Here is a 56,025-nt window from a genome sequence, read left to right on the forward strand (position 1 = left end):
AAGAACAATCAGTCCGCGTTGCACCAAACCGCGGCTCTCTTTTTCTGACTGGATTCTTTTACTGCTCCCGTTCACAGTGTTTTATGTTAAATGAATCTCTTGAGTTTTTATTTTCTGAATATAGTAACATAATATACAGTCTTCTAATTTCAAAGTCAATACTAATTTTTACCGTCCTATTGTCCTTCCCGATCATTCGAAAATCTCAGCTGAAAACCGGAAACAAGGCTTTGCTTTCCAGGTGCCGCGCTTTCCGCTTTCACCTTAGTGTTTGCGTATAAAAACAGCGCAAGCGCAATGCCGAATGATATGACGAGAATCCATGCTTTTTTCATCCAGATGCCTCCTCACTTTCTATCATCGGCGGCCTTTCTCTTTTTTTATACACCAAATCGAAAAAACAATTTTAAAATTCTGTTTTCCTTATATTGAAACTTGCTTTATCATAAAAGTATGCGTTTACATTCGAATAGGGAGGTTATAGCATGACCCCTGTCAATTCAAGCAGTATCGGGAAGATTCAGGCAGCCAGCAAAGGCTTGTCGCCAAAATTGAGAGCGATTGCAGACCATATCGTGAAGGAACCGAAAGACGTGGTTCATCTCTCTATCATTCAGCTGGCGGAAAAAACGAAAAGCTCTGAAGCGACGATTTTCAGGCTGTGCAAGCGGCTCGGTTTTTCCGGCTATCAGGATTTAAAAATCGCGCTTGCTCAGGAAATCGTTCAGGAGCCTGTGCAGCACATTCATGAAGAAATGAGCCCTGATGACGATACCGAAGTCATCATCCAAAAAGTTTTCCGCGCAAATATTTCCGGCCTGACCGATACGTTTCAGTTGTTAGATCCGGCCGATGTTGAAAAAGCGGTAGAGATGATTCACGGCGCAGACAGAATCGAATTTTACGGAAACGGCGGCTCCGGGCTGATCGCCACAGATGCGTATCATAAGTTTATGCGCACGGGCATAAACTGCATCGCTCACACGGACTCTCACTTTCAGGCGATGTCAGCGGGTCTTCTCGGTCCCGGAAGCGCAGTCATCGGGATTTCTCACTCGGGGAGCAACAAGGATGTGCTCGATGCGGTGAAAACGGCCAAATCGCTCGGCGCGGGCACGATCGGCATTACAAGCTACCAAAAGTCGCCGCTCACCCAGATTTCTGACGTTGTGCTGTATACATCAACAAGGGAGACGGCCTTTCGAACGGAAGCGATGTCCGCAAGACTCGCCCAGCTGACGGTCATTGATACGCTTTATTTCGCAACGGCACGTCTGCGGCAGGAGAAAACGCTCGCCAACTTGCAGCAAATCAGAAAAATGATCGCGCACAAACGTTTGTAACCGTTTTCTGAATATTTATTTTTCAAAGAGAAAAGCCGATACAGCGGGAATTGAGGCAATTTTGTGAAAAAAATTTTCTTCTCTATCGTTGATTTATAAAAAAATTATTCCTATAATTGACTTTGTAAGGGCATACATTATCAATCTATCTTATTATTCAATTAGAGTAGGCGGGATATATATGAAGGAAACCCAAGCTGTTATCGGTCTGGATATCGGCACGACCAGCACGAAAGCCGTTCTGTTCGGACCAAGAGGCAAAGTGCTAGCCAAACATTCGGTTCACTATGATTTAATACAGCCAAAGCCGGCATGGGCCGAGCAGGATCCCGAGCACATTTTGGAAGCTGTTATCGCGAGCATCAGAGGCGCCGTCACAAAGGCCGGACTGAGCCCGGACAACCTGCTGGCAATCGGTATCAGCACCGCCATGCACTCATTGATTGCTGTCGATCAAAACGGCGGCCTGCTGACCAAAAGCATCATTTGGGCGGACAACCGCAGCGCCGAGCAATCAAAACGGATTTTAAAAGAAATGAACGGTTTCGATATTTATAAAAGAACGGGCACACCGATTCACCCGATGTCTCCCCTTTCCAAAATTGTGTGGATGAGAGAACAGGATAAGGAGACATTCGCGAAAGCCGCCAAATTCATCAGTATTAAGGAATATATTTTGCACGAGTTTTTCGGAACTTATGTCGTTGATTATTCGATTGCTTCGGCAACGGGGCTGTTCCGTTTAGAGACGCTTTCATGGGATGAAGAAGCGCTCCGGATTGCCGGAATCCGGGAAGATCAGCTGTCGGACATCGTGCCGACCACTCACCAGCTATGCGGCCTTGCGCCGGAAATCGCGGCACGGATGGGCATTCATGCGGATACTCCGTTTATTATCGGCGCAAATGACGGCGTGCTCGCCAATCTGGGAGTAGGCGCGATCGGCAAAGGCGAGGTAGCCGTTACGATCGGAACAAGCGGAGCCGTACGTTCGGTGACGGATAAGCCGGTGACGGATGAAAAAGCGCGGACGTTCTGTTATGCGCTGACTGACAAGCATTGGGTCATCGGAGGACCGACGAATAACGGAGGCATTATGCTGCGCTGGCTTCGTGATGAGTTCGCTTCTCCTGAGGTCGAAACGGCGAAGCGGCTTGGCATTGATCCGTACGATTTAATGATTGATATCGCGGATAAAGTGCCCGCAGGCTCTGATGGTCTGCTGTTTCTGCCGTTTTTATCAGGAGAGCGCGCGCCGTTTTGGAATCCGAATGCCCGCGGAACGTTTTTCGGCATCAGCCTCCGCCATAAACGGGAGCATTTTATCAGAGCGGTGCTGGAAGGCGTCATCATGAGCGTCTTTTCGATCGGTGTCGCACTGAGAGATTTGGCGGGCCCCGCAAAAGATGTGCGGGCATCCGGAGGGTTTGCGAGATCGCCGCTGTGGAGGCAGATTTTGTCCGATACGATGGGACGGGAAGTCCTCGTTCCGGAAAGTTATGAGGCATCGGCGCTCGGAGCTGCCGTCCTCGCTTTACACAGCATTGGCGAAATGGAACAGATTGAGGATGTTCAGGACTGGATCAGAATTTCTCACCGTCATGAACCGAATGTTAAAAACAGCGAAACATATATTGAGCTGTTTTACTTATACGAGCGGCTGTATGACAAGCTCAAAGATGAATTTGACGTCATCAGTGAATTTCAGCTCAAACAAAGCCGTTAATTCTTCTTTGAAAGGGTGAAAAGGTCATGTTACTGTTTATAGTCATTGCCGCTATTATCGTTTTACTCTTATTGATTACGGTCGCTAAGTTAAATCCTTTTATCAGTCTTTTGATTACATCCATTCTTGTCGGTTTTGCAGCGGGCATGAAGCTGCCGGACATTATCACTTCGATGAAAACCGGGCTCGGCAATACGCTGTCTCTGCTTGCGATCGTGCTGGCCCTCGGCACGATGCTCGGAAAAATGATGGCTGAATCAGGCGGTGCGGAGCGGATCGCCCACACCCTGATCGGCCGTTTCGGCAAAAAGAAAGTGCATTGGGCGATGGTGGCCGTCGCTTTTATCGTCGGCATCCCGGTCTTTTTCCAGGTCGGCTTCGTCCTGCTCGTGCCGCTTCTGTTTACGATTGCGATTGAAACCGGTGTTTCATTAGTGACGATCGGAATTCCGCTCCTTGCGGGACTTTCCGTCGTGCACGGATTGGTTCCGCCCCACCCTGCGGCGATGGCGGCTGTCGGCATTTATCACGCCAATGTCGGAAAAACGATTGTGTATTCTTTAATTGTCGGCATTCCGACTGCTATCATCGCAGGGCCGCTTTACGGAAAATGGATCGGTAAGCGCATTCACAAACCCGTCCCCGAACTGTTGAAAAAACAATTTATTGAACGGAATGAAAAACGCAAGCTTCCGGGATTCGCAAATACATTGTTTACGATATTAGTACCGGTGATTCTGATGCTTATGGCAACGCTTGCCGAAATTGCGCTTCCGGAAAAAAGCGCGCTCTATGACACTTTTAAATTTATCGGCGACCCTGTCACGGCGCTTTTGATCGCCACGGTTTACTCCTTTTTCAGCCTTGGATTTTATCAAGGCTTTAACAGAGAAAGCATTTTAAAATTCAGCAATGACTGTCTGGGACCGATCGCTTCCATTCTGCTCGTGATCGGAGCCGGCGGCGCTTTTAACAACGTTCTGATTGATTCAGGCGTCGGCACGTACATCGCAGACATGGCGAAGCATTCGAGCTTCTCTCCCGTTCTTTTAAGCTGGACGATCGCGGCAGTCATCCGTGTCGCGACAGGTTCAGCGACTGTCGCCATGATGACGGCGGCCGGTATTGTTGCACCGATTGCATCTGTCATGCCGGGGGTCAGCAGCGAGCTTCTTGTTTTGGCAACGGGAGCAGGCTCTTTGATTCTGTCTCACGTCAACGACTCCGGTTTCTGGCTCATTAAAGAGTATTTCGGAATGACCGTGAAAGAAACGTTCCTGACATGGACGGCGATGGAAACGATTATTTCTGTCAGTGCGATTTGTTTTATTATGATTATTAACGCGTTTATATAAAAGCCGAATAGTGACCCCTGTCAAGTAGACAGTGTTAAAAAGACACTAAGCAGCCTGAGTCCTGTATTGATATGGGCTCAGGTTGTTTAACTTCTTTTGGAACCGTTGATGGTTATAAAAATGAATATATTTACATACTGCTTCTTGAACTGCTTATGCTGTTTTGAATGAATATAAATACATACATTCCGTTTTAAAATGGCTAAAGAAACTTTCCATACAGGCATTGTCCCAACAGTTTCCTCTTCTCGACATACTGGCTTTCATCTGATATTTTTTGAGTAGATTGTGGTAGAGGAGGGATGTACATTGGAAACCTTGGTCGCTATGCAGGAGTACGCCTTTTACATCATTCCGTTTTTTCTTTGCTTTTTTAGCGTATCCACTACAAGTTTCAGGTCATTCTTTCGACTGATCTGATAAGCGGCGATTTCATTATTATACAAGTCTTTCATCACAGAAATGTACAGTTTTTGGCCGCTGAACATTAAATAGGTAATATCCGTTACCCATTTTTCATTAGGTGTTTCGAAGCTGTAAAATCTCTGTTTAGATGATTGCGGGAAGTGATGTGCGTTTCTTTCTTGCCGTAAAAGGGGCGAATTCTCGGCCTGCCCATACCAGTGCCTTTTGCCTTGCGCGTTTCTCCTTAAGCCCTTTCATCCCTCTGTCTGAAAGTGGTTAACCCATCTCCTTACTTGGTATTTATCAATGTTCATTTCTCTGGCGATTGTCTGATAACCCATCCCATCATTTAGGTGAAGATCAACAACTTTTTTCTAAAGTGAATATCATAAGTTTTACGTGTTTTCCCAATAAAAATCCCCTCCATTGCAGACAGATCAGTATGCTTTCTTTTTTCTGTCTACTATGAGGGGATCATATCAATATGAGCTGGGCTCCTTTTTCTTTAACGAAACAAAAGAACAGCTAATATCCCTAGATTAATTATTCCTAAAAGGAAGGAAACGACCGCTATCCCTTTGTTTTTCTGCATAAAATAAAGACCATTTATAACCAAGATACAGCTGATCAAAGCATCAAATAATCGGAGAGCCATAACGTTAAAATCAACTTCCGACTCAAAAAAGCTAAATATCGATACTGCTATTAAAAAGATTACTGATACTGTGATATAAATCAACCAGTCCCTAGATGCACTGCTCTTTTCAGTTTCTTTTTGAATACTGTTCATGAGTTGTTCAAAACCACCTTATAACAATATTTCCTAAATTTTATAATATGCACCTAATCATTTTCAATGCATCGTTATAATGATAAAAAGAGGGGTATTTCTTCCCCCCTCTCCTTAATTATCCGCAAATTAATTTTATTGCTTTGCTTTTTGAGTTGTGCTTGATAATAACACAAACTGTTCCGCAACCAATACCAATTGCTAGGTTGATGGCCGCAATTCTTAAGCAAGAAAGAGCACAAGAGCCTCCATTTGCTATATCATATAACCAAGATACAGCAGCTCTGCAGCTCATCATAGTTGATGCTTTTGTTTCTTCCGCAGAGTCTTTTGAATCCTTTAAGTAATCTTCTACAGAAACTTCTGTTCCATTATCCAGTTTGACTTTTCCGCCTTCTGTTAAGTTTACATCTTCAACAACTTTACCAGCTTGTTTTATTTGTAAATTAAGAAGTTTTTCTGATTCATCAAATGTAATGTAAGTTTCAATGGTATCGAATATTTGTTCAGTTTTCAGATCAACAAAATATTGTGCTGATGTTAATCCAGACTCCATATCATCAACAGGAATTGTTACCACAGCCATGCCTTCTTTTACATTTACAATCTCTTCATCTTGTTCATTTGAAAGTCCAAAGAAGCTGTTTTTTGGTTTTTTCACCAACTTGTTTTGTTTAAATTCCTTTGAGGCATAGACAATTTCTTTTGCTTTTTGTTGATCTTCTAATGGTCCCGATGACTCAGGAACCCCTGATTGGCATGAGGTACAATTTGTTTTTGCTTTCCCTAAAACATTTGAATTAGCTTTAACACTAGTATTAAAAGAGAAAATCGTTACTAATGTAAGTGTGATAGCCATTAACAGTGAAAAAAAGCCTTTCTTATCCATCAAATACCTCCTTTTTCCACATTTTAGGTATACCCATGAAGATTGTAACTTATTTCCAATTCAGAATCAACAACAAAACAGATAATTCTATTAAAATCCAAAAAATTTCTAAAATAGCGGACTTTATTTTCACTGTCAAAAAACTGTCTAATTGCACTTTCTTTTCGTTCGTAAATACAATCATAGAAAACCCATACATCAGGTGAAATTGCTGAGACATCGGCGCCGGTTTCAAAACAAAAGATCTCAAAAGGTAAAATAACACGGATCAAATTGATCATTTCTTACTTTTGTATCACATTTTGTCTGTTTCTTCATTGTCCCAAGGTAAGATCTTGTTGATCTATTAAAATGAAAGGATATGAATATGAAAGTATTTGAAGCCAAACACACTGCTTTCAGAAGCAGATAAACGTGCAAAAGAATACAAAGAATTAAGAAGCCAGAGGGTCAATCTAAAAAAAGCCTTCAAAGACGAACTTGCAGATGCAGAGGACAAACGTAAAAAAACAGTCGATAATTAGGAAGCGTGGACGAAGCACTTGTTACTTCAATGTTCATTTCTCTGGGGATTGTCTGATAACCCATCCCATCATTTAGCTGAAGATCAACAACTTTTTTCTTAAAGTGAATATTATAAGTTTTACGTGTTTTCCTATAAAAAATCCCCTCCATTGTAGACAGATATGCTTTCTTTTTTCTGTCTACTATGAGGGGATCATATCAGAAAACCGGGGGTTGTTTTTTATCGGTCATTAACAAGGATATAAGCGGCTTTCACGGGTCCGTGGACGCCGACAACCAAATCCATTTCGATATCGGCTGAGTTGCTCGGTCCTGTAATATAGTTGATGCAGGAAGGAACGGTGACGCCGTCTCTGATCTGCTGTTTCAGGATATCGCTGGCCTGCGTCATTCTCGGCACAATGGAAGATTTCGGGATGATTGCGATATAGGTAGTCGGAAGCAGGCTGACTGATCGGCCGGCATGCTCTGACGCATACAAAACGACGGTGGCTGATTCAGCAAGCGTAATCTCGCTGAATGTAATGCCTACATTCGCTTGTTCCGCTTTTTCAATATTTTTCGCTCCTTGTTCCGCATCCCATTCCCAAACCGGAATGCCTTCATCCGGCCACTCTTCCGACATAAGAGTCTGCAGGCCGTACGTTTCAAACCGGCTGTCTTTCGGAATGATGACAGGCCCTCCTTCAAAACGGTCCACCTGCGTGCGCAAAGCGGCGTACAGCCCGGCGGCATCCGTTTCGATCAGCTCGGTATGAATGTTGACGCAGTGGTCTTTCAGCATCGTGACAAGATCATCTTCCGTACAGCCCGCATGCGTTTCATATTGAGGCTGGTACTTCCATTCAGGCAGGGACACGCCTGCTTTTCTGCGCTCTCTGCCCAGACGTTCGGCGATCCGGTTTAAAAAGGATTCCTGATGTTTAACCGTCCCTTTCATCATCATTCTTCCCCCTTTTGTTTTTCCCGGTCAAAAAACCAATCTCTGAATCTCGATTTATGCGGCGCCGGGAAGTCCCGGACTGCGGTCCATCCCTTTAACGGCCCCGGCCCTTTTGATATTTTGTCATCTTCCGTAAACGGCGTCATGGCTGCAGGCGCCCATTTTGATCCCATTTTATAAAGGGACGGGGATGACGAGCCGATCCCGAAGGCTTTCATGGCCAGTTTTTCGCTGAACGGCGCTTTGCCCTCTTTTTCCACGATGTTCTGCCGATGCTTGAGCAGCAGCTCGTGCAGCGGAATTTTAACAGGACACGCTTCTGTGCAGGCCGCGCATAAGGAAGATGCGTACGGGAGCTCCTTATACTCATCATATCCGCCGAGAAGGGGCGATAGGACGGCGCCGATCGGACCCGAATAGATGGACCCGTACGAGTGTCCGCCGACATGCCGGTATACGGGACAGACATTGATGCAGGCGGCGCAGCGGATACATTGCAGCACCGATTGAAATTCCGTGCCGAGTATGCGGGAACGCCCGTTATCCACGACCACGAGGTGGAATTCCTCCGGCCCGTCTGCTTCTCCTTCCTGCCGGGGGCCCGTCAGCGCCGTAATGTAACTTGTAAGCCGCTGGCCGACCGCGCTTCTCGTCAGCATGCTGACAAGCACTTCAAACTCAGAAAATGAAGGAACGATCCGCTCCATTCCCATCACGGTGATCTGCGTCTTCGGCAGCGCGGACACAAGGCGGCCGTTTCCTTCGTTTGTCACGAGACTGACCGATCCCGTATCCGCGATTGCAAAGTTGCAGCCCGTGATGCCGACATCCGCTTCGAGAAATTTTTTCCGGAGGACGCTGCGCGCGTGCATGACGAGCTCTTCCGGTTTTTCCGTCTGTTTGTATTCGAGTCTCTCTTTAAACACGTCACGAATCTGCTCTTTGTTTTTGTGAAGAGCCGGAGCAACAATATGTGACGGCGGATCGTGATCGTCAATCTGGAGAATATATTCGCCGAGATCCGTTTCTGTGACTTCACAGCCCTCTTCTTCAAGCACTTCGTTCATATTGATTTCTTCTGTCACCATGGATTTGGATTTTACGATTTTTTTGGCGTTTTTCTGCCGGATGACATCGCGGATATAGGAGGACGCTTCTTCCGCCGTTTCGGCGAAAAATACGTGCCCCCCTCTTTTGGCGACGTTTTCGGCGAGCTGTTCTAAATAGAAATCAAGATTGTCCAGCACATGCTGTCTGATTTCCTCCGCATGGGAACGCCAATCCTCCCAGTTTCCCAATTCCTCTGCCGCCTGAAGCCTTCTCGTCCTGAGCCGTTCCTGCGCTCCGGAGACGGCTCCTCTCATAAATTCATTATCTATTCCTTCTGATACCCGCTCTTTAAAAGCGGCGGTACCGATTTTCATCGCCATGATTTTACCCCCCTGTGGTTTCTCCTGTTATCTGCTGTTCAGCACTTCGGCGATGTGCATGACTCTGACGTTTTTATCCTTACGGTCAAGACGCCCTCCGATATTCATCAGACAGCCGCAATCCGCCCCGATCAGCACCTCGGCCTCCGTTTCTTCCACGCAGGCGACCTTTTCATCCACCATTTGCTCAGAGATTTGCGCCATTTTTACTGAAAACGTTCCTCCGAATCCGCAGCATTGATGTTTTCCTGGAAGCGAAGTAAATTCAAGCCCCTTTACATGGCGCAAAAGCTTCATCGGCTCCTCCGACACGCCGAGCAGCCTTGTCATGTGGCACGACGTATGTAATGTCGCTTTTTTATGCAGCACCGCCCCGACATCCTCCACCCCGAGCACATTGACGATAAAATCTGTTAACTCATACGTTTTGTCCGCAAGCTGCTGCGCTTTTTCCGCCCACTTCGGATCGTCCTGAAACAGATGCGGATATTCACGGAACATCGTCGTACAGGAACCTGACGGACTGACGACGTACTCCGCTTTTTCAAACGCGGCAATCATCTGCTTCATCGCTTTTTTCGCGTCCGTCACATACCCGCTGTTGTATGCGGGCTGCCCGCAGCAAATCTGACCCTCGGGAAAATCCACCTCACACCCGAGCCGTTCCAGCACCTCAACCGTCGCCTTTCCGACATTGGTCTGGAACATATCCACAAGGCACGTGACAAATAATGAGACTTTCATGATGAACCCCTCTTTCATCCTCAATATGTGATCCGGTCATCTGATGACCTGTTTTTGGAAAGCTCTATAAATATCCTACACTATTCTGAATATGGATTGGAAGGTTTTTCTGAAAAATCCTTTTGTCCGATGCGCTAAGATCACAAAAAAAAGAGAAGCCCGAATGCTTCTTTACGCCTCATTTTTCAGCAGGCGTCCCAGCCGTTGGACCCCCTCTTTTAGCGCGGCTTTTCCTGCGTAACTGAACGACAGACGGAGATATTCTGCGCCGTCTTCCTGATGCAGAAAAAAATATTTACCGGGTACATAGGAAACACCGTGAGAAAGAGCCCGCTCCAGAAGTGCAGACGTATCCGCCCCCGGCACTTTCACCCAGACAAAATAACCGCCGTCCGGCACGTGCCAGGATGCGGACTCGGGCAGATATTGCTTTAATGCGGCGATCAATACGTCACGTTTGCTCCGGTATGCTTTACGCAAGGCGGCGAGCCGTTCTTCAACATTCGTTTGGTCCAGATAGACGGCGGTCACCGCTTGAGAAAATGGATGATCCAAGTCTTTTTTAAACCAAGACAATGCCTTGATGAATGCAGCGTCCCCTGCAATCCAGCCGATTCTCAGACCCGGGGCGATGACTTTTGAAAATGAACCGGCGTACAGCACCCGGCCGTTCTGATCCATCGCTTTCAATGACGGCGGGATATCCGTGAATCCGAGCTCGCCGTATGCGTCATCCTCCAAGATGAGAAAATCATATGTGTCGGCAAGCTGAAGCAAGCGGGTTCTCCGCTTCGCTGACATCACGGTTCCCGCAGGATTCTGAAAAGCGGGTATCGTGTAAAGAAGACGCGGAAGCACAAGCCCTTTTCGTTTTCTTTCCTCAAGCATGAACGCTAATGTTTCTGTTTGCAGGCCGTCTTGATCTGCCGGAATGCTCATCATATGCGGTGTGTAATTTTTAAAAATCTCGAGCGCTTCCATGTAAGCCGGAGCTTCTGCGGCAGCCGCGGTTTGTTCATCGAGGAACACCCGGGCTGCCAGATCTATCGCCTGACAGGCGCCCGAGGTCACGAGCAGCTCATCGTCACGGCAGCGAATGCCGCGGATAGCCAACCGTTCTTGAATCTGCTTTTTTAAAACGGCCGTCCTCGGACTTCCCATATAATGCAGCGGCAGATCGCGCTCCTCATCCAGAAGGCGGGACGCGGCTTCTTTCAGCTCCTTAGCAGGAACGAGCGCGGGGTCGGGATAGCCGGAATGCAGAGGGATGCACGCTTTTGGAACAGCCGGCATCCACTCCCCGGGAGGATCGTTTGTCAGAGCTTTCTTTACATGGTCAGGAAAAAAAGATTCGGTCTGCATGTGATCTTATCCCCTTTCACAAGTCAGCTTCTATACATTTTCTTCAAAATAAGCACCCAGCACTTCTTCCACATTCGTCAGGTGCGCGGTCATTGCGGCTTCCGCTTCATCCGCGTCTCCGGCCGCGACGGCGCTGTATATGCGTTCATGCTCTTCATACAATCGCTGCACGCTCGTTCGTTTAGAAAACAGCCAAATTTTTCTCGTTTCTCTCATTGTTTCCAAAAGGAGTGCGGAGACATGATTCATGAGATGCTTGAGCAGCCCGTTTTGTGATGCTTCCGCAAGCGCCATGTGAAAGGAGAAATCTGCTTTTTCGCCCAATTCTTCGTCTCCGTCGATGTCTTTCATCTCCATGAGGGCCTGACGGATTTTTTGTAAATCCTCTTCGGTGCGTTTTTCAGCGGCCATGGCGGCGACGCCGAGTTCAAGCAGCTTTCTGACTTCGAGCAGCTGTTTGACATCCTCTTTTTTCATTAAGAGAGCGGAAGAAAGCGGCTGGGAAATATGGGACGGCTCAAATTCTCTTATGTATGTGCCTTCTCCCTGCTTCATGTCGACGAGCCCCATCGCTTTTAAAGCCGACAGCGCTTCTCTGACCGCCGAGCGGCTGACCTGAAAGCTCTCGGAAAGCGTCTGAACGGAATCAAGCTTTTCACCCGGCTTAAGCTCGCCCGCTTTTATCTTCTCCAGCAATGCATCAGCGATTTCTTCGTAGATTTTTTTCGTTTTAATTTGTTTATATTTCAACGCGATCACCCCGTCACTTGTGAATCTTGATGTTTATCGTCTATTATACTTCTTTTTTCGCACCGCCGACAGGTACAGACAATTTGTTCAAGAAAAGGATTGTATTTTCAAAACTTTCAAAATATAATGCTAATTAACCCGGTCATCAGATGACCTTATCATAAAAGTAATCGCTTGCATGACATAAGGAGGGGTTTTTTAGGGATGCAATGGACACAGGGGTATGCTCCATTAGGGGGAAATTTGCTTTTATCGGCAGCTTGCGCGCTCGTGCCGATGATCTTCTTTTTTTGGGCGCTTGCGGTGAAACGGATGAAGGGGTACATAGCGGGGCTTTTGACGTTAGCCGTTTCGCTTTTAATCGCTGTATTTGTGTACGGCATGCCGGCGGAAAAAGCGGTGCTGTCGGCTTCGCAGGGAGCGGTGTACGGGCTGCTTCCGATCGGCTGGATTATCGTCACATCGGTCTTTTTGTATAAAATCACAGTGAAAACGGGACAATTTGAGATTATCCGGAGTTCAGTGCTGTCCATTACAGATGACCGGCGTTTGCAGGCGCTGCTCATCGCCTTTTCTTTCGGGGCGTTTTTAGAAGGCGCCGCCGGTTTCGGCGCTCCCGTCGCTATCTCGGCCGCTTTGCTTGTCGGACTTGGTTTTCAGCCGCTTTATGCGGCGGGGATTTGCCTGATTGCCAATACGGCGCCTGTTGCCTTTGGCGCGATCGGCATTCCGATTACCGCCGTCGAAGGTCCGACCGGGATACCGGCTATGGACATTTCCCAAATGGTCGGCCGGCAGCTGCCGTTTTTATCCGTGTTTATACCGCTTTATTTAATCATTTTGATGAGCGGCTTTAAAAAGGCTTTTGAAGTATGGCCGGCCATTCTTGTTTCCGGCGTCTCCTTTGCGGCCGTGCAGTACGCAAGCTCGAACTTTTTAGGGCCTGAACTGCCGGATGTGCTGTCAGCGCTAGTTTCCATGGCCGCGCTCGCTGTGTTTTTAAAGTTTTGGAAACCGAAAACGGCCTATCGTTTCGCGGCAGAACGGGAATCAGCAGCGTCCATCGACGGGGTGCCGGCCGTGTACGGAGGCGCTCAAATATTTAAAGCATGGTCTCCTTTTCTTCTTCTGACGGCCATGATATCCGTTTGGGGGATTCCCGGCGTGAAGGCCGCCCTGACCGGCCATTATGAAGGAACGTCAATTTGGCTTTCCTGGCTGAATGCAGCCGGGCGAGCATTGACTTTCACGCCTCCCGTCCCATTTGTAAATCAGCAAATTCTTCAGGCGGACGGCACGCCGATTGAAGCGGTGTACAAGCTTGAGCTTCTCGGTTCAGCGGGCACGGCGATTCTGATTGCCGCCGTCATCTCCAAGTTCGCACTCGGCATGTCGTGGAAAGCATGGGGCGGGGCGTTTATAGAAACGGTGAAAGAATTGACGCTTCCGATCGTCACCATCGTTTCTGTTGTCGGCTTTGCTTATGTGACGAATGCTTCCGGCATGAGCACGACACTCGGTCTTGCGCTTGCCATGACGGGCGCGATGTTTACCTTTTTTTCACCTGTGCTTGGCTGGCTCGGCGTGTTTATTACCGGCTCTGATACGTCGGCCAATCTGTTATTCGGCGGATTGCAAAAGGTGACGGCGCTCTCTGTCGGGATGGAACCGGTTCTCTCCGTCGCCGCCAATTCATCAGGCGGTGTCACCGGAAAAATGATTTCTCCGCAATCCATTGCGGTTGCCTGTGCCGCTGTCGGTCTGGCGGGCAAGGAAGCTGACCTTTTCCGCTTTACGATTAAGCACAGTCTGTTTTTGCTTCTGCTCGTCTGTCTCATGACATTTTTACAGCATCATCTGTTTTCATGGATGATCCCGTAACACGGAGAACCTCCCCGGGTATGGCACGGGGAGGTTTCAGCTGTACCGTTTTCGCGCAGATGACGGCGGAATATTTAATTGGTCACGGTATTTGGCGACGGTGCGTCTGGAGATTCGGATGTCATGTTGTTCGTGCAGCAGATCGGCAAGCTTTTGGTCTGAAAAAGGTTTCTTTTTATCTTCTTTACGGACCAATGCTTCCAGATGCGCTTTTACGGCATAATTGGAGGCGCCGCCGTCTCCCGATGATTCAGCTTTCGCCGAGAAAAATGTTTTCATTTCATACAGTCCGTACGGCGTCTGAACGTACTTCCCTTTGATGGCCCGGCTGATCGTTGATTCGTGGAGCTCCAGCGTTTCCGCCACCTCTCTTAAGGTCAGCGGCTGCATTCCGCTTTTTCCTGTGAGAAAAAAGGATGCCTGCCGTTCAGTCAGGACGCCGATGATTCTCGTGATGGTTTGTTTTCTTTGCGACAACGCCCGGTTCAGCCAGCGCCATTCCTGATATTTCGCCGACAGATAGTTTTTCGTATCACGGCATCCGGCGGCTGACAATAGCGGCTGGTAATGGGCATGAAGCTGGATATCAGGGAACGAACGGCTGTTGAGCCGCGCTTGAATGGTGCCGTTTTTCACCGTGATGAAAATATCCGGTTCTACATAAAAACCCGGCTCCTCATGCGCATAACGGAGCCCCGGCCTCGGATCAAGCGCGCTGATCATGTCAAAGATGTCCTGAATGTCTTTCAGCGGAATGCCCGTCTTCATTGTAAGCGCTTTCCAGTTCTTTCTTGCAAATAGCTCAAAATAGTCGCCGGCAATCCATTCCGCCTGTTCGTTCCGTTCGGGCAGACGGCGGAGCTGAAGAAGGATGCATTCCTGCAAAGACCGAGCACCGATTCCCGTGGGCTCAAGCGATTGAAGCTTTGAAAGAACCGCTTCCGTCTCCTCCAATGATGCGGATACATGGTCGGCGGCAGCTTGTATATCCTCATTTAAATATCCGTTTGAATCCAAAGAATATATCAGATAATTAAAAATTTTCTTCTCATCATCGGACAGCTTCATGTCCAAGGCCTGCTGTTTGAGCGAATCCTGCAGCGTTTTGCGCGTAAGTCTGATCTGCTGGCTTCCGTCCCGTTCTTTCATCCTGTTTTTACTTGTTTTATGGTAAGATAGTGGCGGCGTGTCTGTTTCCTTTCGTTCAATCAGAGGGTTTTCCAGTGAGAGCTCATCAATATATCCGGCCAGTTCCGCGGAATTGTATCCGAGTAATGTGATGGCCTGTTTAAGCTCTTGCGTTAATTGAGGCTTTAACATTTGTGTTTGCTGAAGTTTGATATCCATCATGCTCACTCCCCTTTTTTCATTGTACATGATTGGTTTCATACCGTATATACTTATTAAAAGGAGTTGCTTTATAGATGTCAGAACTTTTTTCTGTTCCGTATTTTATTGAAAACTTTACACAGCATATTGAAATGAATCCGAATGAAGACCGAATTCATGCGATGAACAGCTATTACCGTTCCGTCGTCTCAACCCTTGTCCAGGATCAGCTGACAAAGAACTCGGTTGTGCTCAAAAGAATTCAGCATTTGGATGAGGCATATAACAAAGTAAAACGTGGAGAAACAAAATAAACCTTCCGCTCATTCAAAGCGGAAGGTTTTCCTTCGTGCCGGCGGTTTCCCCGATCAGACGGACGTCCGGCGCTTCGTGCATCCAAGTGTGATAATAGTTGGCGTTTTTCCCGTATGAATTATCAATGACGGTATTTGGTTTCCCAAGAAGCGAGGACAGAATGTGGCCGTGAAGCCTTGACGTTTCCACCGATTCGTACCTGCTGAAAAACAGGACCGCTTTTTTCGTTAAGAAATCGGAATAGCGTTTCCAAAACCGCGCAATCGGCAGCGGGTTTCCCGCTTTTTTATTCAAAACATTCAGTGTTTGAAAAAAAGCGATCCCCCGGCGGTCACTTGCTGACAGCACATGCTGCCAGTCGCAGCTTTCAACGGAGGAATCGGTTTGCAGATTCGGATTGATTTCCCCGTCCGTGCGGATAAAATGAAGCCTGCCGCGTGACGGAGCCGCTGCCGTCCGGATCGGATACAGCTGATGGGCCATATCCGGCATAAGCCCGATATGATTTGCCGAAAAAAAGCGTTTCGCGGTTTCATATGACACATGATCTCTCGTAAACAGGTGCAGATCCTTGTGCTCCGCAAAAAGCGCCGCTGTCTTTCGCAGCCGTGTTTTATCCTGATAATAGATGGATTGCGGCAGAATGACGATCCTGTTTTCCGGAAAGGCTTTGACGATTCTTTCTCTGAACGTCTGATAGTACGGATAGAGATCCCCGAAATTCCCGCCTCCCTGGCAGACGATGATCGTTTCTTTGCCCGCCCGGCGCCCGAATGGAAAATTATCAGGGTTCCAGCGTTGTTTCACGCGGATGCCGTGCGCTTTAAAAAACGCCTCCGTCCCTTTCATAATTAATAAATCCCCTACATTTCCGTAGAGAGGATAGTCGGCATAAATGATGTCAGACTGGGGCGGTATGACGCTGAGCAGCCCTGCCAGCGTCTCTTTTAATCGGCTCATGACATGGCGGCTGTCCATGTTTTCTCCCCTTTCGTTTCAAACAGATGCGCAAGTGCGTCAATGACACGCTGCTGCTCGTCAATAGACAAGTCAGAGCCGGACGGCAGACAAATCCCCCGGCTGAAAAGATTCTCAGAGACCCGCTCATCTTCACTGTGAGGATAAAAGACGGAAGACGAGAAAAGCGGCTGCGTATGCAGCGGTTTCCACAATGGACGGGCCTCAATATGCTGTTCTGCAAGATAGGCGACGGCTTCTTCCGGCGTCACGCCGTTATCAAGCGTCAGAGCCGTCAGCCAGCGGTTTGAAACCGTTCCTTCAAGCTCCGGCATCATACGGATTCCCGGATACGTTTCGAGCGCTTCCCGATACCTGTGAAAAATGTCTCTCCTCGCCCGGACGCGATCTTCGAGCACTTCCAGCTGTGATATACCCACACCTGCGAGAATGTTGCTGAGCCTGTAGTTATAACCGAGCTCGCTGTGCTGGTAATGAACGGCGGCATCTCTCGCCTGTGACGCAAGAAACCTCGCTTTTTCAATCGCGGCTTCATCGTCAGACACGAGCATGCCGCCTCCCGATGTTGTAATGATTTTGTTTCCGTTAAAGGAATAAATGCCGAAACGGCCGAATGTGCCGCTCTGTCTGCCTTTATATGTTGATCCTAAAGACTCGGCAGCATCTTCAATCAGACAGACATCGTATGCGTCGCAAAGGCTCATGAGTTCATCCATTTTTGCGCTTTGGCCGTAAAGATTGACGGCGATCACCGCTTTCGGGAGCCTGCCGCGCCGTTTTGCATCACGGAGCGCCCGCTCAAGCGCGTCGGGAGACATGTTCCACGTCTCCCATTCCGAATCAATAAAAACGGGCTCTGCCTGCTCGTACACAATCGGATTCGCCGTGGCGACAAATGTAAAGGAGGGGCAAAATACAGCGTCTCCTTTTTTCACACCCGCAAGCCGCAGGGCTAAATGGATGGCCGCCGTTCCCGAGCTTACGGCCGCCGCGCTTTTCACTCCCGCATATTCCGCAAGCCGCGCTTCAAACGAATTGACGAGCGGACCGAGCGGCGCAATCCAATTGGAACGGAAGGCTTCCGCGATGTATTCCTGTTCTTTTCCGCTCATATGCGGCGGAGATAAATAAATCCGTTTGTTTGTATGCATGAAATCATCCTTTTTCATTATGAATAGGGGAGATGACGCGGGCCGGAACGCCGACCGCCGTCACATGATCGGGAATCCGGCTGATGACGGCAGCCCCCGCGCCGATCACGGACCAAGGGCCGATGTCCATCTGCGGTATGACGGACGCCCCGATTCCGACGTGCGCTCCTTCCCCGACTTTCACTCCGCCGGCAAGCGCCGCGCGCGGTGAAAGGTGGACGTAATCTCCGATTGCATTGTCATGATCGGCAACCGCACCCGTATTAATGATGCAATGGGCGCCGATGTCAGCGCCCGCCTGAATGACGGCGCCCGCCATCACAACCGTTCCGTGTCCGACGGAAGCCGTTTCACTGACGATTGCCTCCGGGTGAATGAGTGCGGCATAATTGTCTTGTTCAATCCCAAGCGTTTCAGCAAGCTGCTTTCTGACACCGTTATGTCCGATGCATATCGTGTACACGGCTTCAGGGACGAGTTGCAGAAGCATGTGCACGTCTTTCGTCCGGCCCGTATATAAACCGTTCCGAACGGCAAAACCGCTGAATCCGTCGTCCAATACGCCCGTAAGCTCCATATCGGAACGGGCCTGCACGATTTCCTTCACCACTTTTCCGTGTCCGCCGTTTCCGATCAGCACGACCTTTTTCACGATGACATATCTCCGCTGCCTGTGAAGCGCTTTGCCGTCACTTGGCCGTCTTGGTGTATGCCTTCTGACACGAGAACTTTTTTCACCGTTAAAAGCAGAATCTTTAAGTCGAGAAGGAATGAGCGGTTGTCGACATACCACACGTCAAGCTTGAATTTCTCTTCCCAGGAAATCTCGTTTCTCCCGTTAATCTGCGCCCAGCCCGTAATTCCCGGTTTCACCTCGTGCCGCCGCGCCTGCTCCGCCGTATAAAGCGGCAGATAATCCATCAGCAAAGGGCGGGGGCCGACCAGACTGATATCGCCTTTAATCACATTAAAAAGCTGGGGAAGCTCATCGATGCTCAGTTTTCTGATGAGCTTTCCCATTTTGGTCAGACGGAGATGATCCGGAAGCAGCACACCGTTTTCATCACGCGCATCCGTCATCGTCCTGAGTTTATACAACGTAAACGGACGCCCGTTATGCCCCGGTCTCGTCTGTTTGAATAATACGGGAGACCCGATGGCGCATCTGACGGCTGCCATGGCGAAGAGAAGAATGACACTTGCGCCGCACAATAACAACATCGCGGCCGCTATATCAAATACACGTTTCACCTTCAAATGTGAACAGCTCCTTTCACTTTTCGGCATTTCTGTAAAGCAAGCCGCCTTTCTTCTTTCGTACAAATGAAGAAAAAAGCGAATGCGGCATAGCTCATGCATACGGCAAGCCCCCCAGCGATCAGACCGGCCCAGCTGTCAAGCGGTGAAAACAGCCGGATACCCCGGCAGACAGCCCAGGCAAATACGGCCGCCGCCAACGGGCCGAACATTCCTTTGTAAAACGCGGTTTTCTGAAAGCCGGTAATATGCGAAACATACAGCGGCGTGAAGACGGCATTTTTCAAAATGAGGGAGACAGCCCCGGCAATGGTGATGCCGTACAGGCCGAGATGAGCCGGTCCGCTGAGAACCACGGCCAATATGACATTCAGTCCGCCTAAACATAAAGTAACGACGGCGGGCGTTTTTTGTTTATTAAAAGCCGTCCATACGTAAAAAAGCGGCATGACAGAGAGACTGACCGCCAAGTACCCGGCGTGAATGTATAAAAGCGGCGCCGTCTGCACAAATGACGGGCCCAGCCAAATCGCCAGAAACGGTTCGGCAAGCCCTCCCAATAATGCCGCGGGAAGCGCGAGCAGAAGCCCGTTCAGCCGTACGGCCTTATTGGCGTAAGACAGGAGGCCTTCCATATCGCCTTTTGAATAGCAGGAAGTCAAAACCGGCGCAAACAGCGAAGCAAGCGTCCCGGCGAGACTTCTGAGCAAAAGCGGAAATTGGATAATCGCCGCATAAACACCCGCTTCAGACGGTCCCAGCACGAGGTTGGCCGTCATGAGGTCAATCTGCAGAAACAGCAGCACGCCGATCTGATTGACAGAACTCCAGGCACCGGCCGAAAACAGCACTTTACTCGTCTGTAATGACAAGGTTTTACGGCTGAAAGAAAACCACGGAATCAATTTCTTAAAAAAGAAAAACGTCAGCACGGCCGCACAGACGGCTCCCGCTAAAGCTGAAAGCTGGATCTGCCAGATCTTCGGCGGCAGGCACGTAAACAGAGCGAGCACACACAGCACCCTCACCAGCATTTGCACGGCCTGAATGGAACTTGTGATATAAAGCTTGTTGGCAAAAAACGGCCCTGTCGCGAATCCCGCCGTCAAAAACGTCAGCATAAACAGCACACTGCCGATGACGATAGAGAGCCTCACATCCGTAACCAGCCCGGCCGGCACATTCATGATCTTGTCAATAAAAAAAGCCGTCCCGGCGAGCGGCACAGCGAGCAAGAGCGCTATCACGGCAGACGCGGCTAAATAATTGCTTACATACGCATTGGCCTCCTCCCTGTTCCCCCTGTGGGCGGCGACGGTGAAAAACCTCACAACGACAGAGCTCAGCGCAACGGTAATAATCGAGAAATAGTTAATGATATTCTGTGTCAGATGGACAAATCCAAAAGCCTCCACACCTAATGTTTTCACAATAAAGGGCGTCATCCACACTGATAAAAACACCGATAGTAAAAACGCCGTCACATTGGCGCCGAAATTAATGGCAAATTTCATGCTCCTTCCGCACTGCCTTTCTCTTTCGTTTTCCGTTCGAAAAACGCATGCAGAAGAAGCGGAAGGCGCATTTTGCACAGACCGAGCACCACACGCTCCCCCGCCAGCAGCTGTTTATGCCGGCACGGCGTGCTGCGCACCGCCGTTTTTACCATGTCATACGTCAAAATTCTGCCGATGTGCGCCGTAATCTGATGTGACGGCTGCGGGGCGGCGCATGCGTTGGCGATCAGCATCGGGATCTGATGCTTGCACAAATACGTATCGATATCGCCCCGGCAGGCGTCCGTCAGCCCGTTCGCCTCATAAAAAGCCATTTTCGCCTCATATTGCTTCTGAAGTTCGTCATCTAAGTGAGGCTTAAACGGTGTTTCTGTAAGGCTTTGCGGGTTTTCCCGGTACACGTACAGCCCTTCATCTAGCACTTTGACACGCGAGGCTTGGCGGAACGCTGCCAAGTTAAACGGAGAATCTTCGGCAAACCGGATATCTTCATGGAACAACAGCCCTTGCAGCGCTTCTCTCCGGTATATATAGCGCCACACATACCAAATAAACCGATGTTCGTGCGCGCGGGTCAGCAATTCAGTCATCTCAGCCGCCGTGAAGACGCGGCCCGGCGGAAGGGACGGCGGCATATACGTTCTTTCTTTAGACGGCGTTTCTTTGTAATAACCGCAGCCGGCGATATCAAGCCGGTTCTTCTCCGCTTCTTCATAAAGCTGCTCGAACATCGTTTCCGCCGCATAGTCATCGCCATCCGCAAAGCCGATATAACGGCCGCGGGCGGCTTTTATTCCGGCATTGCGGGCCGAGCTGAGGCCGCCGTTTTCTTTATGAATCACCCGGATTCTCGCATCTTCTGCGGCGAATTGTTCGGCAATCCGGCCGGACTGATCCGGTGAGCCGTCATTGACGAAAATGATTTCGATGTCTCTCAGCGTCTGTTTTGTTAAAGATACTGCGCATTCTTTTATAAAAGGCTCTGTCTTATACATCGGGACGATTACGCTCACAAGCGGCGCGTTCATTGGGCATCACCGCTGATTTTCGAGCGCAGCCCGGCAAAATAAACACTGCGCAAAGAACCGTCTGCCTCATGCTTGCCGCTCAGCAGCCCGTTTACAGCGGCCGTCACGGCTTCAGGCTCCGGACGTTCAAGCAGTGTCATGTTCGGTATATGTTTCAGCCATTGAAAGCCTTCCATCACTTTATGATCAAACGAACGAATGACGACACAAGGCGTTTTCGTCAGCGCGCAAAAAATCATCCCGTGAAGCCTGTCAGTGACTACCGCCTCCGCGCCTTTCAGCGTATTCCACAGCGCCTCCAGCTCCCCTTCGCGTGTATGGCGGCTGACCCTCCGGCCGACCGTCGTGGTAAAGGTATGCAGCTCTCCGTACTCTTTTTTCAAAGCTTCTTTTACCATCGTTCTTTCCTCAGCTGTCAGCGCACTCTCCTTATCCTCCCGTAAACAAAGGTAGATCCCTTCCCGCGGGATGCGCCGCTCGCTTTTATCCAAATATAAGACCATGTCAGGCTGTTTGAGCACAGTTTTTCCGGGAAAATGCCGCTTCATCCATTGATACGTCGTCTCATCTCTCGCCATCAGCAGAAGGTCGGGATGCGCATTGTACACTTTTTGGGCGCGTTTCAGTTCCTTCCGCCCCTTTTTTGAATCAGAAAAGTGAGCCGTCGCCGGAAGCTGAACGATCCGATACTGCCGGAATGTTTTTATAATAAAACGGCGCGTCCATTCCTCATACCGGTACAAATCCCCCATGTTTCCGCCGCCGATGATGAATACCATATCATCGGGATGGCGCTTTTTGATCAGCGCTTTTGCGGACCTGTAAATATCCTTCATATCGACCTCAATCAGATCAAAATCGGGATATTCCCGTTCAAGAAACGTTTTGCTTGCATAAGCGATGGCATGATCACCGAGATTATCGTGGGACGGAAGCAGCGTCAGAATGATCTTTTTTCTTGCCGCTGTATGCTCCGCCCTGTCCGCTGCCGTTCCGAAATGAAATTGGGACGGGTATTTGACCTTTAGCAAAAGCCATTCCGCGAGATTGATTTTTAAAGATTGTATCGACATGTCTTCACCCTCTGATTTTCATTTTGTACTCGATTGCCCGCTGATACGCGGCTGATGCCAGTGATACGAACGGAATCAGCTTCAGCCTCGCCAAAAGCAGAAGGCATGAGCGTTTGGCGTCAAACGGCGCCGTTCCGGTTTTGGAAAGACTCAGCCGGAACACGGGATCAGCGCATATCCGGCTGATATTCCGCCATTTTTCGGAGAACCGGCCGCCGTTATTCCGCTTCCATTCATTCAGCAGGCAGACTGTTCCGTGCTGGACGATAAAATAATCAAGCTCCTGCCGGTATTCCTGTAAGCAGCCGTTTTCACGCAAAAAAGCCTCGTTCAGCCGATAGAGAACGAGACCTGAGTCAAACAGCTTTTTCTGATAGCTTTGTACAATAGAAGTCAAGTGAATCCGATAATGATAGAGCGGCTGATCCACGTACGAGACCGCACCGGCGAAAACATGCGCCCGGAGGCTGAAGTACTGATCCTCCACGTGCTCAAGCTCATCCCGAAGCGGAAAGCGCAGCCGATGCTGTTCGATCATAGCCCTTTTGTACAGCTTGTTCCATGAAAATCCGCTGACTCTTCCTTCGAATAAATCTTTCAGGTACAGCTGTTTCGGACGGCCCTCGTATGCTGAAGCGATCGTTGAAACGGCGGTTTTCCCCGTCTCCGCAAATTCGGCCGCATATTCGCAAATCACGAGATCAGCCTGATGAGCCTTCGCTTTTTCATACATGCGCAGGCAATAATCGGGTTCAACCCAGTCGTCCGCATCAATAAAAGCGATAAATTCGCCGCGCGCCGCCTCAATCCCCTTGTTGCGGACCGCGCCGAGTCCCCGGTTTTGCTGATGAATGACCCGGATTCTCTCATCCCGCTTCTGATAGATTTCAAGAATGTCCGGGCTTTGGTCCGTTGACCCGTCATTGACGGCGATGATTTCGATATTGGCGAGCGACTGATTGAGCAATGAATCTAAGCATCTTTCTAAATAAGTTTCCGTATTATACACAGCAATTAATAAACTGACCGCGGGTGTTTCCATATAAACCTCCAGTATTCCATTACCGGGAAAAAATCGTTCTGTACGGAAGCACAGACGAATCGACCGGCATAAGCAAATAGCTGTAAAGAAAATAACAGACAATAATGGCGATATAGATCAGCGCATTCGATTTTTCATCAAAAATCCTCACAAAATAAGGGATCAGGATCATTTGGTAAAGGCCGAAATATATATTAAACCGGGCAAAAATAACATCCTTTGTCGCCAGCAGACCGAAAAGCAGGCCGAGCAGACAGAAATTCACGATAACATCAATGTCAGGCCAGAGCTTCCGCAGCCGCTCCCGGTAGCAAAAAGCCAAAAACAGCGGCAGCAGCAGCACCGCGATTTTTACGACGTTCATCCCGTTCGTGTTGGTCATCAGCCATTTCTCATAATGGCCGTACGAACTGTTTTCCAGCACGACGACAAACAGCGAAATGAACTTCTGATACAGAAACGTCATGAGAAGAAACAAGGCCGACAGCCCGAAAATCGCGGGCGACCAGGCTCTTCTTCTGACAATGAAATAAACCGGAATCATGATTATGGCCGAGGAATGAAAGAGCGAACACAACAGCACGATGGACATATAACGCTTCCAGCTTCCATTTATCACATAGCGGACTGCCCAAAACAAAACGGCCGCCACCATATACTGCCTGATTCCGTTAAAGGAAGCGTAATAATGATACGTGCCTAAAAACAAAAACACACTCAGTTCAAACGGACGTCCGAACTCAACGAGCCCCTTTAAAATAAAGCTGCACGTCACGACCGCCACGGTGAAATACATGATTTGCGGATCTTTCGTGATAAAATTCATGAGCCAGATAAGAGCGGTAAATCCCGGATCAACGGCTGCTTTTTTCGCTCCGAACCCGAAGATCTCCCATATGCTCCCGTAATTTCCCGCCAGTTTGTACATCAGCGCGTACGTCTGAAAATCCGTCCCGACTCTGTAACGCAAACCGGAAACCAATACAAGCGATGCCAGCGGAACGAGCATGACGAGCTGATTCGGCCGGTATCCGGTTGAAAGCGATTGATCACGCCCGCCGCACATTTTTGCGAACCATGACCAAATATAAACAATTCCCATATTGACTACATATACAATCATTCGTTACTGTTCCTTTTCACAGTTCATATTGTAAAGCTTCATAACAGCCCCCGCATTCTCTCCCGCGTCATATCCCAGCCGTCCGAGTGTGTCTTTAATGCGCGCCCTGCCAGGCTTTGGCGCCTCAGCTGCCCGTAAAATCGCGGATGCCCATCGTTCAGGCGGTTCTTTGAGGCTGAGCCTTTTGACCAGCCCGAGCCCGGCATCGGCTTCTTCCGTTATGCCGTCTGATATGACGCACGGCACCCCGGAGGCCTGCGCTTCAACAAGCGTGACGGGCAGCCCCTCATAAAGAGACGGCATGACAAATACATCCAGCGTTTTCAGCAGATCATGAACGCGATCCTCTACACCGATAAAACGCACAGCATCATCAAGCCCCAGCTTCTCCGCCAGTTTTTCCATATCGGTGCGAAGCGGACCGTCTCCGGCGAGAATCAGCTGTAAACCGATGCCCCGCTCTTTCATATCAGCGGCCAGCCGGAGCAAAAATTCGTGGTTTTTCTCCTCTGTAAAGCGGCCGATATGACCAATCACCAATCGGCCGGCGGCAATGCCCCGCTTCCTTTTTTCAGATTCTGTATCCGCGCGTCCGCCGGCAAATAAGTCAAGATCAATGCCGTTCGGCAAAAGCCGCACGTCTTTTTGTTCTCCGAATAAGAAACGGCCCGCTTCTTCTCCGCAGGCGCACAGTGCGGTGGCATTGGCCGTAATCAGCCGCCGGAACACAAACATCTGCATCTTGCCGAGCCCGGACGACCGCCCCCGCCACGATGTGCTGTGCGAATGACAGATCCGCACGGGGACGCCTGCTAAACGAGCGGCCAATGCGATAAATCCCGACTGAAAATCGGTATGAGCATGCACGGCGGCAAACGGTCCTTTTTCCTGAATCACCCGTTTGACCTGTTTCACAAAAGTAATCGGGTTTGTGCTGCCGATGCTCGGCACATAAAAAAGCCGTCCGCCGAGAGCAAGAATTTCCTCATCATAAGCGCACGGATCGTTCCTATGGGTTAAAAAGTCAAATTGCACCTTCGTTTTGTCCATCTTCCGGTACAAATTCATCATCATCGTTTCTGCGCCGCCTCTGTTCATCCCGCTGAAAATGTGCAGCACCCGCGCCGGTTTGTCAGTCATGTTCGGCAAGCCCTTCTTTTTGGCGGACGTCCCTGTTTTTATGATAACGGTTCATGACCGCGGGCGGCGTGATAGCGCGGATGAGCGGTTTTGCGATATACACGTAATGGGAAAGCGGCAGTTTCAGCCGTCTGCACGCCTGAAAAACGAGCACCGCGTTATCAATGGAATACGTAAACGATCTCCGTTTAAACGCATCGCTGTCCTCTCTGACTTTATACAGCGTTTCCTGAAGGTTGTACCCTCGAAAACCCGCTTCAAAAAAGCGCAGCCACAAATCGATATCCTCCATCCGCCGCGTCCGCCTGACTGACCGGTAGCCGCCGAGCGCTTTGTACGCTTCGGCCCGCATCATAATGGTGCCGTGGCAGAACGGTGTGCCTTTCGCCATAATTCCCGGTTTCGGCACGGGCGGCAAAAGCCGGGCGCCCCTGACGCCGAATTCGTCAAATACGAGCATACCCGTGCCGACGACTTGATAGTGGGCGTGCTTGTTTAAGAAAGCGGCCTGTTTTTCCAATCTTCTCGGGACGGATATGTCATCACCGTCCTGCCTGGCGATATAATCCCCCGTTGCGTATGTCAGACAGCGGTTCAGCGAAGCGGCAAGCCGTTGATTTGTCTTATTTTGAATCAGCGTGATCCGGTCGCTGTAATGGTCCGCATAGCGGCGCGCAATCTGATACGTTCCGTCAGTTGATGCGTCATCACACATAATCAGTTCCCAATTCTTATAAGATTGGCTCAGGATGGATTCAATACTCTCCGCTAAAGTCTGTTCGCAATTATAAATCCCCATGATAACGGAAATTTTCGGTTGTGCTCCTGCATTCATACGCTTTTCTCCTTTTTATCCATATAGCCGGCGTAAATATGCGCCATTTCCTTTACCGTGCGTGTTTCTGAAAAACATTCCGCCGTACTGCGCCCTTTTTGCCCCATTGCTTTTCGCAGGCCGGGGGAGCGGTACAGCTTTTCAATCCGATCGGCAAACGCTGCGCTGTCTCCGGCCGGCACGAGAAAACCATTCACACCGTCTTCGATGATCTCACGGTGCCCCCTGTTGTCCGCGGCAACGACGGGCTTTTCGGCAGCCATCCCCTCAAGCAGATTCATACCGAGCCCTTCGCGGAGACTTGAGGCGACAGACAGATCGGCAAGCTGAATCAGCTCATGAATGTCGCGGCAAAAACCGTAAAATCGCACAATGTCGGATACCCCAAGTGATTCAGCCTTTTTTCTGTACGGCTCTTCCATCGCGCCTTCTCCGGCAAACACGAGTTTCAGCTCCGGGATGCTGCGCTTCAGCAAGGCCGCAGACTCAATGAGGATACCCTGATTTTTGTTGCCGTTTAATTCGGCGGGATATACGAGGATAAATTCCCCGGCGCTGAAGCCGTGTTTTTTTCTCAGCCGTTCACTTTCTCCCCGGCTCACAGGGCAGAACCTGTCTGTATTAACACCGATGCCGTGTATTTTTTTCGCGTCGCAATCCGTTTTTTTCATTTGCTTGGCCCGTTCGAAATCTTCTTCATTAATGGTAATGAGACAATCTGTATAAGAAGAGAGAAATTTTTCGATCGGGTAATAAAGAAGCCAGTTCTTAAGAGGCGCTCCGTCGCAGAAGTGAAAGCCGTGCGCGGTGTACAGCACCTTTGTCCCTTTTTGGCGCGCTTGTCTCGCAGCAAGGCGGGTGAGTACGCCGCCGACCGGCGTATGACAGTGAATCATGTCATAGCCGTTGTCTTGAATGAGCTGCTTCAGCCGCCTGTAAACAGAAAGATTTTCGGGATGAAACGGGGAGCGCCGGATCGGAATGGAAAACTTTTTATCAACGAACGGAAGGTTCATATGACCGCCTGCCGCGACGTGCACCTCCCAGCCCATATCCTGAAACCATTGAAAATACGGAAGATGAAAGGCTTTAAAATGATAATCGACTGTGGCGCAGAATAATACTTTTTTCGTCATCTTTCTGTCCTCCCATCACACGCCTGCGGCCGCTTCTTCATGTACTGATTCAATCGCCTCAAACAGCCGTTTTCTCAGCTCATCTTCAGGCAGACGGCTGAATTCCTCCATAAAACGGATGAGCACGCCCCAATCCCCGTCGATCGCTTTCCCGATATGGATTTTCGGAAAAATCTGTTCCGTATGTACTTCATTATGATTCAGCAGTTCTTCATACATCTTTTCTCCCGGGCGGATGCCTGAGAATTCAATGGGAATCTGTTCTGTCGTATAGCCTGATAAATGAATCAGGTTCTTTGCCAAGTCGACGATTTTGACGGGCTCTCCCATATCCAGAACGAAAATCTGCCGCCCTTTTGCAAGCGCCCCCGCCTGAATGACGAGTCTTGACGCTTCGGGAATCGTCATAAAATATCTTGTCATCGCCGGATGCGTGACGGTGACGGGTCCGCCTTTTTCAATCTGCTTTTTAAAAATCGGAATGACGCTGCCTCGGCTCCCGAGCACATTTCCGAAACGGACGGCGGCGAATTTGGTGCGGCTGACCTTTCCGAGGTTCATGATGACCATTTCCGCAAACCGCTTCGTCGCGCCCATGACATTGGCCGGATTGACCGCTTTGTCAGAAGAAATCAGCACGAATGTTTCCGTTCCGCACATATCGGCGGCTTCGGCGACATTTTTCGTGCCGATAATATTGTTTTTGACGGCTTCTTCAGGATTATGTTCCATTAACGGCACATGTTTATGAGCGGCCGCATGATAGACGACGTGCGGCTCGTATTTCTTCATCAATGTAAAGATTTTATCTCTGTCCTGAATATCGGCAATCTCCGCGTGAAAAAGCACCTCTTTGCCGAAGCGTGCGGACAGTTCGTTATGCACCGAATAAATGCTGTTCTCCCCGTGGCCGAGAAGGACGATTTCATGCGGAAGAAACGCGCTGATCTGGCGGCAGATTTCAGAACCGATAGAGCCGCCGGCGCCCGTGACCAGAATCGTTTTCCCCTTTATGCTGTCAGAAATTTTGCTCGTATCAAGGGTGACCGGCTTTCTGCCGAGGAGATCTTCGGCTTTTACATCCCTGATGTTTCCGGCAGCCTGCGTTCCGAGCAGGATCTCATCAAATTGCGGCATGATTTTAATATGGGCGCCCGTCTGCACACATTCTTTGTACAGCGTTTGGAGCTCATGGGGGCAAAGAGACGGAATGGCGATGATGATATGATGAATTCTCAGCCTCTGCACCGCCGGCATAATGCTTTCTTTTCCGCCGATGACGGGCAGACCCATAATTTTGAGCTTATGCTTCGTCTGATCATCATCAATAAAAGCCACCGGCATGATCCCGAGATCATTTTTCTGCGTAAGCTGACGGGCGAGCAGCGTCCCCCCTGCGCCCGCGCCGATGATCAGCGCCCGGGAAGAGTCATTTTGCTTCCTGCCGATCGTTTCTTTCAGCACGCGCGAAATCATCCGGCTTCCTCCGATAAACAAGAGCTGAATCATCCAGCTGACGGCTAAAAGCCGGAACAAAATCGTGTGGAACACCCCGTATTGGACGGCGGCTGTCACGGCTGCGGACAGAGTGATCCCCTTCAGCAGATCAAGCAGCTCGCCTATTCCCGTATACGTCCATACCTGCTTATACTGATGAAACATAAAAGCGCATACATGGTGGCTGATCAGCATGCTCACGGCGGTCAGCAATAACGCTCCGGAGTCATAAAAGTGATAAGAATCCTCAAAAAATTGATATCCTATAACAACGGAAAGTAAAACGAGATACGTATCCAATGCAAAAATCATTGAAAGTCTTCTCCGGTAAGTCAATCTTTCCCCTCCTCATTTATCGGTTTAGCTGGTACGGTTTTCGTAAAAAAACTGGCATAACAGCTAAAACGATAACAATGCAGCATTAAGATAAATTGGGCATTTAACCCGTCCTCACACCCCGCCACCGACGACCAGCATCTAAGGCAGCAGCAGAAACCGCTGCCCACAGCAGAGCCGAGTGCCTCCGTTGATAAAGGTAAGGAGACATCACCTGCACCGCTCAATACGAGTAGTGCTCTGTTTTTTTGATTTTCTTTTTATTCAGCAGCGCGCCCAGAAGCTTCGCCTTTGACTGCTGGAGCGCGTCTTTCGCCTTTTGGACGGTATCCATTTTCGTTTTTCCGCTCAAAACGACGAGAACGCTTCCATCCGTCTGGTTTGCTAAAATCTGTCCGTCAGCCACCGCCAAAAGCGGAGGTGAGTCGAAAACAACAAGACTGTACCGGCTGTACATCTCCTGAATCAGCTCTCCCATCGCCTTTGAGGACAAAAGCTCTGCCGGATTCGGCGGCGTCGGCCCGCTCGTTAGGACATAGAGGTTGTCAATCAGCGTTTTTTGCACCGTTTCATCGAGAGAAGCGTTTCCGACTAACACATTCGTAAGGCCTTGTACATTTTCAAGCTGATAAGTCTCGTGTATCGTCGGTTTTCGTAAATCCGCATCGACGAGCAGCACCTTTTTCTCCTGCTGCGCAAATACCGCGGCAAGATTGGCGGCGCTGAATGATTTTCCTTCCCCCGGAACGGAAGAAGTGACGAGAATGGAGCGCAGATGGGTCTGGACAGAGGAAAACTCAATATTTGTCCGAATGGTGCGGTATTGTTCAGCCACCAATGATTTGTGATGTAAAACAGATATTTGAGCCAATCCCCGTCTTGACTTCTTTTTTCTGAATCCCAAACGCCTCACTCCCCGAAATGTTTTTCATCAGACCGTGTCTGCTGATTTTTGATATCATACACAACCCCTAAAACGGGCAAGTCCGTTTTTTCGCTGAGCTGCCGCTCGCTCTTAACGGTTTCATCAAGAAAGTGGAGAAAAAACGCAAGCGTCACACCGGCCATAAGAGCCGCACCGAATGCCATCATGATATTCCGGATGCGCGAAGGCTTGACCATCGGGCTTTCCGATGCTTTCGCCTCTGACAAAACGATGACGCCTTTTATATTCATCCTGTCGCGGACTTCTTTTTTAAATGTCTTCATCAGCGTGTTCGCTATTGCGGCGGCCTTTTTCGGATTCTCATCCTGCACCGCTGCGGTGATGATTTCTGAATCGGTTTCGCTGCTTGTCGTGATCTTTGCTTTTAAAGCGGATGCCGTCTCAGAAAGATGCAGCGTCTGTTTCACTTTCTCAAGCACAACCGGGCTTTTCATTATCGTTTGAAACGTGGTGCTGTAATGAAGATTCAGCTGAACGTCGCTGAGATTCGAATTTTTTTCACCGCTTGTTTCATGAATGAGCACTTGTGTCGACGCCTGATAAACGGGCGAAATCACCCGGAATTGGATGTATCCCGTTATCAGCGTCACCGCTGCTGTCATGATAAAAATCAGTAAAAATCTGTGCTTAATAATGTCAAATAATTCTTTAAAACTCATATTCTCATTCATGTAATATACAGCCTCATCCTTGTTGCATCAGGCTTAAACGCCCCCTTCTGTTAATGATTGGATTATAAAAGAAAAGCTCGAAATTTGAAAATTTCAAATTAAGCCATTTGGTTCTTTTTAGAGAACATTATCGTGATTTTCCTCTTATTTACTGCACTTACCTTTTAATTTTAAATTTTATAAAGAACGAAAAATTTCTTATAATGAACGAAAAAATGTCAGTATGCAGGGGAGAATTCAGCACAATGATTGGAAGAATAATACGTTTATACCGCAGAAGAAAAGGCTACTCTATTAATCAGCTAGCAGTCGAAGCGGGAGTCTCTAAATCTTATTTAAGCAAGATAGAACGGGGGGTTCACTCAAATCCGTCCATCCAATTTCTTAAAAAAGTGTCCGCCACCCTTCAAGTCGATCTGACGGAGCTTTTTGATGCCGAAACGATGCTGCATCATATGGGAGGCACGGAAGATGAGTGGCGCATTCATCTCGTGCAGGCTGTGCAGTCAGGCATGCCGAAAGAAGAACTGTTCACCTTTACGAACAAACTGACTGAAAAACGGCCGGAGCCCGCACCCTACCGCAACAGAAAACTGACTGAATCGAACATTGAGGAATGGAAAGCGCTGATGCAGGAAGCAAAAGAACTCGGCTTGTCCGTTCAGGAAGTCAGATCATTTTTAGAACGGAAACGTTACTGATCATATGCAGATGAAAGGGATTTCATTCGCTTCATGTCTTCATCTCTGTATATAATGAAAAGAAAAAAGGGGATGAAGTCATGACAAAACTTACCGTTCAAACCCGCTGCGGCGCATTAAAAGGAACGGCCGGCCGCGGTGTCCGCACATGGAAGGGCATCCCTTACGCCAAGCCGCCCGTCGGAGAGCTGAGATTTAAAGCGCCGGAGCCGCCCGCACCTTGGGACGGCGTAAAACATGCCGACTCGTTCGGACCGGTTTGTCCGCAGCCCGCTGATTTGCTGTCCATGTCGTTTTCCGGAGATGTTCCGCCTCAATCTGAAGATTGCCTTTACCTCAATGTGTTCGCCCCGGAACCAGAGGGTGTGAAACGGCCTGTCATGGTATGGATTCACGGCGGCGCATTTTTTTTAGGCGCCGGAAGCGAACCGATTTACGACGGGTCTGCTCTTGCCGCTGAAGGAGATGTCATTGTGGTGACACTTAATTACAGGCTCGGGCCGTTCGGTTTTTTACATTTGTCTTCTATTTCTGACGCGTATCCCGGCAATATCGGCCTGCTCGATCAGATCGCCGCACTGCGCTGGGTGAAGGACAATATTTCCGCTTTTGGAGGGGACCCTGATAACATCACGGTATTTGGTGAATCGGCAGGCGGCATGAGCATCGCCTCCCTTATGGCAATGCCTGACGCAAAAGGCCTGTTTCATAAAGCCATTTTAGAAAGCGGGGCCTCTCAGACGATGACTGCTGATATGGCAAAAGACATTGCCGAGACTTTTATCAGCGAGGCCGGTATTAAGACAGATGATATGAGCAAATTGCATACCCTCCCGACAGATGACATTCTCACAGCTGCCGGAAAAGTGAACAGTATAAAGGGACAGAATATTTTTCATCTTTTTTATCAGCCGGCCATAGATCCGGCCACATTGCCGAAGGAACCTGAAAAAGCGATTCACGGCGGTGCGGCAGAAGGCATACCGATACTCATCGGCACCAATCGGGATGAAGGATATTTATTTTTCACCCCTGATTCACCTGTTCATTCCGAACAGGAGCACGCCGATTATTTGCGCCATCATCTTGGAGAAGAAGGCTATTTGCAAGCGGCACCCTTATATCCTCATTCCTTAACAGGACAAATTGATATGATGACGGATCTGAAATTCTGGCGGCCGGCTGTCGCTTTCGCACAAGGACAATCGCGATTCGCACCCGTCTGGATGTACCGCTTTGACTGGCATGGCGAAACACCGCCGTTTCATAAAGCGGTTCACGCTCTGGAATTGCCGTTTGTGTTCGGAAACTTTGATTCTTTGAAAAAGACGCTGAAGGAACCGCCCGGTGAAGATGCAAAAGAGCTCTCCAGGCTGATGCAATCCGCATGGCTGGCCTTTGCGAAAAAAGGAAACCCGGACACCGATCAGCTCCATTGGCCTCAGTATGAAACAGGCTCGCGTGAGACGCTCATTTTCAACACAGCCGTCTCGACGGAAAGTGATCCCGATTCCGCCAAACGCCGTATCCTGTTTCAAGCATAAAAAAACCCCAAGGGATCAGGTTCCCTTGGGGTTTCGTTTTCATCCCAGTTCAGACCTCAATTTTCCACATTAACCCTTATATGTTATATTCCTTTATAACTGATCATCTAACCATTCATAAAGGAGTTTTTATATGGAGAAATCAAGTATTATCGGCACAGCTGCCGTTATCATCGGGGCGCTGATGATCTTAGTTTCAGTTGTCTTCCTGCGCGACACTGATTTCTATGCCGTGAGGTGGATAGGCGCTGTCATCATGGCTGCAGGATTTTCATACGGGCCGGCCCACACAATTTCAAAACATAAAAACAAACATGAAAAAGAAACCCGGTAACCTTACTGGGTTTCTTTCATCTATTTCATTTATCTCACTTCATAATGCAATTCCGCAAATTGTTTATAGCGCCGGACATCCGTCAGCTTCAGCCCGGTCTCCCGATCTCTGGGTTTAAATAACGGAATTCCCCGGCCGAGCAGAACAGGGGCGACCTGAATGATAAACTCATCGACAAGTTTTTCCTCCAAAACGGGGTGCAGCAAATCACTCCCGCCGACAATCCAAATCCGCTTGCCTTCTTGGCGTTTCAACGCTTGTATAAAACCGGCAGGCTCTTCATGAATAAACCGCACATTTTCAGTACGCCCGGTCAATGTCCGTGAAAACACATAGCACTCTTTTCCCTTATACAAAAACTCCTCGGGAAATAACGTCATAATTTCATCATATGTTTTTCTGCCCATAATGATCGTATCGACAGATTCATAGAAAGATGCATAATCGGTGTCTTCTTCACCTTCAGTCCCGATTAACCAATCCAAAGAATGATTTTCCCGCGCAAGATAGCCATCTGCGCTGACAGCACCGTAAAAAACGAGCTTTCTTTGACCGCCCATGAAAAATCCCTCCCCCTTTTTTACAAGTTCATACAAACTAATTATACCATTTTTTCTTATCTTTCTGCTTTTGAGATGCTGTTAAAATACCGTCTATCCATCTTCCTGTAATCGGCATAAAGAAATGAAGGATGAGCCCTCCTAAACAAACGGTGAATAACGTCCCGATGCCGACCGGACCTTTTAAGATCAAGGCCAATATGAAAAACACGAAGTAAATGACCGTTCTTGAAAAGAATATGCTTCTCCCTGTTAATTCGCGGATAATCAACGTTAACCGATCAACCGGGATCGGTGCGAAATTTGTGTGCAGATAAGCCGCGGTTCCAATCCCTATTACAACCAAACCGATGGCAAAACAACCCGCTTTTTCGTACCATGGTTCAGGCACTATGAAACGATGCAGGAAAAATAGCCACATATCAATCCCGATTCCCGTTATAAACGCCGTAATCATCCCTGAAAATTCCGGTCTTTGTCTTTTTAACATTGAATTGCAGCATATTAACAGGAAAGCTATGATGATTTCCCAGCTTCCTACAGTCAGCCCAGCATGTACAGACAGCCCCACGATTAGCGCATCGAAAGGCGACGTTCCAAGATCAGATTGAATCGTGACAGAAATACCAAAAGTTAATATAATGATTCCCAAAATATAAAAACCATATTTCATGTTACCGGCCTCATTTTCATATTTTATGTTGCAAATACAACAAAACCACATTATATTTAATATACGGTATTTTTATTGCAATTACAATATTTCATAAATAAGAAAGGAGCTGTATGAACATGAGCATCAAATTAAAAAAATGCAGCCTCGACGATATAACAGCACTCCGGGAGATAAGCATTGAAACATTCAATGCTACATTTACAGATCAAAATTCACTTGAAAATATGAAGGCTTATTTGGAAAATGCATTCCACACTGAAAAGCTGAAAACGGAATTATCCAATCTGTCTTCACAATTCTATTTTGTCTATCATGATGATGATCTTGCGGGATATGTAAAAATCAACATGGATGAAGCTCAATCAGAAAAAATGGGTGATGATTCTCTGGAAATTGAGAGAATTTATATAAGAAAAAACCATCAGAAACACGGGCTTGGCAAATATCTGCTGAATGAAGCTGTGAAAATCGCTGCCGAACACAACAAAAAGAAAATCTGGCTTGGCGTATGGGAAAAAAACGAAAACGCAATCGCCTTTTATAAAAAAATGGGGTTTGTCCAAACGGGAGAACACTCTTTTTTTATGGGGGATGATGAACAAGTCGACTTTATCATGACCAAAACCCTGTCGTAGGATTTCCTGATTTCATACACAAAAAACCCGGCATCTGAGCCGGGTTTTTTCTATTATTTTAATTTTCCTGCGCGAATATCATCTGTCATTCCTTCGTACGGCGCTTCTGAAATCAATGATTCGTTATTGATTCCCGCATTGTTGAGATACGTAATATCCGCAAACTCAGGAACGACATATTTAGGATACGTTTCATATTTCTCACGTGACTCTTTCATCACATCAATGTAATCATTTTGGTAGCATACGGTGATTTCCGGATGCTCATGCACCCATTTCGGGAAGAAAATAATCCCGTGCATCCGTTTTTCATTCGGCATAAAGTTTAATGAAACATCTGTGCCTGTCGGTTCAGTCCATGACACTTTATATACGCCTTCTGTCAGCTTTACGATATTCACTTCTTGGTCGCGCACCCAGCGTCCGCCTACCATACCGCTATGAATCCGATAGTCGATCGTATGATCATTTTTAATATAAATTTCATACTCCCAGCCGTTTTCATACGTGTAAATCATATGGCTTCCGATAAAGTTTTCCATGTCGACTCACTCTCCATATCATTATTGAACTTCATAAATATCCAGCCGAATGTCATCCGGCAATCTGACCGCAGCCCCGATAAACAGCCGGTCCTGCAAACTGATATGCCTCACTGCTTGCTTCAAACATAGGCACAGTCCGAAATAAACATGCTCGGGATCAATGATGCCGTTCACTAATCATTGATGACTTTTTTAAAGAAGGTTCATTCAAGAACGTATCACCTCCCGAGATATTATGTTTATTTAAACATGTAACTATTTACACGTTTAATTGTAACGCTGTTAAAATGGACTGTCAAATAATGAGCTGCCTCTGATAAAGTTTACCCGAAAAAAGAGGTGTTCAACAAAAAAGACAAGGGCGGCAAATGCCGAACCCTTGTCTTTTTCGTTTAGTGTATGCTCATACCAGACGAGCGTCTTTATTAATAATCGCAATCTTTATCTCTGCATTCTTTCTTTATTACAGCGTCTATAGTGTGTCCCATAATCTTGTCATTTGCCTTATCATAAATACCATCGAATTTATTCGATGTATTACCGTTGTAATAGCCAAATACCTCTATCCCGCCCATTGGATCGATTTCGTATTTATCTTTAAATGTAACGTTATGTATTCCTTCATAATTCGCTTTGATAAATTTCTCCATTCGTTTCTGAGCAATCTTTATCTCTTCAGCCTGAACATTTTTATCATTCATACTCTTCATTATAAAACCTCCGGCTGCTATAAAGATAACCATGAAGATCATAATATATTTTTTCATTCGCGGACTAGAAAAAATGGCCGGTGACATCCGGTGCATTTAGGCGTCTTAAAATTTTTCTTCCGCATCCACAGAGGAGCTCCCTATTTTGTCACCTACAGGATCATATAAGCCATCAAATTCTTTACTTTTATCGCCGTTTAGATACCCCTCAACTGTGATTCCGCCAGTTGGATCAATAAAATAATCATCATAAGAAATTTTCTCTATTCCCTTATACTCGCGGTGCAAGTATTCGGTCATTTTACTTTTGGCTTTTTCAAAAAGAGCCTTTTCTTCCTTTTTCACATCATATTGATGCTTCATAATCAATCCTCCAACAGTTATAATTAACATTAGTACAATAATAAGGTATTTTTTCAAAAAAAATCATCCCTTTCCTTACCCTATTTTACATGACAAGAAAGGTGCTGTATATCTTGGCCAAGAAAATTAGGACTTCAAGCCTGACAGATGAAACATATTACAGGATGAGTCAACGTGCTTATAATTATGACTATCTTAAAAGGAAATTAGAGAACAATGAGTATATACGTATTAATTCTTCCATTTCAAAACCTACTTACTGGTACGTCGATCAAATAAAAACAGACGATGATACAGGGCTCGATGCGGTTGTATTAGTACAAGCAGTGAAGAAAAATGGTAAACGGATAAAATCAAAAAACCCCGAAAACGTGGTCGTCGCCTTTGCCGGAACCGATATCGGAAAAGACCCGATCAATGACGGCGTAAAAGCGGACGGCGGGAATATTGTTTTTGGAAATAATCCCAAAAAAGAAGTGTATTATATTGTAAAAAAAGATGCGGAAGACACGTCTAAAACACTCGGAAAATACAATGGAACGCCCTCTCAAGACGCCATGCTCACAACCGGAAAGTATAAGCTGATAACGAAAACATCACAAATCGATCAAGCCGATCAGCTGGTACGCAGCGTAAAGAAAAAGTATGCCGGAACGTCAACGATTATTTCAACAACCGGCCATTCACTCGGCGGCGCTGAGGCCGAATACAGCGCGGTGAATAATGATATTTATGCCGTTGCGTTTAACAGTCCTTCCGTCGTGAAACTGCACGATGAAGAAACACAGAAAGACATCAACAGCGGCATATACGATCCTTACATCCGGTCAATTATCAATCCGGACGACATGGTCGGGGCAGGTTATTGGAACGAATATGATCGCCACAACGGGACAACGATTTATACGAAAAACCCCTCACTCTCACAGTTCAGCCGAAAGCAGCGGCTTGATGGGAACTTAAACGAGCAGATCAGCAAGAATCTCGCTTATTTCTTTACTACCGTCATTCTGAGAAATCCGGATACACACGGCTTAAACGAAGCGAATTTCATATTTGACCGAAACGGAAACATCACAAATCCGAACGGAGATGAGTTAGTCTTCGATAAAAATCTCGGCGCTCTTCTGCCGGCCGGTGCGATCGGAAGCGGAGATGCGATAAAAGTAACGCCGAAAAACGCAAAGAAGCTGGCTGAAAAGGTACAGGCCATGACTGAGGATTTGCGGACGATGAAAAAAGAAGCGCAGAACGCCTATCAAGAGCACGATGAAAAAATTGCCGAGCTGAAAACCGAATTTTACGGCCAAGTCGGACACGGCTTGTTTGATCAGCTTCAAGCACAGGACGTGACCAATACAATTGAAGATATTGCGCAATCCTACGATAAAGGTCCGATTTTTTACGACACTCAGGCTGAGCAGGCGTTTATTGATTCTTTGCAGGCGGCGATCACGGACCTTGAAGAGATCGGCGGATTCTTACATAAAATAGCGGACAAATTTCAGGAAAAAGACCAGATGCTCGCAAACTGGTTAAGATGATAGAGGTGGATACATAATGCCGACATTAGACGAACTTTTAGAACACAAGGACGACCCGATGAAGAAAAGGCTGCAGCGGCAAATGCTGAAAACCGTCATGACGCAGGCAGCGGGGACAAAACTGGAAACAGTGCGCCAAACGCTGAAACCGACATTCGAAATGGACACATTGAAAGATGAATTATATGAAGTTTACTCAGCTTTATTGAACAGCTTCGAAGGCAAGGCGCAAAAAGCTCTCGCACAGCGGATCAGTGAAAGTGCGCGGCTGATTGCCGGCACTGAAAATAACAGAGACACATTCATTAACAGTTTCAAAACAAGGTAAAATAAAAAACCTCGCGGATTTATTATTTGCGGGGTTTTTCCTATCGTCTTAACTGACACGCTCGGAGAATGTATCATATACCTCTATGAACGTTGATATATAAGGTTTTTTGATAATCCTTTGATCCGTCAGTCGGAATGAGTAGCCGGCGGGAAGTGAGAGCGGGAGAATAAAAGAAGCTTTTCATGAACATAAAAAACAAGGGGTTTATTGTATAAGATCGCGCGTATTCTTGACGATGTTCAAGCTGCTAAAAACGGCATGCTTGGAAAAAGGATAAACCGCCACGCTGCAGGAAAAGCCACCGGGACACTAAACGAGTGGGATTTTTTTCGGCTAGGCTATATCCTCTTTTAAACAAAATCCTTATTTGGTAAAATAATGGGTATTGTAAGGAAGGAGTGATTGAAGCGTGTTATTGTTCATAGGAAAGTTCATATTGCTCTTTTTGTTCTGTACGTTAGTGTATTATTTATTCAAAGTGGTTTATTACAATGTTGGTAAGAAGGTCGCTCTCAATGCGTCAGAAGGAACAAAAGCCAATTGGGTTGCGAACGTCTTAATTAAAAATGGTACTAAGCTTACTGACGGAGATTACTTTATGGTTGCTGTCGTTACGACATTATGGCTTACGATCCATTTATGATGTATCAAAACGATTAGGACTTGCTAGTATTGATACGACTCAAAGCCATGTGCAAAGATTGTGTAAAACGAAATGAAATAATAACGTTTTTTAACGCTTTCGCGTGTTCCCAATAAGTCCATCGAAACAAAGAAAAACCCTTGCACGGCAAGGGTTTTCGACTTCTTTAAGCTTTATTCATTTAAAGCTATCTCATGCTTATGACGCGCTCGGAGGGATTCGAACCCCCGACAGACGTGGTACCGGAAACCACCGCTCTATCCAACTGAGCTACGAGCGCACGTTTTTTCAATCAGATACCTTTATATTATAATAAAGACACGCGCAGAAAGCAACACTTTTTCAATAATAGTGAACTTTACGGCGCTTATGCTGCAGTGATGTATGTATAGTAACAGGATTATGCAGCGTCCTCATGCAGCATAATCCCGCCCCGCATAACGTCTTGTTTTTCAAAAGGCTCACACGCCTGATGCGATCAGTCATTTCAGCTGCTCAGTACTTTTCCAGTCACTTCAGAAAAAGCACGTTTCAGCTTTTTTTCCAAATGTCTTTTAACGTCCAATAGGTGAATTCCTCAACCTTTACAGCGCCTTTCTCAGAAAACAGCTCAAGCCCCAATCTGCCCTCTTTCGGATAGATACGGCTTGTCATCGTTGCTTCTCCATGATTGGCGAATACTTCAATCGAAGATCTGTCAATAAATATCCGCAGCGCCAGCTTGCCGCTTGCATCCAGCCGCACTCTTCTCACACCGTCTTTCGCTTTCCCCATTTTGGTGCAATCAAGTGTCAATTTTTTATCCGTTAGATTGTACTTAAGCACAAGTTCTTCTTCACCAAGGCCGCGAATCTTAAAACCTGCCGATTCGGCATCGCAATCGTTTATATCAAACACGACTCGAACTTCAAGCAGGTCTTCGGACGTCTTTGCCAAGTAACTCCCTGATATCTGCCGGCCTGCACATTCCCGGTATTCCTTTGTTCGCAGCTGCTTGGTTTCTTCGGCGGGATTCATCAAAAGTTTATGATCGTCACGCAATGTCAGTTCTCGCGGCAGCGTCAATGCACCGCACCATCCGTCCGCTTTTGTCGGCATCTCAGATTCCCACATATCCATCCAGCCGATAGCGATTCTGCGTCCCTTATCATCTAGTAATGTTTGCACGGCGTAAAAGTCATGGCCGTAATCCAGCTCTGTAAAAGCGCCATGTGTAAATTTATTTGTTTCATAATTATAGTCACCGATTAAATAACCGGTTTGATGTAAATTGTTATATAAATCGCCGTCGGCTTCAATACCCTGTGGCGAAATCAGCAGGACATGTTTGCCGCCTAATTCAAAGAAATCCGGACATTCCCACATATAGCCGAGATGACCGTCACTTTGGGCGAGAACACCTGCGTATTCCCAATCACGTAAATCAGATGAACGGTATAAAACGACCCGTCCGACGTTTTCTTTTGTGGAGTTGCCGATGACCATATACCAATCATCGCGATGCTTCCATACTTTCGGATCGCGGAAATGACGGGCGCTGTCTTCCGGCGGTGCTGCAATAACGGGGTTTTCCTGAAGCTTTTCAAACACAACCCCATCTTGGCTGACCGCGATATTTTGAGTTTGATAGAAAAGGTCTTTCTCTTGATCAATCATATTATGGCCTGTATAGATTAAAGTAAGGCGTCCGTTATCATCGGCCGCGCTTCCCGAAAAACAGCCGCTTTGATCAAATGCATCACCCGGAGCTAAGGCAACCGGCAGGTGCTCCCAATGAATGAGATCTTTACTCTTTACATGCCCCCAATGCATCGGCCCCCAATTCTCATCATACGGATGATGCTGAAAAAAGACGTGGTATTCTCCTTTAAACTGAATAAGGCCGTTCGGATCATTGATCCAATTCGCCCGGGGCATAATGTGGTACCCCAGCCGATATCTTTGTTTCACTTTACCCTCGGCTTCTTTCAAAGCTTCCTCAGCCTGCTGAATTCTATCCATTTGTAACATCCTCTCTATCCGATTTTTTGTAAATCCTGCACACGCTTGCTGTTTTTTTTCGAGTCTAATAAAGTAAAAATGGAAATCATGGTAAAACCAAAGACGACGATTCCCATGATGAGATAAGTTTGACGGAACCCCGCACTGTCATATAATCCTCCCGCCAGCGGCGACAGAATCGACGCGCCTGCCTGAGATGCGAATTGAAAACCGACGAGATAAAGGACGGACGACAGACGCGTATCAAAATTGGCCGCCAAATATTTAAAAACGGCGATCAGCATAATCGGCAGTTCCAGTGCGTGGATGAGTTTCATTGATGAAATTCCTACAGGCTCAACTGCAATTCCAGACCCGACGATGCGGAAAGCCATTAAAAACCCCGCTAAAATCAAACTGTTTTTCGCTCCGAACTTATTGACGATAAAAGGCGCAAGAAACATCATGCCGGCCTCTAAAAATACCTGGACTGAATTAAGATAGCCGAATACTTGGTTGCCTATCGACACTGAAGGAAACAAAGACGCATAGTAGATCGGGAACTGCTGATCATATACGCCGTAAATGCAGGTCACGCCGATAATGTACATCATAAAAAACCAAAAATCCTTTATTAAAAAGAGCCGCCCCACATCTTTTAACCGGACCGAATCCGCTCTGTTTTTCTCGTGGTCTGTCATTTCGATTTTTACAGACATGATAATGGCCGTTAAAATGACGGCTGAAACAGACGCGATCCAGAAATTGATATTGGGATTGATATTGAAAAGCTGTCCTGCAAAAAATGCAGCCGCCGCCCAGCCCAATGAGCCCCACATTCTTGATTTTCCATACTCGAAATGATATTTTCGGCTGACCTTTTCAATGTACGTTTCAATCGCGCCTATCCCCGCCAAAAAGCCGGCTCCCAAATACAGGCCTCCGACAATGGCGCCAAGAAAGACATTGTACTGCAGGAGCGGTCCATAGATGAAAATATAAAACGGACCTGTAAATAGAAGAAGAAAGCTGATCATAAATAAGATCTTTTTCTTCAGCCCCAATTTGTCAGAAATAAAACCGTAAAGAGGCTGCATGCACAAGGCAAATACGGCATTTATAGAAAAAATAATGCCTGTCGCTGACCCGTTTAAATTGATTTCCTGCCCCAGCCAAATCGCAAATAAAGAATAGCTGGAAGACCAAGTAAAAAAGAAAAAGAAAAAATAAGCACTCAGTTTCCAATACAGACTTTTTGCGTTTTTCATTTTCACCGCTCCTTTAATAGGACCTTTTCATCCACGTTCTCGAACCGCTGAGCCATGTCATTCCTTCCCGCTATAAAGTAAGCGCTTTCTTTTTGGCGCTGTCCGGTACTTCACTTTAGCTGCATTACGCAAACAGCCGCCGTCACTTCCCTTCATCCTTTTTGTAAAGCGCTTTCATAAAGAATTGTATGTCAACCGGTTTCATATGTCAATCGGTTGACATATAATTTTCTGATTATTCAAATCGAACAAAACGCACCCCTAGCAGAAATATGGAATTTCCTTGCGCATGTCAGCCCGATTCTCTAAAATAAGTGCGTGACGAGAATTGTAAGCCATTTCAGTAAAGCAGGAGGGCAAGGGAATGAAGCCTAACATTCACGATGTTGCAAAAATAGCGGGAGTTTCCTCTACAACCGTTTCGCGGGTATTAAATAACCGCGGCTATATCAGCGAAAAAACAAAAGAAAAAGTGTACAAGGCGATGGAAGAAATCAATTACTTTCCAAACGATCTCGCCCGCTCTTTATTCCGTAAAAGAACCAATTTAATAGGGCTTATCATCCCAAACTCCGGCAATCCGTTTTTCGGCGAACTCGCTTTTCATATTGAAAGCATTTGTACGTCCATGGGCTACAAACTGCTGCTTTGCAACAGTTTACATCGAAAGGATAAAGAAGAAAAATATGTGGAGATGCTGATAAGAAACCAAGTGGACGGCGTGATCGCTGTGACTTACAACCGGGGAATTCTCAATTATCATAAGCAAAATCTGCCGATTGTCGCCATTGATCATTTCTTATCGGATTCAATTCCCGTCGTCGGCTCAGACAACTATGACGGCGGAAAAAAAGCGGCGGAACTGCTGATCGAAAAAGGGTGCCGGCACATCGTCCATATCAACGGCCCGCTTGAACTCGAAACACCGGCAAACCTCAGAAGAAAAGCATACGAAGATGTCATGCGTAAACACGGAAGGCAGCCCATTACATATGAAGTACCCTTTTATCAACATGACCACGACATCATTTCATCGTTATTCGATGAACAGCCTGACACCGACGGAATTTTTGCCAGTGATGATCTGATGGCGGCAGCAGTCATGACGGAGGCCAAAAAACGGGGAAAAGACATCCCGGCTCAATTAAAAGTGATCGGTTATGACGGCACCGAAACCGTTCAATCGATCCTTCCGGAATTGACAACCATCCAGCAGCCGATCGAATTGATTTCCAAAACAGCCATCGAGATTTTAGTAAAAGAAATTGAAGGCGAATTTGATGATTTGCCGCTGGAAACGTATTTGCCGGTGCGGTTTCTGGAAGGTCAGACAACTTAATCAGCCGTACAGCACGCCAGCGTTCTATTTCGGCTGCTCAAGCCATATCATTTTCTCAAGCGCCGGCGTTGTTAATACCCATTTTCACTTTGCTGTTTGAACTTTTTGTTTTCTGGGAAAAATGGTGTTAGAAGAAAAGGTTGGCATTTTGGTCAGCGTTTTGTTTGACCTTTATTGACCAAAAATGTATCATGTAAATACATACTTACCTAAAAGGTGAAGGAGGAGCATTATGAATTTAATACCTACAGTCATTGAACAAACGAACCGCGGAGAAAGAGCTTATGACATTTACTCCCGTCTTTTGAAGGACCGTATTATCATGCTTGGATCTGCGATTGATGACAACGTTGCGAACTCCATCGTGTCACAGCTTTTATTCCTTGAAGCGGAAGACCCTGAAAAAGATATTTCCATTTACATTAACAGCCCTGGCGGATCAATCACTGCCGGTATGGCAATCTACGATACAATGCAGTTCATTAAACCGAAAGTATCTACAATCTGCATCGGGATGGCCGCTTCTATGGGAGCATTTTTACTTGCAGCCGGTGAAAAAGGCAAACGTTACGCGCTTCCTAACAGTGAAGTCATGATTCACCAGCCGCTTGGCGGAGCGCAAGGACAGGCGACAGAAATTGAAATCGCGGCAAAACGCATTCTCTTGCTTCGCGATAAATTAAACAAAGTGCTTGCTGAACGTACCGGCCAGCCGCTTGAAGTGATCGAGCGCGATACAGACCGCGACAACTTCAAATCAGCTGATGAAGCTTTAGAATACGGCTTAATCGATAAAGTGCTGACACGCAATACGGAAGACCAGAAGTAAGATCCTGCCTGCAAGAGAGTCTCAAACTCTTGCAGGTTTTTTATGCTTTATCTTCATTCAAAAAAGTAATGAATGCTTTGACGACAGATAATTCTAACGCTGAAGAATCATACATAAGCCACGTATCACGTATCACAGGCTCGTTATTTTTATAAGACAGCGCCAATGTGTATAATTCATCAGAAGGCTGAAGACAGATTTCCGGCACAACAGAATAACCGAGACCGTTTTTCACCATCTCTTTACAGGTTTCCTGTCTGTCTACCTCCATTGCAATGAAAGGCGGCTCAGTAAATTGATTATTCCACCATTTTTGAATCAGACTTTTCAAAGAGGCATCAGTTTGATAATAAATCATCGGCAATTTGGGCAGGTCCTCACTGTTGATTTCAGTTTTTGAAATAAGGTACAGCCTCTCTTCATTTAGCAGTTGTTTTTCCCCTTGCCAATCATAATTTCCCCTCATAATCCCAAGGTGCACGCCGGAATGATGAAGCAGATCCATCACCTTCGCACTCCATCCCGTATTGACGTGGAATTGAACAGACGGATACTGATCAGAAAACCGTTTTAGAATCGCCGGGAGCTTATACTGAGCAAAATTGCTTGAGACTCCTAATCTGAGAACCCCGCTGACTTCATGGCTCATATTGAGCATATCATCCTTCATTTTTCTGAATTCCTGCAGCATCTCTTTCGAATATTCAACCAGATATTCACCTTCTGAAGTGAATTCCATCCCTTTCTTTCTTTTATAAAAAAGGCGCACTCCGAATTGCGATTCCAAGTTTTTGAGCCGGTAACTTAATGCCGGCTGTGTCATATATAACCGCTCCGCCGCCTTCGTCATATTTTTTTCCTCGAATAATGTAATGAGTACAGCCCAATCCTTTTCATCCATATAAAATCCCCCAAAATATTTTTCTGCTATAAAATTTTCTCCTATTATAAAAGTTTTTTATTCAACTTTATAAAAATTATATGTTTTACTTATAATCCTTATTTATCATACGATATTTTCCAAAGGGACCGGTACCTTTTTATCCACACAAAATGATGTAAGGATGAGACAGCATGGAAAAAGTTCCTGTAACCGTCATGAGAGGCGGCACCAGCAAAGGCGTTTTTATTCTTCAAAAAGACATGCCAGACGATACAAACCTATGGAGCGATTTTCTTTTAGACATTATGGGGAGCCCTGACGAGAGACAAATTGACGGTCTCGGCGGCGGACATTCCCTCACAAGCAAGGCAGCCATTATTAAGAAATCCGCCAGAAAAGACGCAGATGTTGAGTATACATTTGCGCAAGTCAGTCTGACTGACAAATTTACCGACTTCAAAGGCAATTGCGGAAATATCTCTTCTGCCGTAGGCCCTTATGCTATTGAGAAAGGGCTCGTTCAGGCTGAAGAGCCGGTGACAACAGTCAGAATTTTAAACACAAACACGCAAAAAGTGATCGCAGCAGAAGTTGAAGTCAAAAACGGAACATTTCATTATCAGGGAGACTGCTCGATTCCGGGGGTTCCAGGTACAGCTTCTCCTATTTATCTTTCATTTCACCAGGCTGAAGGGGCGGTGACCGGAAAACTGTTTCCGACCGGTCAGCCTATTGATGTTCTCGATACACCGTATGGGAATATCTCCGTATCGATTATTGATTACGCCAATCCGCTTGTCTTTGTAAAAGCAGAGGACGCGGGGCTTACCGGCATAGAACTTCCGGACGAATATACTCCGGATATATTGGAAAAACTCGAAATAATCCGATCAATTGCAGCCGAGAAATGCAGATTCGCTCCGAGACATGAGGCTTCGGCAAAATCACCGGCCGTACCAAAACTGACTTTAATCTCATCTCCAGCGGATTATATTGATACAAAAGGGATAAAGAGACACGCTCAAGAAATGGACCTTGTCATTCGTATGATGTCCATGCAAAAACCGCATCAAGCTTTAGCCATTACAGGGGCGGTATGCACGACCGCCGGCATGTTATTGGAGGATACGATATTATCTGAATTTTCATTCTCCGGAAAAACGATCCGATTAGGGCATCCAAGCGGCATTTTAAAAACCGAAGCAGAAGCTGATCCGGCCGGAACAACGATTAAAGTAGTACGCACAGCAAGAAAAATCTCTGAAGGCTATGTGTTTACTAAACAAAGTTACAACATGAATACGCTGAATCACATTGGTTAATACAAGCCCCCAGACAAGTCAAAGATAAACGGAGGAATACGAGATGATCAATGTAAACGCGTCTAATCGACTGAACAGACTGCCTTTTTCAAGGGCTCATCAAGCGGTGCTCGTTATCCTTTCATTCGCTTACTTTTTTGATTTTATTGATTTAAATACGTTTTCATATGCGGCGCCTTCACTTTTAAAGGAATGGAACATATCCACTCATACCATCGCTTTTATTACGTCTGTCTCCTATTTCGGAATGTTTATCGGCGCCTCTGCCGGAGGATGGTTTTCAGACCGTTTCGGAAGGAAAAAAGGTTTAATTCTGGTTGTCACCTTTTTCTCTTCCTTCTCCCTCCTCTCTTCTCTGGCTTGGAACCCAGAAATACTCGGTGTTTTTAGATTTCTTACGAGTTTAGGTATCGGCGCCACAACGATTGTGGCAAGTACGTATATCAGCGAATTTTTCCCATCCGCAACTAAGGGAAAATACCAGGCAATCTGTATTACGATAGGCATATGCGGAATTCCTGCAGCCGGCTGGGTGGCTAAATTGGTCGTGCCGTCCGCCTCTTACGGCTGGCGGTTTATCTTTCTATTCGGCGCGGTCGGTATTTTTTTTCCGCTGATCGCCAGAAAACTGGAAGAATCACCGAAATGGCTGGATACGAAAGGGAAAAGCGAACAGGCACACCGCATTCTGCTCGAGCTTGAAGCAAAAATAGAAAAAGAAAAGGGTGAACTGCCTGAACCGGCTCCGGCTCTAAAAAGCAGAAAAACCGCTGTAAAATCCGTTCCGTATCGGACGTTATTTCAAAAGCCTTTAGCAGGAAGAACTTTGGTTTTAATGACGATGTGGGCAGCTTCCACGATTGCCATTCAAGGCTTTGGCACGTGGGTTCCCACCCTTTTGGTGAAAGAAGGCGTATCAATGGATGAGTCTATCGTATACGTCACTCTGGGAACGATCGGTGCCCCGCTTGGCGCTCTCATTGCGTCGCAAATCTCTGACCGTGTGGATCGAAAGTGGGCCATTTCTGTTTTATCGTTAATTATTATGGCGCTTGGATTCATTTACGGCATCAATCCTTTGCCGATGGTCATTGTCATATGCGGATTTCTCATGCATATGTTTGAGCGTACGTTCAGTTCAATCGCATATGCTTATACGCCGGAATTATATCCGGTTGAAGCCAGGGCGTCTGGAAATGGCCTCACTTACGGCGTAGGGCGTCTTGCGAATGTAGCCGGTCCCTTTGTCGTCAGTTTTCTGTATTCAGGCTACGGATTTTTAAGTGTTTTCTTGTTCTTCACAGGCTGCTGGCTCCTTTGTGCACTGACAGTCGGTATTTTTGGAATCGGGTCAAAAAAACAAAAGATGCAGCAGGATGATTTCATATCGGAAGACACATTCGCGCAGCAAAAGTTGTAAACGCATACACTTCAAACCGCAAAACATCCATCTCCTCAGAGGAAATGGATGTTCTTCTTTCAATCCCAACCGCAGTCTCTTTCTCATCTTATTCTCATACACATGTCTTATCCTTAAGAAAGGCGTGATACGCATGAGATGGAGAAAACGGTTTTTCCCCGGAAAGAAAAGGTATTTTATGGGCGGAGAACTTTCCGATCAGAATGGTTTAGATGCAACCGCCGAACCATCTTCCTACAGAGCAGTTGATGCCGAAACATATTTCAGACCCTCTTGTCTGCCTGTCCTGAACACAGCAATTGAAAGTTCCTTTTTTAATCCTTATATTGACAGGCCTTGGAAAAGCATTCATCTGCCCCAATCCCTCACATTGGCTCCGGAAAAAACGGTCTTGCATTATTTTAGTGTTTTACGTGAAGCCGAAAATCTTACGGACGAAAAAGCCGGGGGGTGCGGTACAGTCGGCCAGGCCCGCATTCCTTTTCCGCTTGCCTTGCCTTTTTCTCTCCGGCCTGCCGTAAGAAACATTCCTACAAAGCTTTTCTTGCCTCATTTGAAGGTATCGGCCAGACCCACCTGATCAAATTGAATCAGCTTGAAGGCTTGCGCTATTTCGTTGAGATCGAAACCATTCAAGGTTCAAATCAAAACGTCACATTTTTCGCTTATTATCACGGTATTGTCCAGTTGGAAAAACACAATGGCCGGTTTCTGATCGGACGAATAACTTGGTATGGTGAAGATTTTTTGTGTGCCGCTTACCATTTGTGGCAGCACAATGCAGAAACCAGCCTTGATATCAAATTTGGCAGCTGGTGCAAGCTTATTAAAAAAAGGTGGCCTGTCCGGCAGAATGGTTATGTCAAAACAATTGATTTTGACGGAACAGACGGCGGTCATTACCGTTTTGTCTATTTTCAGCTCACGAATGGTACAGACGTGTTAGCCAAACAGCTGAGAAAAAACAGCTCCGGGCAATGGGAGCTGATTCATCTTGATGCTGACGGCTGCTTATAGAATCTTCCTTACAATTCCCGCCATTTCTTATCTAAAATCGGGTATGTATACCGATTCATCTGTTCAATCAGCTCATCTGGGCGGGAGGAGCTGTGGATCAGCTTCAAATGAGATTCATTCGAAAATCCTTCCTGAATGCTGTATTTGACCATCTTCATCATCGGCTCAAAATAACCGTTCACATTGTAAAGTCCGATTGGTTTTTGATGAATGCCGATTTGCGCCCAGCACAGCACTTCAAATAACTCTTCATAAGTTCCGAAGCCGCCTGGCATGGCAATGTACCCGTCGGCAAGTTCACTCATTTTCGCTTTCCGTTCATGCATGCCGCTGACTTCAATCAGCTCCGTCAGATTTTGGTGAACAATCTCTCCGCTGAACAGCCCGCTCGGCATGACGCCGACAGCTTTTCCGCCGCCTGCCATTAACGCGTCGGCAACGGTTCCCATCAGACCGACCCGTGAACCGCCGTAAACAAGGGCGATTCCCTGCTCCGCCATATATTCACCGAGTTCGGCCGCTTTGCGTTTGTATTCTTCATTTACCCCCAGATTTGATCCCGCAAATACACAAATCGTTTTCATTTTTTCATCTCCGCATCTATATATGTACATCAATAAATCAAAATACACTATATATTGTCCCATCTCTATATGATAATATCAATAAGAATCATACAGGACATAAGGAGTGTTTCACATGCAGATCGCTGAAACAGAACAATGGCTGAAAGACTTTTACGAAAAAAGAGGATGGACGGCGTACGGACCATTTATCAGAATCGGCTTTTTAATGGAAGAAGCGGGTGAGCTCGCCCGGGCGGTAAGAGCATATGAAATCGGCAGGGACCGGCCGGATGAAAAGGACGCGACCCAGTCAGAACGCAGGCAGGAGCTGATGGAAGAAATGGGTGATGTCCTCGGAAACCTCGCCATCCTCGCCGATAAGTACGGAATCACTTTAGAAGATGCGATGAGAGCCCATCAGGAAAAACTGATTAAACGCTTTGAAACCGAATAAAAACACGGCCTGTCCGCTTTTTCATGGACAGGCCGCACCTGAATTTATCCCGTTATCTCGTCCTGATGCTCAAAGAAGTGCTGTTTTCCGATTTTATGAAACAGCCCCGTCTTTCGGATCAGCTCCCTCGGCTGAGACTGCAATCCGACGATCATCAATCTGCCGTTATGGCGTTTGATCCGGTTCATGACATTCCCCAGAACCGCTTCTGCGGAAGTATCCATGTAATGCACATTATTCATCAGCAGGATAAGCGTTTTCGGCTTTTCCTGAAGCCTCTCCAGCAATGATGATTCCAATGAATCAATCGAACCGAAAAACAGCGGCCCTTCAATGGAATATGTGCTGACGGACGAATCGTTTTTAACCGATTTGACGGCGGCATGCGGTGTTTTGACGCTTGTCGATTCGCTCATTTTTCTGATAAAGAAAACAAAGGCAAGCACGAGACCGGCAGACACGCCGATGATTAAATCAAACAGAACCGTCAGTAAAAAGGTTGCCGCCAGTACGAATGAATCAGTGTTTCTCAGCCGCATCATATTGGCGACTTCCCTCCGTTCACTCATGTTCCAAGCCACAACCATCAATACCGGCGCCATGCTTGCCAGCGGTACGTGAACGGCAAGCGGGGCGAAGACGAGCAGGACGAGGAGGACGGTGACTCCGTGGACAACACCGGAAATCGGAGAAACTGCGCCGTTTTTAATATTTGTTGCGGTCCGCGCAATCGCTCCCGTTGCCGGTATGCCGCCGAAAAGCGGCGCGGCCATATTGGCGATGCCCTGCCCGACAAGCTCCCTATTGCTGTCATGCCGTGATCCCTTCATATTATCCGCGACCATTGCCGATAATATGGATTCAAGCCCGCCGAGAAGCGCAATGATCAGAGCCGACGGAAACATCATTATCATGTTATCAATTGAGAAATCAGGAAGCTGAAAAGCCGGAAGCTGCCGCGGAATCTCTCCGTAAGCAGAACCGATTGTCGCCATCTTGTCAGGGAAAAACACGACCGCCGCGGCTGTAGATACAAGCAGCGCCACAAGCGCACCCGGAATCTTCGGCATCAGCCTGGCTGATAACAGCAAAATGGCCAAAGCAATTCCCGCGATCAAAATGCTGTACAAATTAAAGGTTCCGATCTTTTTGCCGATCTCCGCAATGTTAAGGATAAAGCTTTCATGCTTTTGAATATCGCGCAGACCGAGAAAATGGGCGATCTGCTCTGAGAAAATCAGCACTGCGATTCCGGCCGTAAATCCGACGATCACCGGCTTCGGCACGAATTTCATAATCTTCCCGAGCTTAAATACGCCGAACAGGACGAGCATCACGCCTGCCATGAAACCGGCGACAAGTAAATTCTCAAAACCATACTGCATCACAATGGCAAATAAAATGGGAACAAACGCCCCCGTAGGCCCTCCGATCTGATATTTAGAGCCGCCTAACAGCGAAATCAGAATTCCGGCCACAATAACGGTATAAAGCCCGTATTCCGGACCGACCCCGGAGGCGATGGCAAAGGCCATGCCCAAAGGAATTGCTACAATTCCGACGACAATTCCTGCGACCAAGTCTTTCTGAAATTTCTGCAAATTGTATCCATGATATCTGCCGGAAAATTGCATGGTCAGCTGCATCCCCCTTTGACTGTTTCATAACCGTCAACAACAACATCCAGCGTCCCCGTCCCCGGATCAATCACCAGCCCGTGCACCGGCACCTCTTCAGGCAGGAGCGGATGGTGCCTGACCATATTCACGCTGTGAGCCACGCTTTCTTCGACGCTGTGAAAACCGGACAGCCATGTCTCCAAATCGACTCCCGCATGCTGCAAAAGGCTGAGACATTTCTCCTCCACGCCGCGTTCTTTTGCTTTATTTAATATGGAAGCCGCATTCAATCCCGACATCCCGCACTCGCGGTGACCTACGATGCAGACTTCCTCAGCCTGCAGTTCATAAACGGCAACCAAAATACTCCGCATGACACTTCCAAATGGGTGAGAAACAATGGCTCCCGCGTTTTTTATGATTTTGGCATCGCCGTTTCTGAGTCCCATCGCCTGCGGCAGAAGCTCCGTCAGCCTTGTATCCATACAGGATACGATGACAAGCTTTTTTTTCGGGAATTTTGTCGTTTGGTAAGGTTCATATTTCCTTTCTTGGACAAACTGCTGGTTGTGCTCCAAAATGCTTGATAAAGAAACCATTTTTCTAATCATCTCCCATCCGATTGTATTGCAAGCCTTCTTACCCAGCTTACAGTAAGGAATTATAGCACAGAAAAAGGCCTCAAAAGCGCTTTCAAAAAAAGACACGATAATTTAACTGTAAATTCAGATTATATTCATTTATATCTTTCAAAAATAATAAAATTTATCTTTATACAAACCTATAAAGCTTTTGAAAACAGCGGTCCCGCGCTTTTGCCTTTAGAAATATAGGCGGATTCTGTTATGGATTGGAGAAATCACACATGTATATCTCTTCTTCTTTTCATTTTGGGTTCAAAAGAACCAGAAATTCACCGAATGCGTTTGAATATTTCTCACCTTACCGCTTCTCTTATATAATAAAATAGAGATGAAAGACAAAGGAGGAGAAGCCCCGTTGAAACCATATGTATTCATCGCAAAACCGATACCGCCGGAAGTCGAACAAATGATAGGCGAGCATTGCCGCTATGACATCTGGAAAGAAGATACCATTTCAAAAGAAGAATTGTACGAGAAAATGAAGGATGCTGAAGGGCTGCTGACATCCGGAACGGCGATTGACAGTGATTTGCTGGATCACGCGCCGAAACTGAAAGTCGTCAGCAACAATTCAGTCGGCTACGATAATTTTAATATAGAAGAAATGAAAAGACGCGGGGTCGTCGGCACACATACGCCGTACACCTTGGATGACACGGTCGCTGATCTGGCTTTTTCATTAATCCTGTCTTCCGCCAGACGGGTTGCCGAATTGGATCGATTCGTCCGGGCCGGCAAATGGGGAACTGTTGAGGAAGAATCCCTTTTCGGTATGGATGTCCACCATCAGACATTAGGCATTATCGGCATGGGCAGAATCGGTGAACAAGCAGCCAAACGGGCAAAATTCGGCTTCGATATGGACGTGTTATACTATAACCGCAATAGAAAACCGGATGCTGAGAAAGAGCTCGGCGTTACATATGCCGACTTAGATACACTGCTGAAAACGTCAGACTTTGTGCTTTTAATTACGCCGCTTACTGACGAAACGTATCATATGATAGGAGAACGGGAATTTAAAATGATGAAAGATACGGCATTTTTCGTCAATATTTCCCGGGGAAAGACGGTTGATGAAAAAGCGCTCATCCGCGCATTGCAGGAGGGCTGGATAAAAGGCGCCGGTTTAGATGTATTTGAAAAAGAGCCGATCGGTGAAGACAATCCGCTCCTCCAGCTGGAAAACGTCACATTGCTTCCGCATATCGGGTCAGCAACGGCTAAAATCCGTTTGAATATGTTCAAGCAAGCCGCCCAAAACATGATTGACGCCGTATACGGAAAAACACCGAAAAACCTCACGAAAGAATTTCAATGAGAGGAAAAATCCCGGTTGGTTCAGCCGGGGTTTATTTTTCGCTGGATCAAAAGTACTATTTTTAAATTCTATCTATTCCTTTCTTTCGATGCTGATACAATAAAAAGGAATCAGCTTCACATGATGAAAAATGGGAGGTATTGCTTTGAAAAAACGTTTATCATGGATTTCCGTATGTTTACTGGTGCTTTTCTCGGCGGCGGGGATACTGTTTTCAACGAATGCCAAGACGGAAACACCGTCTCACAAGGCACACACAGAAGCACAGGTTATCAACACATTTGACGGGGTTGCGGATTATCTTCTGACATATCACAAACTTCCTGATAATTACATTACAAAATCAGAGGCACAGGCCCTCGGCTGGGTGGCATCAAAAGGGAACCTTGCAGACGTCGCTCCGGGGAAAAGCATCGGCGGAGACATCTTCTCAAACAGGGAAGGCAAACTCCCATCCAAAAGCGGGCGGACGTGGCGTGAAGCGGATATTAACTATACATCAGGCTTCAGAAATTCAGACCGGATTCTTTACTCAAGCGACTGGCTGATTTATAAGACGACAGATCATTATAAAACCTTTACGAAAATCAGATAAACCGAAACAAAAAACGGCTTCCCTGCGGGAGGCCGTTTTTTTCTGCTGGAAATCTGCAGGCTTTACATAAAATGAGTATTAAATTTTTCTTCAAACTCTGATCGGTCTATTCTGCTGTTTTCCGCTGTGCCATCGTGTTTTTTTATTGTTATATTGCGTTCAGACAGAACCATGTGCCCTTCCGGTGTCCGCTTAGAAGCAAGCAGGCGTTTGTTGAAAGGAGAGCGTTCATGTTCAAAGATTGTTTGTTTCATAGACTTGAGGTCCTTTTCATCGATTTCTTCAAGCGAAAATGCGTAACCTGTCTGCCAGCCGTCCCCTTTGTTCATTTCAAGCACGTATGTCCCGAATTCCGTCTCTTCTATCCTCACACGGAACGCGCCGGCCGCTGATACCATCTCGTCTCCCAACATCGGCACAGGCTGCATGGCGAGATTGAGGCCGAAGCCTGCATCAGCGATGTACTCACTCCCCCCGGCGGAAAGAAGCACGGCCGCATGTGTGCCGGGCAGCGCCCAGCCGTTTTTCCAAACCGTTCCGCGGATCAATTTGACATCAAATCCGGCATCTTTCAGTATGAAATAAAGCAGTCCGTTCAAGTCATAACAAAGGCCGCCATGAGGTTCCTTCACCATGTGCCGCCACAGTCCTTCTTTCGTGACGTC

58 protein-coding genes, 1 tRNA gene, 4 pseudogenes and 1 other annotated feature (2 of these 64 running past the window's edge) are annotated in these 56,025 nt (G+C 47.0%); of the genes and pseudogenes, 21 read left to right on the plus strand and 42 right to left on the minus strand.

Annotated features, from left to right (window positions below; all coding sequences use genetic code 11):
* Positions 1-84, minus strand: a binding site (T-box leader) (it extends 156 nt beyond the left edge of the window).
* Positions 85-176: 92 nt separating this feature from the next.
* Positions 177-335, minus strand: a complete 159-nt coding sequence (locus AC1DN5_RS00915; RefSeq protein WP_016937878.1) for a hypothetical protein — start codon at positions 333-335, stop codon at positions 177-179.
* Positions 336-485: 150 nt separating this feature from the next.
* Between AC1DN5_RS00915 and AC1DN5_RS00920 the strand changes: the two genes are divergently transcribed.
* The 3 genes from AC1DN5_RS00920 (at position 486) to AC1DN5_RS00930 (ending at position 4,424) form a co-directional block, all read left to right on the plus strand.
* Complete coding sequence (locus tag AC1DN5_RS00920) at positions 486-1,343, plus strand: MurR/RpiR family transcriptional regulator (RefSeq protein ID WP_049627435.1); 858 nt, start codon at positions 486-488, stop codon at positions 1,341-1,343.
* Positions 1,344-1,524: 181 nt separating this feature from the next.
* Positions 1,525-3,069 (plus strand): gluconokinase, encoded by a 1,545-nt coding sequence (gene gntK / locus AC1DN5_RS00925; RefSeq protein WP_049627436.1) that lies wholly within the window; start codon positions 1,525-1,527, stop codon positions 3,067-3,069.
* A gap of 26 nt (positions 3,070-3,095) precedes the next feature.
* Positions 3,096-4,424 carry a GntP family permease gene (locus tag AC1DN5_RS00930; protein WP_016937875.1) on the plus strand — a complete coding sequence of 443 codons (1,329 nt, stop codon included), beginning with the start codon at positions 3,096-3,098 and terminating at the stop codon, positions 4,422-4,424.
* Positions 4,425-4,469: 45 nt separating this feature from the next.
* Here the strand turns inward: AC1DN5_RS00930 and AC1DN5_RS00935 are convergent.
* The 6 genes and pseudogenes from AC1DN5_RS00935 to AC1DN5_RS00960 form a co-directional block, all read right to left on the minus strand.
* Positions 4,470-4,559, minus strand: a pseudogene (locus AC1DN5_RS00935) (IS3 family transposase); the annotation flags it as partial.
* An 18-nt stretch (positions 4,560-4,577) separates the two neighbouring features.
* The gene (locus AC1DN5_RS00940) at positions 4,578-4,691 is read right to left on the minus strand and encodes an integrase core domain-containing protein (protein ID WP_099744175.1); all 114 of its coding nucleotides are present in this window, start codon (positions 4,689-4,691) and stop codon (positions 4,578-4,580) included.
* Between the two features lie 77 nt (positions 4,692-4,768).
* A pseudogene (locus tag AC1DN5_RS00945) lies at positions 4,769-4,939 on the minus strand (DDE-type integrase/transposase/recombinase); the annotation flags it as partial.
* Positions 4,940-5,083: 144 nt separating this feature from the next.
* Complete coding sequence (locus AC1DN5_RS00950; RefSeq protein WP_076983029.1) at positions 5,084-5,170, minus strand: helix-turn-helix domain-containing protein; 87 nt, start codon at positions 5,168-5,170, stop codon at positions 5,084-5,086.
* A gap of 164 nt (positions 5,171-5,334) precedes the next feature.
* Positions 5,335-5,619 carry a hypothetical protein gene (locus tag AC1DN5_RS00955; protein WP_188154430.1) on the minus strand — a complete coding sequence of 95 codons (285 nt, stop codon included), beginning with the start codon at positions 5,617-5,619 and terminating at the stop codon, positions 5,335-5,337.
* Positions 5,620-5,737: 118 nt separating this feature from the next.
* The gene (locus AC1DN5_RS00960) at positions 5,738-6,508 is read right to left on the minus strand and encodes a putative immunity/bacteriocin fusion bifunctional protein (protein ID WP_366969802.1); all 771 of its coding nucleotides are present in this window, start codon (positions 6,506-6,508) and stop codon (positions 5,738-5,740) included.
* 367 nt (positions 6,509-6,875) lie between these two features.
* On the opposite strand from AC1DN5_RS00960, the pseudogene AC1DN5_RS00965 reads away from it, so the two are divergent.
* Positions 6,876-7,005 (plus strand): annotated as a pseudogene (locus AC1DN5_RS00965) (hypothetical protein); the annotation flags it as partial.
* A gap of 248 nt (positions 7,006-7,253) precedes the next feature.
* Here AC1DN5_RS00965 and AC1DN5_RS00970 read toward each other — a convergent pair.
* The 5 genes from AC1DN5_RS00970 to lutR form a co-directional block, all read right to left on the minus strand.
* Entirely contained in the window at positions 7,254-7,976 is a 723-nt protein-coding gene (locus AC1DN5_RS00970; RefSeq protein ID WP_366969955.1) for a LutC/YkgG family protein, read from the minus strand.
* A complete protein-coding gene (locus AC1DN5_RS00975) occupies positions 7,976-9,406 on the minus strand; it encodes a LutB/LldF family L-lactate oxidation iron-sulfur protein (RefSeq protein WP_045925923.1) in 1,431 nt (476 codons plus the stop codon). The genes AC1DN5_RS00970 and AC1DN5_RS00975 overlap by 1 nt, the downstream gene beginning before the upstream one ends.
* Before the next feature lie 27 nt (positions 9,407-9,433).
* Positions 9,434-10,150, minus strand: coding sequence for a (Fe-S)-binding protein (locus AC1DN5_RS00980; RefSeq protein ID WP_016937872.1), 717 nt, complete (start codon positions 10,148-10,150; stop codon positions 9,434-9,436).
* Between the two features lie 171 nt (positions 10,151-10,321).
* A complete protein-coding gene (locus AC1DN5_RS00985) occupies positions 10,322-11,512 on the minus strand; it encodes an aminotransferase-like domain-containing protein (RefSeq protein ID WP_366969803.1) in 1,191 nt (396 codons plus the stop codon).
* 30 nt (positions 11,513-11,542) lie between these two features.
* Positions 11,543-12,262: an L-lactate utilization/bacilysin biosynthesis transcriptional regulator LutR gene (lutR, locus tag AC1DN5_RS00990; protein WP_064778598.1), complete on the minus strand. Its 720-nt coding sequence runs from the start codon at positions 12,260-12,262 to the stop codon at positions 11,543-11,545.
* 204 nt (positions 12,263-12,466) lie between these two features.
* Between lutR and lutP the strand changes: the two genes are divergently transcribed.
* The gene (lutP, locus tag AC1DN5_RS00995) at positions 12,467-14,143 is read left to right on the plus strand and encodes an L-lactate permease LutP (RefSeq protein ID WP_016937869.1); all 1,677 of its coding nucleotides are present in this window, start codon (positions 12,467-12,469) and stop codon (positions 14,141-14,143) included.
* Positions 14,144-14,179: 36 nt separating this feature from the next.
* Here lutP and rpoN read toward each other — a convergent pair whose 3' ends face one another.
* A complete protein-coding gene (gene rpoN / locus AC1DN5_RS01000) occupies positions 14,180-15,490 on the minus strand; it encodes an RNA polymerase factor sigma-54 (protein WP_366969956.1) in 1,311 nt (436 codons plus the stop codon).
* Positions 15,491-15,567: 77 nt separating this feature from the next.
* Between rpoN and yvfG the strand changes: the two genes are divergently transcribed.
* Positions 15,568-15,786 (plus strand): protein YvfG, encoded by a 219-nt coding sequence (yvfG, locus tag AC1DN5_RS01005; protein ID WP_003151570.1) that lies wholly within the window; start codon positions 15,568-15,570, stop codon positions 15,784-15,786.
* Positions 15,787-15,799: 13 nt separating this feature from the next.
* Here the strand turns inward: yvfG and AC1DN5_RS01010 are convergent, their stop codons facing one another.
* The 15 genes from AC1DN5_RS01010 to AC1DN5_RS01080 all read right to left on the minus strand — a co-directional run bounded on the left by AC1DN5_RS01010 (position 15,800) and on the right by AC1DN5_RS01080 (position 31,517).
* Positions 15,800-16,765 carry a polysaccharide pyruvyl transferase family protein gene (locus AC1DN5_RS01010; RefSeq protein WP_016937867.1) on the minus strand — a complete coding sequence of 322 codons (966 nt, stop codon included), beginning with the start codon at positions 16,763-16,765 and terminating at the stop codon, positions 15,800-15,802.
* Complete coding sequence (locus AC1DN5_RS01015) at positions 16,744-17,916, minus strand: aminotransferase class I/II-fold pyridoxal phosphate-dependent enzyme (protein ID WP_047477223.1); 1,173 nt, start codon at positions 17,914-17,916, stop codon at positions 16,744-16,746. The genes AC1DN5_RS01010 and AC1DN5_RS01015 overlap by 22 nt, the downstream gene beginning before the upstream one ends.
* A gap of 4 nt (positions 17,917-17,920) precedes the next feature.
* Entirely contained in the window at positions 17,921-18,568 is a 648-nt protein-coding gene (locus tag AC1DN5_RS01020) for an acetyltransferase (RefSeq protein WP_188154426.1), read from the minus strand.
* Positions 18,565-19,173, minus strand: a complete 609-nt coding sequence (locus AC1DN5_RS01025; RefSeq protein ID WP_188154425.1) for a sugar transferase — start codon at positions 19,171-19,173, stop codon at positions 18,565-18,567. The genes AC1DN5_RS01020 and AC1DN5_RS01025 overlap by 4 nt, the downstream gene beginning before the upstream one ends.
* Positions 19,170-20,687 (minus strand): MATE family efflux transporter, encoded by a 1,518-nt coding sequence (locus tag AC1DN5_RS01030; RefSeq protein ID WP_366969805.1) that lies wholly within the window; start codon positions 20,685-20,687, stop codon positions 19,170-19,172. The genes AC1DN5_RS01025 and AC1DN5_RS01030 overlap by 4 nt, the downstream gene beginning before the upstream one ends.
* Positions 20,684-21,718, minus strand: coding sequence for a glycosyltransferase (locus AC1DN5_RS01035; RefSeq protein ID WP_099744166.1), 1,035 nt, complete (start codon positions 21,716-21,718; stop codon positions 20,684-20,686). The genes AC1DN5_RS01030 and AC1DN5_RS01035 overlap by 4 nt, the downstream gene beginning before the upstream one ends.
* Positions 21,715-22,791, minus strand: coding sequence for a polysaccharide pyruvyl transferase family protein (locus tag AC1DN5_RS01040; protein ID WP_327814610.1), 1,077 nt, complete (start codon positions 22,789-22,791; stop codon positions 21,715-21,717). Before AC1DN5_RS01040 ends, AC1DN5_RS01035 begins: the two co-directional genes overlap by 4 nt.
* A 4-nt stretch (positions 22,792-22,795) precedes the next feature.
* Positions 22,796-23,833: a glycosyltransferase family 2 protein gene (locus AC1DN5_RS01045; RefSeq protein WP_366969806.1), complete on the minus strand. Its 1,038-nt coding sequence runs from the start codon at positions 23,831-23,833 to the stop codon at positions 22,796-22,798.
* Between the two features lie 19 nt (positions 23,834-23,852).
* The gene (locus AC1DN5_RS01050) at positions 23,853-24,956 is read right to left on the minus strand and encodes an EpsG family protein (RefSeq protein WP_064778589.1); all 1,104 of its coding nucleotides are present in this window, start codon (positions 24,954-24,956) and stop codon (positions 23,853-23,855) included.
* A gap of 3 nt (positions 24,957-24,959) precedes the next feature.
* Positions 24,960-26,096: a glycosyltransferase family 1 protein gene (locus AC1DN5_RS01055; protein WP_366969807.1), complete on the minus strand. Its 1,137-nt coding sequence runs from the start codon at positions 26,094-26,096 to the stop codon at positions 24,960-24,962.
* Positions 26,089-26,931 (minus strand): glycosyltransferase EpsE, encoded by an 843-nt coding sequence (locus tag AC1DN5_RS01060; protein ID WP_045925910.1) that lies wholly within the window; start codon positions 26,929-26,931, stop codon positions 26,089-26,091. The genes AC1DN5_RS01055 and AC1DN5_RS01060 overlap by 8 nt, the downstream gene beginning before the upstream one ends.
* Positions 26,928-28,067 carry a glycosyltransferase family 4 protein gene (locus AC1DN5_RS01065; protein WP_342007092.1) on the minus strand — a complete coding sequence of 380 codons (1,140 nt, stop codon included), beginning with the start codon at positions 28,065-28,067 and terminating at the stop codon, positions 26,928-26,930. The genes AC1DN5_RS01060 and AC1DN5_RS01065 overlap by 4 nt, the downstream gene beginning before the upstream one ends.
* A 15-nt stretch (positions 28,068-28,082) precedes the next feature.
* Positions 28,083-29,900: a nucleoside-diphosphate sugar epimerase/dehydratase gene (locus AC1DN5_RS01070; RefSeq protein WP_188154420.1), complete on the minus strand. Its 1,818-nt coding sequence runs from the start codon at positions 29,898-29,900 to the stop codon at positions 28,083-28,085.
* Between the two features lie 223 nt (positions 29,901-30,123).
* Positions 30,124-30,804, minus strand: coding sequence for a CpsD/CapB family tyrosine-protein kinase (locus tag AC1DN5_RS01075; protein ID WP_016937854.1), 681 nt, complete (start codon positions 30,802-30,804; stop codon positions 30,124-30,126).
* A 5-nt stretch (positions 30,805-30,809) separates the two neighbouring features.
* Positions 30,810-31,517 carry a YveK family protein gene (locus tag AC1DN5_RS01080; protein ID WP_047477241.1) on the minus strand — a complete coding sequence of 236 codons (708 nt, stop codon included), beginning with the start codon at positions 31,515-31,517 and terminating at the stop codon, positions 30,810-30,812.
* Between the two features lie 245 nt (positions 31,518-31,762).
* On the opposite strand from AC1DN5_RS01080, the gene slrR reads away from it, so the two are divergent.
* The 3 genes from slrR (at position 31,763) to AC1DN5_RS01095 (ending at position 34,096) form a co-directional block, all read left to right on the plus strand.
* Positions 31,763-32,218 carry an HTH-type transcriptional regulator SlrR gene (gene slrR / locus AC1DN5_RS01085; protein WP_003151541.1) on the plus strand — a complete coding sequence of 152 codons (456 nt, stop codon included), beginning with the start codon at positions 31,763-31,765 and terminating at the stop codon, positions 32,216-32,218.
* A gap of 80 nt (positions 32,219-32,298) precedes the next feature.
* Positions 32,299-33,762 carry a carboxylesterase/lipase family protein gene (locus AC1DN5_RS01090; protein WP_366969808.1) on the plus strand — a complete coding sequence of 488 codons (1,464 nt, stop codon included), beginning with the start codon at positions 32,299-32,301 and terminating at the stop codon, positions 33,760-33,762.
* 133 nt (positions 33,763-33,895) lie between these two features.
* Complete coding sequence (locus tag AC1DN5_RS01095; protein WP_049627452.1) at positions 33,896-34,096, plus strand: hypothetical protein; 201 nt, start codon at positions 33,896-33,898, stop codon at positions 34,094-34,096.
* Positions 34,097-34,125: 29 nt separating this feature from the next.
* Here the strand turns inward: AC1DN5_RS01095 and AC1DN5_RS01100 are convergent, their stop codons facing one another.
* Together AC1DN5_RS01100 and AC1DN5_RS01105 are read right to left on the minus strand one after the other, a co-directional pair.
* Positions 34,126-34,656 (minus strand): dihydrofolate reductase family protein, encoded by a 531-nt coding sequence (locus AC1DN5_RS01100; RefSeq protein ID WP_095241296.1) that lies wholly within the window; start codon positions 34,654-34,656, stop codon positions 34,126-34,128.
* Positions 34,657-34,693: 37 nt separating this feature from the next.
* Positions 34,694-35,329 carry a YczE/YyaS/YitT family protein gene (locus AC1DN5_RS01105; RefSeq protein WP_064778582.1) on the minus strand — a complete coding sequence of 212 codons (636 nt, stop codon included), beginning with the start codon at positions 35,327-35,329 and terminating at the stop codon, positions 34,694-34,696.
* A 119-nt stretch (positions 35,330-35,448) separates the two neighbouring features.
* Here AC1DN5_RS01105 and paiA point away from each other — a divergent pair, with 119 nt between their 5' ends.
* Positions 35,449-35,967 carry a spermidine/spermine N(1)-acetyltransferase gene (gene paiA / locus AC1DN5_RS01110; protein WP_366969809.1) on the plus strand — a complete coding sequence of 173 codons (519 nt, stop codon included), beginning with the start codon at positions 35,449-35,451 and terminating at the stop codon, positions 35,965-35,967.
* Between the two features lie 53 nt (positions 35,968-36,020).
* On the opposite strand, the gene AC1DN5_RS01115 is transcribed toward paiA, so the two are convergent.
* The 4 genes and pseudogenes from AC1DN5_RS01115 to AC1DN5_RS01130 form a co-directional block, all read right to left on the minus strand.
* Positions 36,021-36,509 (minus strand): phenolic acid decarboxylase, encoded by a 489-nt coding sequence (locus AC1DN5_RS01115; RefSeq protein WP_045925902.1) that lies wholly within the window; start codon positions 36,507-36,509, stop codon positions 36,021-36,023.
* A gap of 21 nt (positions 36,510-36,530) precedes the next feature.
* Positions 36,531-36,677: pseudogene (locus AC1DN5_RS01120) on the minus strand (DUF3237 family protein); the annotation flags it as partial.
* Between the two features lie 260 nt (positions 36,678-36,937).
* Positions 36,938-37,222, minus strand: coding sequence for a DUF1433 domain-containing protein (locus AC1DN5_RS01125; RefSeq protein WP_366969810.1), 285 nt, complete (start codon positions 37,220-37,222; stop codon positions 36,938-36,940).
* A 105-nt stretch (positions 37,223-37,327) separates the two neighbouring features.
* A complete protein-coding gene (locus tag AC1DN5_RS01130) occupies positions 37,328-37,642 on the minus strand; it encodes a DUF1433 domain-containing protein (RefSeq protein WP_366969811.1) in 315 nt (104 codons plus the stop codon).
* 107 nt (positions 37,643-37,749) lie between these two features.
* On the opposite strand from AC1DN5_RS01130, the gene AC1DN5_RS01135 reads away from it, so the two are divergent.
* Both AC1DN5_RS01135 and AC1DN5_RS01140 read left to right on the plus strand, forming a co-directional pair.
* Positions 37,750-39,129 (plus strand): lipase, encoded by a 1,380-nt coding sequence (locus AC1DN5_RS01135; protein ID WP_366969957.1) that lies wholly within the window; start codon positions 37,750-37,752, stop codon positions 39,127-39,129.
* A 16-nt stretch (positions 39,130-39,145) separates the two neighbouring features.
* Positions 39,146-39,457, plus strand: a complete 312-nt coding sequence (locus AC1DN5_RS01140) for a hypothetical protein (protein ID WP_045925896.1) — start codon at positions 39,146-39,148, stop codon at positions 39,455-39,457.
* A gap of 850 nt (positions 39,458-40,307) precedes the next feature.
* Here the strand turns inward: AC1DN5_RS01140 and AC1DN5_RS01145 are convergent.
* From AC1DN5_RS01145 to AC1DN5_RS01155, 3 genes are all read right to left on the minus strand, one after another.
* Positions 40,308-40,383, minus strand: a tRNA-Arg gene (locus AC1DN5_RS01145).
* 251 nt (positions 40,384-40,634) lie between these two features.
* Positions 40,635-42,104, minus strand: a complete 1,470-nt coding sequence (locus tag AC1DN5_RS01150; protein ID WP_095241288.1) for a glycoside hydrolase family 32 protein — start codon at positions 42,102-42,104, stop codon at positions 40,635-40,637.
* Between the two features lie 14 nt (positions 42,105-42,118).
* Positions 42,119-43,351: an MFS transporter gene (locus AC1DN5_RS01155; RefSeq protein ID WP_095241287.1), complete on the minus strand. Its 1,233-nt coding sequence runs from the start codon at positions 43,349-43,351 to the stop codon at positions 42,119-42,121.
* A gap of 364 nt (positions 43,352-43,715) precedes the next feature.
* Between AC1DN5_RS01155 and AC1DN5_RS01160 the strand changes: the two genes are divergently transcribed.
* Together AC1DN5_RS01160 and clpP are read left to right on the plus strand one after the other, a co-directional pair.
* A complete protein-coding gene (locus AC1DN5_RS01160; RefSeq protein WP_016937835.1) occupies positions 43,716-44,690 on the plus strand; it encodes a LacI family DNA-binding transcriptional regulator in 975 nt (324 codons plus the stop codon).
* Between the two features lie 232 nt (positions 44,691-44,922).
* The gene (clpP, locus tag AC1DN5_RS01165; RefSeq protein WP_003151513.1) at positions 44,923-45,519 is read left to right on the plus strand and encodes an ATP-dependent Clp endopeptidase proteolytic subunit ClpP; all 597 of its coding nucleotides are present in this window, start codon (positions 44,923-44,925) and stop codon (positions 45,517-45,519) included.
* Between the two features lie 40 nt (positions 45,520-45,559).
* Here clpP and AC1DN5_RS01170 read toward each other — a convergent pair whose 3' ends face one another.
* On the minus strand, positions 45,560-46,420 hold the full coding sequence (locus tag AC1DN5_RS01170) for a LysR family transcriptional regulator (RefSeq protein ID WP_342007099.1): 861 nt from the start codon (positions 46,418-46,420) through the stop codon (positions 45,560-45,562).
* Positions 46,421-46,593: 173 nt separating this feature from the next.
* On the opposite strand from AC1DN5_RS01170, the gene AC1DN5_RS01175 reads away from it, so the two are divergent.
* The 4 genes from AC1DN5_RS01175 to AC1DN5_RS01190 all read left to right on the plus strand — a co-directional run bounded on the left by AC1DN5_RS01175 (position 46,594) and on the right by AC1DN5_RS01190 (position 50,161).
* On the plus strand, positions 46,594-47,724 hold the full coding sequence (locus tag AC1DN5_RS01175; RefSeq protein WP_366969813.1) for a 2-methylaconitate cis-trans isomerase PrpF family protein: 1,131 nt from the start codon (positions 46,594-46,596) through the stop codon (positions 47,722-47,724).
* A 43-nt stretch (positions 47,725-47,767) separates the two neighbouring features.
* Positions 47,768-49,144 (plus strand): MFS transporter, encoded by a 1,377-nt coding sequence (locus AC1DN5_RS01180; protein WP_366969814.1) that lies wholly within the window; start codon positions 47,768-47,770, stop codon positions 49,142-49,144.
* A gap of 178 nt (positions 49,145-49,322) precedes the next feature.
* On the plus strand, positions 49,323-49,724 hold the full coding sequence (locus tag AC1DN5_RS01185) for a hypothetical protein (protein ID WP_235714286.1): 402 nt from the start codon (positions 49,323-49,325) through the stop codon (positions 49,722-49,724).
* Between the two features lie 5 nt (positions 49,725-49,729).
* The gene (locus tag AC1DN5_RS01190; protein ID WP_235714285.1) at positions 49,730-50,161 is read left to right on the plus strand and encodes a hypothetical protein; all 432 of its coding nucleotides are present in this window, start codon (positions 49,730-49,732) and stop codon (positions 50,159-50,161) included.
* Positions 50,162-50,169: 8 nt separating this feature from the next.
* Here AC1DN5_RS01190 and AC1DN5_RS01195 read toward each other — a convergent pair whose 3' ends face one another.
* On the minus strand, positions 50,170-50,745 hold the full coding sequence (locus AC1DN5_RS01195) for a TIGR00730 family Rossman fold protein (RefSeq protein WP_016937831.1): 576 nt from the start codon (positions 50,743-50,745) through the stop codon (positions 50,170-50,172).
* A 115-nt stretch (positions 50,746-50,860) separates the two neighbouring features.
* On the opposite strand from AC1DN5_RS01195, the gene AC1DN5_RS01200 reads away from it, so the two are divergent.
* The gene (locus tag AC1DN5_RS01200) at positions 50,861-51,181 is read left to right on the plus strand and encodes a MazG nucleotide pyrophosphohydrolase domain-containing protein (protein WP_016937830.1); all 321 of its coding nucleotides are present in this window, start codon (positions 50,861-50,863) and stop codon (positions 51,179-51,181) included.
* Positions 51,182-51,225: 44 nt separating this feature from the next.
* Here the strand turns inward: AC1DN5_RS01200 and AC1DN5_RS01205 are convergent, their stop codons facing one another.
* Entirely contained in the window at positions 51,226-52,815 is a 1,590-nt protein-coding gene (locus AC1DN5_RS01205; RefSeq protein ID WP_045926063.1) for a SulP family inorganic anion transporter, read from the minus strand.
* 2 nt (positions 52,816-52,817) lie between these two features.
* Positions 52,818-53,408 (minus strand): beta-class carbonic anhydrase, encoded by a 591-nt coding sequence (locus AC1DN5_RS01210; RefSeq protein WP_095241440.1) that lies wholly within the window; start codon positions 53,406-53,408, stop codon positions 52,818-52,820.
* Positions 53,409-53,772: 364 nt separating this feature from the next.
* Here AC1DN5_RS01210 and AC1DN5_RS01215 point away from each other — a divergent pair, with 364 nt between their 5' ends.
* Together AC1DN5_RS01215 and AC1DN5_RS01220 are read left to right on the plus strand one after the other, a co-directional pair.
* Positions 53,773-54,765: a 2-hydroxyacid dehydrogenase gene (locus AC1DN5_RS01215; protein ID WP_366969815.1), complete on the plus strand. Its 993-nt coding sequence runs from the start codon at positions 53,773-53,775 to the stop codon at positions 54,763-54,765.
* A gap of 130 nt (positions 54,766-54,895) precedes the next feature.
* Positions 54,896-55,360 (plus strand): ribonuclease, encoded by a 465-nt coding sequence (locus AC1DN5_RS01220; RefSeq protein ID WP_316099394.1) that lies wholly within the window; start codon positions 54,896-54,898, stop codon positions 55,358-55,360.
* 62 nt (positions 55,361-55,422) lie between these two features.
* Here AC1DN5_RS01220 and AC1DN5_RS01225 read toward each other — a convergent pair whose 3' ends face one another.
* Positions 55,423-56,025, minus strand: the 3' portion of a protein-coding gene (locus tag AC1DN5_RS01225; protein WP_016937825.1) for an arylamine N-acetyltransferase family protein. The gene runs 144 nt beyond the window's last position; the window shows 603 of its 747 coding nt (coding positions 145-747); the start codon falls outside the window, past its right edge; the stop codon is at positions 55,423-55,425.

It is taken from the genome of Bacillus sp. 01N42_2 (assembly GCF_056399565.1).

Excerpts from the sequence above, each read along its gene's own strand:
- paiA (WP_366969809.1), top strand. The coding sequence starts at position 35,449 with ATGAGCATCAAATTAAAAAAATGCAGCCTCGACGATATAACAGCACTC.
- AC1DN5_RS01050 (WP_064778589.1), bottom strand. The coding sequence starts at position 24,956 with ATGATTGTATATGTAGTCAATATGGGAATTGTTTATATTTGGTCATGG.
- AC1DN5_RS00940 (WP_099744175.1), bottom strand. The coding sequence starts at position 4,691 with ATGAAAGCCAGTATGTCGAGAAGAGGAAACTGTTGGGACAATGCCTGT.
- AC1DN5_RS00955 (WP_188154430.1), bottom strand. The coding sequence starts at position 5,619 with ATGAACAGTATTCAAAAAGAAACTGAAAAGAGCAGTGCATCTAGGGAC.
- AC1DN5_RS01035 (WP_099744166.1), bottom strand. The coding sequence starts at position 21,718 with ATGAACGCGCCGCTTGTGAGCGTAATCGTCCCGATGTATAAGACAGAG.
- AC1DN5_RS01100 (WP_095241296.1), bottom strand. The coding sequence starts at position 34,656 with ATGGGCGGTCAAAGAAAGCTCGTTTTTTACGGTGCTGTCAGCGCAGAT.
- rpoN (WP_366969956.1), bottom strand. The coding sequence starts at position 15,490 with ATGGATATCAAACTTCAGCAAACACAAATGTTAAAGCCTCAATTAACG.
- AC1DN5_RS01045 (WP_366969806.1), bottom strand. The coding sequence starts at position 23,833 with ATGGAAACACCCGCGGTCAGTTTATTAATTGCTGTGTATAATACGGAA.
- AC1DN5_RS01140 (WP_045925896.1), top strand. The coding sequence starts at position 39,146 with ATGCCGACATTAGACGAACTTTTAGAACACAAGGACGACCCGATGAAG.
- AC1DN5_RS01185 (WP_235714286.1), top strand. The coding sequence starts at position 49,323 with ATGGGCGGAGAACTTTCCGATCAGAATGGTTTAGATGCAACCGCCGAA.
- AC1DN5_RS01150 (WP_095241288.1), bottom strand. The coding sequence starts at position 42,104 with ATGGATAGAATTCAGCAGGCTGAGGAAGCTTTGAAAGAAGCCGAGGGT.
- AC1DN5_RS01220 (WP_316099394.1), top strand. The coding sequence starts at position 54,896 with ATGGGAGGTATTGCTTTGAAAAAACGTTTATCATGGATTTCCGTATGT.
- AC1DN5_RS00930 (WP_016937875.1), top strand. The coding sequence starts at position 3,096 with ATGTTACTGTTTATAGTCATTGCCGCTATTATCGTTTTACTCTTATTG.
- AC1DN5_RS01105 (WP_064778582.1), bottom strand. The coding sequence starts at position 35,329 with ATGAAATATGGTTTTTATATTTTGGGAATCATTATATTAACTTTTGGT.
- slrR (WP_003151541.1), top strand. The coding sequence starts at position 31,763 with ATGATTGGAAGAATAATACGTTTATACCGCAGAAGAAAAGGCTACTCT.
- AC1DN5_RS01170 (WP_342007099.1), bottom strand. The coding sequence starts at position 46,420 with ATGGATGAAAAGGATTGGGCTGTACTCATTACATTATTCGAGGAAAAA.
- AC1DN5_RS00975 (WP_045925923.1), bottom strand. The coding sequence starts at position 9,406 with ATGGCGATGAAAATCGGTACCGCCGCTTTTAAAGAGCGGGTATCAGAA.
- AC1DN5_RS01060 (WP_045925910.1), bottom strand. The coding sequence starts at position 26,931 with ATGAATGCAGGAGCACAACCGAAAATTTCCGTTATCATGGGGATTTAT.
- AC1DN5_RS01095 (WP_049627452.1), top strand. The coding sequence starts at position 33,896 with ATGGAGAAATCAAGTATTATCGGCACAGCTGCCGTTATCATCGGGGCG.
- AC1DN5_RS01030 (WP_366969805.1), bottom strand. The coding sequence starts at position 20,687 with ATGAAATTTGCCATTAATTTCGGCGCCAATGTGACGGCGTTTTTACTA.
- clpP (WP_003151513.1), top strand. The coding sequence starts at position 44,923 with ATGAATTTAATACCTACAGTCATTGAACAAACGAACCGCGGAGAAAGA.
- lutP (WP_016937869.1), top strand. The coding sequence starts at position 12,467 with ATGCAATGGACACAGGGGTATGCTCCATTAGGGGGAAATTTGCTTTTA.
- AC1DN5_RS00950 (WP_076983029.1), bottom strand. The coding sequence starts at position 5,170 with ATGGGTTATCAGACAATCGCCAGAGAAATGAACATTGATAAATACCAA.
- AC1DN5_RS01215 (WP_366969815.1), top strand. The coding sequence starts at position 53,773 with ATGAAAGACAAAGGAGGAGAAGCCCCGTTGAAACCATATGTATTCATC.
- AC1DN5_RS01010 (WP_016937867.1), bottom strand. The coding sequence starts at position 16,765 with ATGGACAGCCGCCATGTCATGAGCCGATTAAAAGAGACGCTGGCAGGG.
- AC1DN5_RS01175 (WP_366969813.1), top strand. The coding sequence starts at position 46,594 with ATGGAAAAAGTTCCTGTAACCGTCATGAGAGGCGGCACCAGCAAAGGC.
- AC1DN5_RS01115 (WP_045925902.1), bottom strand. The coding sequence starts at position 36,509 with ATGGAAAACTTTATCGGAAGCCATATGATTTACACGTATGAAAACGGC.
- AC1DN5_RS01200 (WP_016937830.1), top strand. The coding sequence starts at position 50,861 with ATGCAGATCGCTGAAACAGAACAATGGCTGAAAGACTTTTACGAAAAA.
- AC1DN5_RS01125 (WP_366969810.1), bottom strand. The coding sequence starts at position 37,222 with ATGAAGAGTATGAATGATAAAAATGTTCAGGCTGAAGAGATAAAGATT.
- yvfG (WP_003151570.1), top strand. The coding sequence starts at position 15,568 with ATGTCAGAACTTTTTTCTGTTCCGTATTTTATTGAAAACTTTACACAG.
- AC1DN5_RS00970 (WP_366969955.1), bottom strand. The coding sequence starts at position 7,976 with ATGATGAAAGGGACGGTTAAACATCAGGAATCCTTTTTAAACCGGATC.
- AC1DN5_RS00915 (WP_016937878.1), bottom strand. The coding sequence starts at position 335 with ATGAAAAAAGCATGGATTCTCGTCATATCATTCGGCATTGCGCTTGCG.
- AC1DN5_RS01160 (WP_016937835.1), top strand. The coding sequence starts at position 43,716 with ATGAAGCCTAACATTCACGATGTTGCAAAAATAGCGGGAGTTTCCTCT.
- AC1DN5_RS01195 (WP_016937831.1), bottom strand. The coding sequence starts at position 50,745 with ATGAAAACGATTTGTGTATTTGCGGGATCAAATCTGGGGGTAAATGAA.
- AC1DN5_RS00985 (WP_366969803.1), bottom strand. The coding sequence starts at position 11,512 with ATGCAGACCGAATCTTTTTTTCCTGACCATGTAAAGAAAGCTCTGACA.
- AC1DN5_RS01040 (WP_327814610.1), bottom strand. The coding sequence starts at position 22,791 with ATGTCGATACAATCTTTAAAAATCAATCTCGCGGAATGGCTTTTGCTA.
- AC1DN5_RS01080 (WP_047477241.1), bottom strand. The coding sequence starts at position 31,517 with ATGAATGAGAATATGAGTTTTAAAGAATTATTTGACATTATTAAGCAC.
- AC1DN5_RS01090 (WP_366969808.1), top strand. The coding sequence starts at position 32,299 with ATGACAAAACTTACCGTTCAAACCCGCTGCGGCGCATTAAAAGGAACG.
- AC1DN5_RS01065 (WP_342007092.1), bottom strand. The coding sequence starts at position 28,067 with ATGACGAAAAAAGTATTATTCTGCGCCACAGTCGATTATCATTTTAAA.
- AC1DN5_RS01205 (WP_045926063.1), bottom strand. The coding sequence starts at position 52,815 with ATGCAATTTTCCGGCAGATATCATGGATACAATTTGCAGAAATTTCAG.
- AC1DN5_RS00980 (WP_016937872.1), bottom strand. The coding sequence starts at position 10,150 with ATGAAAGTCTCATTATTTGTCACGTGCCTTGTGGATATGTTCCAGACC.
- AC1DN5_RS01055 (WP_366969807.1), bottom strand. The coding sequence starts at position 26,096 with ATGACTGACAAACCGGCGCGGGTGCTGCACATTTTCAGCGGGATGAAC.
- AC1DN5_RS01015 (WP_047477223.1), bottom strand. The coding sequence starts at position 17,916 with ATGCATACAAACAAACGGATTTATTTATCTCCGCCGCATATGAGCGGA.
- AC1DN5_RS01180 (WP_366969814.1), top strand. The coding sequence starts at position 47,768 with ATGATCAATGTAAACGCGTCTAATCGACTGAACAGACTGCCTTTTTCA.
- AC1DN5_RS00920 (WP_049627435.1), top strand. The coding sequence starts at position 486 with ATGACCCCTGTCAATTCAAGCAGTATCGGGAAGATTCAGGCAGCCAGC.
- AC1DN5_RS01155 (WP_095241287.1), bottom strand. The coding sequence starts at position 43,351 with ATGAAAAACGCAAAAAGTCTGTATTGGAAACTGAGTGCTTATTTTTTC.
- gntK (WP_049627436.1), top strand. The coding sequence starts at position 1,525 with ATGAAGGAAACCCAAGCTGTTATCGGTCTGGATATCGGCACGACCAGC.
- AC1DN5_RS00960 (WP_366969802.1), bottom strand. The coding sequence starts at position 6,508 with ATGGATAAGAAAGGCTTTTTTTCACTGTTAATGGCTATCACACTTACA.
- AC1DN5_RS01135 (WP_366969957.1), top strand. The coding sequence starts at position 37,750 with ATGAGTCAACGTGCTTATAATTATGACTATCTTAAAAGGAAATTAGAG.